The organism is Massilia atriviolacea, assembly GCF_003953935.1.
GTDB lineage: Bacteria > Pseudomonadota > Gammaproteobacteria > Burkholderiales > Burkholderiaceae_D > Telluria_A > Telluria_A atriviolacea.
On the sequence record NZ_RXLQ01000008.1, the window covers coordinates 278982 to 335265 of the forward strand.

Sequence of the window (56284 nt, forward strand, 5' to 3'; positions counted from 1 at the left end):
GCCTTGTCCAGGTCCACCGTGAGGGGGGCGCGGGTGTCGGCCAGGTCGAACTGCAGGGTGCTGGTGCCGTCGAAGCTCTCTTTGCCGGTCAGCGTGAAGTCGAGCGCATAGGCCACGTTGGCGATGCGCTTCGCGCGCGCGGCCGCCTCGGCCTGGGTGAGGGCGTCGGCGCGCACGGGCGCGGGCGCCGGGGCGGCGGCGCAGGCGGCGCCGGCCAGCAGCAGGGCGCCCAGGGCGCTCAGTCGAGAAATAGACAAGGCGGCAATCCAATAAAAGTTTCAAAGACGCAAGAATATCATGGGCGATGCCGGGGCCGGGATGGCGTCTTGAAAAAGCCGGGCACGGCCCAATCTTTTACACAAGTTAATCACACTTTTATGTGGAGCCCGACCATGCGCCAAGACAAAATGACAACCAAACTGCAGGAAGCGCTGTCCGATGCGCAAAGCCTTGCGGTGGGCAATGACAATCAGTATATCGAACCGGTCCACCTGCTATCGGCCCTGTTGAACCAGGACGATGGGGCCGCGCGCTCGCTCTTGCAGCGCGCCGGCGTGAATGTGGGCGGCCTGACCACGGCCCTGCGCAGCTCCCTGGAGCGCCTGCCGAAGGTGTCCGGCAACGGCGGCCAGGTGCAGGCGGGACGCGAGTTCGTCGGCGTGCTCAACCTGGCCGACAAGGAAGCGCAAAAGCGCGGCGACCAGTTCCTGTCCAGCGAGATGGTGCTGCTGGCGCTGACCGAAGACAAGTCCGACGCTGGCGCCCTGGCGCGCGAAAACGGCCTGACCCGCAAAGCGCTGGAAACGGCGATCCAGGCCGTGCGCGGCGGCGAAGGCGTGAAGTCGGCCGACGCCGAAGGCCAGCGCGAGTCGCTTAAAAAATACACGCTCGACCTGACCGAGCGCGCGCGCATGGGCAAGCTCGATCCGGTGATCGGGCGCGACGACGAAATCCGGCGCGCGATCCAGGTGCTGCAGCGGCGCACCAAGAACAATCCTGTGCTGATCGGCGAGCCGGGCGTGGGCAAGACCGCCATCGTCGAAGGGCTGGCGCAGCGCATCGTCAACGGCGAGGTGCCCGATTCGCTCAAGGGCAAGCGCGTGCTCTCGCTCGACATGGCGGCCCTGCTGGCCGGCGCCAAGTTCCGCGGCGAGTTCGAGGAACGCCTGAAGGCCGTGCTGAAGGAGCTGGCGCAGGACGAAGGCCAGACCATCGTCTTCATCGACGAGATGCACACCATGGTCGGCGCCGGCAAGGCGGAAGGGGCCATGGATGCCGGCAATATGCTCAAGCCGGCGCTGGCGCGCGGCGAACTGCATTGCGTCGGCGCGACCACGCTCGACGAATACCGCAAGTACATCGAGAAGGATGCCGCCCTGGAGCGCCGCTTCCAGAAGATCCTGGTGGACGAGCCGACGGTGGAGGCGACGATTGCCATCCTGCGCGGCCTGCAGGACAAGTACGAGCTGCACCACAAGGTGGAAATCACCGACGCCGCCATCATCGCGGCGGCCGAACTGTCGCACCGCTACATCACCGACCGCTTCCTGCCGGACAAGGCGATCGACCTGATCGACGAAGCGGCCTCGAAGATCAAGATCGAGATCGATTCCAAGCCGGAGGTGATGGACAAGCTGCAACGCCGCATCATCCAGCTGAAAATCGAACGCGAAGCGGTCAAGAAGGAGAAGGACGAGGCTTCGCGCAAGCGCCTCGACCTGATCGACGACGAGATCGCGCGCCTGGAGCGCGAGTACAACGACTTCGAAGAGATCCTCAAGTCCGAAAAGGCGACGGTGCAGGGCACTACCCACATCAAGGAAGAAATCGAGCGCGTGCGCTTGCAGATGGAAGAAGCGACCCGCAACAGCAACTGGCAGAAGGTGTCGGAACTCCAGTACGGCAAGCTGCCCGAGCTCGAAGCGCAGCTCAAGCACGCCGAAGCCGATACTGGCAAGGCCGTCGACAACGCCAAGCCGAAACTGCTGCGCACCCAGGTCGGCGCGGAAGAAATCGCCGAAGTGGTGTCGCGCGCCACCGGCATTCCGGTCTCGCGCATGATGCAGGGCGAGCGCGACAAGCTGCTGCACATCGAAGAGAAGCTGCACGAGCGCGTGGTGGGGCAGGACGAGGCGATCGTCGCCGTGGCCGATGCGATCCGGCGTTCGCGCGCGGGCCTGTCGGACCCGAACCGTCCGTACGGCTCCTTCATGTTCCTCGGACCGACGGGCGTGGGCAAGACCGAGTTGTGCAAGGCGCTGGCCGGCTTCCTGTTCGATACCGAGGAATCGATGATCCGCATCGACATGAGCGAATTCATGGAGAAGCATTCGGTGGCCCGCCTGATCGGCGCGCCGCCCGGCTACGTGGGCTATGACGAGGGCGGTTACCTGACCGAGGCGGTGCGGCGCAAGCCGTACAGCGTGATCCTGCTCGACGAAGTCGAAAAGGCGCACAGCGATGTCTTCAACGTGCTGCTGCAGGTGCTCGACGACGGCCGCATGACGGACGGCCAGGGCCGCACGGTGGACTTCAAGAACACGGTGATCGTGATGACCTCGAACCTGGGATCGCAGAAGATCCAGTCGATGGACAGCGACGATCCGGGCGTGGTCAAGCTGGCGGTGATGGCGGAGGTGCGCTCGCACTTCCGGCCGGAGTTCATCAACCGGATCGACGAGATCGTGGTGTTCCATGCGCTCGACGAGAAGAACATCGGCGCCATCGCCAAGATCCAGCTCAAGCAACTCGAGCAGCGCCTGGCGAAGATGGAGATGACGCTCGATATCTCGGACGAAGCCCTGCAGAAGATCGCGGAGGCGGGCTACGACCCGGTGTATGGCGCGCGGCCGCTCAAGCGCGCCATCCAGCAGCAGATCGAAAATCCGCTGTCGAAGCTGATCCTGTCGGGCCGCTTCGGACCCAAGGACACGATTCCGGTGCGGGTCAGGGGCGGCAACCTGAGCTTCGAGCAGGCAGCGGGCGGCGAGTAAGGCCTGGCGCGGGCGGGCGGCTTGCCGGCCCGCGCCGGGGTGCGGCGGGTCAGCGCTTGCGGCGCGCGCCCGCCAGGCCGGCCAGGCCAAGCAGGAACAGTCCGACCGCGCCCGGCTCGGGAACCACGTTCCAGCCGATCACGTCGAAATACTGCTTGTCCAGCGCCGACAGCGTGAGTTTTTCGCCGAAACCGGCGGTCGGGTCGAGCAGGCCGAGGTTCATGTCGTCCTGCCAGTGGCTGGCCTGCTGGCCGTCGCCGTACACCGAACCGGTGGAGAAGGTCGCCAGCGTGGTCTGGCATTTATCGAGCGAGAAGTACTTGGTGCGCGTGTCGGCCGACCAGTCCAGGTCGGCCGCTTTCTTTGCGCTGTGCGATGAGCAGCGATACAGGTCGCCCGGGGCGATGAAGGTAAACTCGGCGTCGGCATAGTCGCCGTCACGGTTGTAGTCGAGGATGTCGACGCCGCTGATGAAGCCGAGCGCGTGGCCGATTTCGTGCGCGGCCACGCCGATGAAGTCGTAGGCCTTGCCGTCGACGCCATTGTCCGGATCGAAGTCCCAGTCGAACAGGCTGCTGAAATTGATTTCGCCGTCGGAGACGTCGTCCTTGGCGTCGGCCAGGCCGACCGCGCGCGCATTGGCGCGGGTCATGAAGATGCTGCTGTTGTTGGCGTCGCAGTTATCGTCCAGGAAGGGCGTGGCGCTGCCGATGCCCGACGGGTTGGTGCCGGTGCCGTTCATGATGACATTCAGGCAGCTGCTGGTCGACAGGTTCGCCACGGCCTGCTTGTCGTTGCCGCTCCAGGCATCCTTGGCAAGCGCATTGCGGTAATCGTCGTAGCTGAACAGTTCGCGGGTCGAGGCGGTCGAACCGAGCACGCCCGGTTCCAGTTCCATGAAGCCGATGTTCAGGTTGACCTGTACATTATCCTGCAACACATTGGTCCAGCGCGCGGCAGCGGCCTGGAAACCGGCCAGCGCCAGCGGGTCCATGCCGGGCGCCGAGGTGAAATTGATGACGAGGGCCTGGGCCGAGCCGGCGTAAGCGCACAGGAGGACCGGCGCGATCTTCAGTAGACGTTTGAGGTTTTTCATTTCCGCTTTTCAAGGTGTCGCTGATTGCTATCAGACTGTGATTATATTTTTAACCATGCTTGGTGCAATATGGCATTGCCCGCATGGCTTACTCTCAAAAGCGTATTTTAAAAGCAAGTTTCGCGCCTGAAACTTAACCCCTTGTTCCTGAACATGAAATTATGGGTGGGGGCGGATTTGACAGTTGCACTGTAAAGATATCCGACATTGCTGGGCAGAAAAAAACCGCCATGCCTGCGCGCTGCAGGGATGGCGGTTATGTTGGAGAGGAAGCGTGCCGTTCAGGCGCGGCCTTCGCGCATGAAGCGCTGGATGTGATCGAGCATCACGGCGTCCGAATACGGTTTGCCGAGCAGGACATCGACACCGGCTTCGGCGGCCTTGACCTGGTAGCTTTCTTCGGCACTGATCATGATCACGGGAATGTGCGCCGTCAGGGGATTCTGGCGCACGTGCCTGGTCAGGTCGAAGCCGTTCATGCCCGGCATTTCGACGTCGGTGATGAGCACGTCGGGCATGCGCTCGGCGATCTGCTTCATCGCGTCGAGGCCGTCTTCGGCCATCGCCACCTGGAACTGGTTGTTGATCAGCAAACGGTTGGTTTTGACCCGCACCACTTTGGAATCGTCGGCGATCATGACCACGGTGTCGGTGGCGACCTTGGGCTGGTGGACCCGCTTGACAGGGGATGCCTCGGCCGGCGGCGCGGCGGGCACGCTCGCGGCAGCGGCAAGGCGTGCGGCTTCTTCCGCTGCGAGACGCTCGGCTTCCGCACGTGCCGCTTGTTCGGCGGCGAGACGCTCGGCTTCCACGCGTGCTGCCTGCTCAGCGGCGACGCGTTCAGCTTCGAGGCGTGCCGCTTGCTCTGCGGCGACGCGCTCGGCTTCGATCCGTGCCGCTTGCTCTGCCGCGACGCGCTCGGCTTCCGCGCGTGCCGCTTGTTCCGCCGCGACGCGTTCGGCTTCGGCGCGTGCCGCTTGTTCGGCAGCAAGGCGCTCGGCTTCCGCGCGTGCCGCTTGTTCCGCCGCGACGCGTTCGGCTTCGGCGCGTGCCGCTTGTTCGGCAGCAAGGCGCTCGGCTTCCGCGCGTGCCGCTTGTTCCGCCGCGACGCGTTCGGCTTCGGCACGGGCAGCCTGTTCCGCCGCAAGGCGCTCGGCCTCGAGGCGGGCGGCTTGTTCGGCTGCTACGCGTTCAGCTTCCTGCTCTGCCTGCAGACGCGCAGCCTCGGCGTCGGCGCGGCGTTGTTCTTCCATGCGCGCCGCTGCTTCGGCAGCGAGGCGCTCGGCTTCGATGCGGGCCGCTTCTTCCGCAGCCAGCCGTTCGGCTTCACGCTGCGCGGCCTCTTCGGCAGCGATGCGCTCGGCCTCGCGCTGGGCCGCTTCGAGGGCGGCGATGCGCTCCGCTTCCACTTGCGCGGCGTGTTCATCGGCAAGGCGCCTGGCTTCCAGTTGTGCCGCCTGCTCGTCGGCAATGCGCTTCGCTTCCAGCTGCGCGGCCTGCTCGTCGGCCTGGCGTTGGGCTTCCAGTTGCGCCGCCTGCTCGTCGGCGATGCGTTTCGCTTCCAGCTGCGCGGCCTGCTCATCGGCCAGGCGGATCGCCTCCAGCTGCGCCGCTTGCTCATCGGCGATGCGCTTCGCTTGCGCCTGGGTCGCCTGTTCAGCGGCCAGCCGCTGCGCTTCCAGCTGCGCCGCCTGCTCGTCGGCGAGGCGTTGCGCTTCCTGCCGGGCAGCCTCTTCGGCGGCCAGGCGTTCCGCTTCCATGCGGGCGATATTGATGGCGGCGATGCGTTCGGCTTCCACGCGAACGGCTGCGTCGAAGGCGGCGCGCGCCGCTTCGGCACGTGCCGCTTCTTCGGCGGCAAGACGTTCTTCTTCGAGGCGCGCCGCTTCCAGGGCGGCCAGGCGTTCCGCTTCCTCGCGTTCGGCTTCGGCTGCCGCCAGTCGCTCGGCTTCCAGGCGCGCCGCTTCCTCGGCGGCGGCCACGCGTTCGGCGTCCAGGCGGGCCGCTTCGCGGATCTCCTCCAGCCGCGCTTCCTCTTCGATGCGGGCTTGTTCCAGTGCCGCCAGGCGGTCGTGCTCGGCTTGCGCGCGCGCTTCGGCGATCAGGCGCGCTTCTTCGACGCGGGCGGCTTCCTCGGCCGCTTCCTTCTCGGCTTGCTGGCGCGCGAAGCTCTTCGCTTGCACGTTCGCATCGACCAGGCTCGGTTCGTCGCGCTGTTGCAGCGCCTTGATTTCGCGTTCGCGCAGCTTGTACATGAGCACGCGATAGCCCACGTAGAGCAACACGATGATCAAAACGCCTATGCCGACATTGGTTTCGTAACTTAAAGTAAACACGCGAACAGCTCTCCGTCATTACCTTATTTCAAGGCAATTGGTTAATAAAAGGCGATCTTGGTCGTAGGCAACAATGATACACCGGCGAGCGCCAGAACACGATGCATGGTTGCGAGCAATTCACGTCTGCTTGTGTTCCGGCAGGAAATGTGGATCGGGTAATGGTATCGCCCCTTGCTACTTTATTGGTATTTTTTCCAGAGCTCAACAGGAAAACGCATATCCCGCCACTATTTTGCCTTATACAAAAAAGCCGGCGCATGCCGGCTTTACCACACCTGTTGTTGCTTACACGCTTGGCGGATCGGTTTCGCGCTCGAATAGGCGGTGCCGCGCGAGCGCCTGTTTGAATTGCGCCAGCGCCAGCGCCACCAGGCCGGGCGCCGTCCTGACGATGCCGGGGTCGTCGCAACCGTCCGGCAGGGTGCTCGGGATGGCGGCGCAGGCCAGCAGGTCGACGCCGTTGCCGATCGCCAGGATCGGCTTGCCGTGGCGATACTGCTCGCGCACGAAGTCGAGCGCGCGCGCATCGCGGGCCAGGGCCATCATGCCGTCATCCCCGCCCGGGGCGACCATCGCGTCGTACACCACCGAGGGCGTGACGTCGAAGGTGGTTTCGACATGCAGCGCATCGCCATCGAGCGAGCCGGCCTGTCCGAGCCGCTGGCCGACCAGGCGCGGCACGGCGCCCGCTTCCAGCAGGGCCGCGTAGACCGCGCGCACGGCCGCGCCATCGGCGCCTTGCGCGACCAGGATCGCGACCTGGCGCGTGCGGATGCCGGTGACGCCGGGGCGGGTGAGCAGCGACAGGGCGGGCGAGGGCGGGTAGCCCGGCAGCGGCAAGCCGCCGGCCAGGGGCAAGGGCGGCGGCACCGCGATGCCCAGGCCGCTGGCGACGGCGTGCGCCAGGCTGGCGTCCACATTCACCAGCCCGGCCACCATGCGCACCCGGATCGCCAGCGTTTCCACGCGCGTGAGCTCGAAGCGGAAGGCGTCGATGATGTGGGCTTTCTCGGGCGCGCTCTGGCTGATCCAGAACAGGCGCGCCTGCGAGTAGTGGTCGGCGAACAAGGCCGGTTTGCCGCGCAGCTTGTTGCCGGCCACGGGCTCGGGCACGCTGACGAAACCGGCGCGCCCGGCCTGGAACGGGCAGCCGCCGGCCAGCGAGTTGGGCTCGTAGTTGACCCGGCCGCGGTTGACCGTTTGCCGGTGAAAGCCGTCGCGCTGGTTGTTGTGGACCTCGGCCAGCGGCGCGTTGATGGGGATTTCGTGGAAGTTGGGGCCGCCCAGGCGCGTGATCTGGGTATCCGGATAGGAATGGTTGCGGCCCTGCAGGACCGGATCGTTGCTGAAGTCGATGCCGGGAACGATGTGCTGGGTGCAAAAGGCCACTTGTTCGGTCTCGGCAAAGAAATTGTCCGGGTTGCGGTTCAGGACCAGCCGGCCGACCGGGAACACCGGGATCATTTCTTCCGGGATCAATTTGGTCGGGTCGAGCACGTCGAAGGGGAAGCTCTCGGCCTGCTCGTCGGTGAATACTTGCAGGCCCAGCTCGTACTCGGGGAAGTTGCCCGCTTCGATGGCTTCCCACAGGTCGCGCCGGTGGAAGTCGGTGTCGAGTCCACGCAGCCTGAACGCTTCGTCCCACACCAGCGAATGGGTGCCTTGCAGCGGCGACCAGTGGAACTTGCACAGGTGCACATCGCCACTGGTGTTGACCAGCTTGAAGGTGTGCACGCCGAAGCCCTGCATCATGCGGTAGCTGCGCGGAATGGCGCGGTCGGACATGATCCACATCAGCATGTGGGTGATTTCGGGGCTGAGCGAGGCGAAATCCCAGAAGCTGTCGTGCGCGCTGGACGCCTGCGGCATGGCGTGGTGCGGTTCGGGCTTGAGCGCGTGGGCGACGTCGGGAAACTTCATCGGGTCCTGGATGAAGAATACCGGGATGTTGTTGCCGACCAGGTCCCAGTTGCCTTCGTCCGTGTAGAACTTGACCGCGAAGCCGCGCACGTCGCGCGCGGTGTCGGGCGAGCCGCGTTCGCCGGTGGCGGTGGAGAAACGCACGAAGACCGGGGTGCGCTTGCCGGCGTAGGCAAACGGCGCGGCGCGCGTCAGCTGGCCCAGGTCCTGGTAGGATTCGAAATAGCCGTGCGCGCCCGAACCGCGCGCATGCACCACCCGCTCGGGGATGCGCTCGTGGTCGAAATGGGTGATCTTTTCGCGCATGACGAAGTCTTCCAGCGCGATCGGTCCGCGCAGGCCGATCTTGAGCGAATCCTGGTTGCTGGACACGGCAGTGCCCTGGTTGGTGCTCAGGCGCTGTTCGGTATCGTCGGCGCGCACCCGGTCGAGCGAACTGTTGAGGGCGTTGCCGCCCAGGCGCGGGATGCCGGCCCCGACCTTGGGCGAGGCGACGTTGTCGGTGCCGGTGCTGGCCGTGGCCAGCGGGGTCGGGGCAGCGTAGGCTTCGCCGGTATGGGGCGTCATTGCCTTGTCGCCGTATTCGAGCGGCTTGGTGGCGTTGAACGGCCGGTCGTCGGCCAGGTCGGCTTCGCCGCCGGCCTTTTCGAGCAGGCGTTCCGCAGCAGGATTGGCGGTGCCCAGGCTGCCGGGCAGGGTCGGATCCGACGGGCCCGCAACGGTGCTGAAGATGGAGCCTGCGCCGTCGGTGGACGGTCCGCTTTGTTTACGTGTGACCATGGATTACCTCTTAGAAAGAGTGGGGCCGGCGCCCCTGGCCTGTCGAGTTTGCATCGCTGCCGCCGCGTGGAATTGATCATGGACAGGCGATGCGGCGCGGGAGATCAGGGCGCCGCCACAGGTGTTACGCTGTCGGCTGGACGAACCGACATGGATATGGTGTATGAGGATGCTTTCCGAAACTTGCCGGGCCTTGCTCGAACGCAGCAAGCGCTTCGGGCCGCTGTACGGCGACCGGCTCGCCAATCACTTGCCGATGACGTTGATCGCGCTCGACCGCATGGGCGCGCCGGCCGGGCACATGGAGCGCGCTTACGAGGCCAATGCCCGCCAATTGCGGCTGCGCGACGGCGATATCGGCCCCGTGACGGACGCGGCCGACTGGCTGGGCAAGGGCCGCAATGCCGGCGGGCTGGAATTATATTTCCGGGCCTGCGCAGGCCGCGACGGGCTCGACGCCGTGTTGCGCGCATGGGTGCCGCGCCTGTTGCCGGGGGTGGCGGCGTCGGCCTTCCATTGCCTGATCCGGCTGGCGTATGCCATCGATGCCGGCGAGCAGGATGAGGCTTGCGCGGCGCTGGCGTACTGGGTCATGGAATACGTGAGCCTGGATTTGCCGGATGACACGGTGAACGAGGCGCCGGCCGCCATTGCGGCACGCCTGGCGCGCGCGGTGGCCGGGCACGCGCCGTGGAGCGGCATCATCATCGACCGCATGCGGCAGGCGGCGGCGCATCCCGGCGTGGCCGGGACCGCGCTCCAGCCGTCTGGCCTCGACTTGCGGCAAGTGGCGCAGTTCGCGCTCGGCGCCTACCATGCGCGCGAAGATTTCACGCTGTTGCACACGGTCACGGCGTGCCACGCGTTCCGTCTGCTGCTGCCGTATGCGGGCCAGCCGCAGCGGGCCCTGCGCTACCTGTGGGAGGCGGTGGTGGTGGCCACGCTGACGGTCGAGGCCAGCGGCGCCGCCAGTCCCGCCGCCGCCGCGCACCTCGACTGGAAGGAGTGCCTCGCCCATGCCGCGCGGGCCACCGATGCGCACGTCGTCAAGCTATGCTGGTCGGCCTACTGCGAAGACCTTGTTGACCGCGATCCGCGCTACCTGGCGATTGCCGCGCGCAAGCTCGCCATGTAATTTGCTGAAAGAACCATGTGAAAGTACACCATTTGCTGTTGCTGGGCGCACTGGCGGGAAGCAGCAGTGCCTGCTTAGCGCACAGCGATACCATCGTTAATTTTTCTCCGGAAGGCATGATGGACGCCATTCCCGACACGTTCCGGCCCGCTCAGCTGAACGTGGCCTTCGCCGCTGCAGGTGAGAAACACCCTGTCGCCAGCGTGACGCTGCGCCTCGGCGAGCACATGACGACGCTGCCGTCCTGCATCGTGGCGCTGCTGCCGTCACGGACGATGGCGCAGGTCAGCGCCAGTGCCTCCTGGTACCATCTGAACGGCGGTACGCTGCCGCCCTACCTCGGCATTCACTTTGCCGCGCCCCGGACAGGCCGTGGGAACAGGCAAGGAACGCATGTCGCCTTCTTGTTCAACTTGCGCACGGCAAAAATAATCAATATCAAAAAGGTGGTCACCGGTCGCGCCGAAGGAACCCAACGTTCCGTCGGCATGGGACTGTTGCAACGATGTTCAGCGCAGGAACTTGACGCGGTGTTTGACCCGATGCACCGAGTCAACGTGCGATGATGTCACCCACCAGGTCGCCTTTGAGCACCAGGGTCGAGCGGCCATCGTCGCCCAGCAGGAACACGCCGCGCCCGTTGGAATACAAAATCCGGCCGGACGGCGTCAGGTCGTAGGAAGCCACATTGCTCGCCAGTACACGCTCGTCGCCGCGGCGGCTGCGCTGCACCAGTTGCCAGCTGGCCGGCACCAGCGAGGGCACGCCGGCCACCATGTTTTCGCTGCGCAGGGCCTTCTCGGCATCGATGCGCTTGCCCTTGAGGATGATCGCCCTGACGTCGGCCTGGGCCGACGGCCCGCCCGCGCCGGTCAGCGGCTTGCGGCTGTACATCATCGAGAAAAAATTCAGGTAGTGGAATACCGCGCGCAGCAGGCGGAAGGGGAATAGCACAGCGTCGAGCAGGAGATTGCCGCTGCTGTATTGCGGCGCTTCGTACGGGCGCCGGATGAACAGCAGGTCGCCATTGGCGCTCACGCGCGGATGCAGGAAGTCGGTGTTGGCGTCGTCGAGCACGGTTTCCAGCTGGCCCGAACGCAGGTCCAGTTTCTGGATGGTGCTGTGGCCGAGCGCCACGACCATGCCCTGCTTGTCGCGCGCCAAGCCGGCCGACTGGTAGACGATGGTGTCATCGTCGCACCAGGCCGGCGCCGAATCGGCCGTGTCGCCGCCGGTCAGTTCGCGCAGCCTGTTGCCGTCCACATCGAGCGTGGCGATGTTGGTGCTGCTGTCGCGCGACGCGGATGTGCAGACCAGCTTGCCGGTCTGGCGGTTCAGGTGCAGGTCGCTCAGGTCGAGGTGCTGGCGGTGCACGATGCGGGTTTCGACGCCGCTTTCCAGGTTGAGCGCGAACAGGCCGCCGATCGTTTCGTCGCGCAGGAAATACAGGATCGATTGCTGCTGGTCGAACTGGGCCGAGGTGTGCCGGATGGCGCTCTCGGCGCCGCCGAACTGCTTCATCTGGCCGTAGGCGGCCACTTCGAAGCTGGTGTTTTTCTTCCACGAATTGCGCTCGTTGCTGCGCGCGAGGCGGTCTTCGGTTTCCTGGATGTAGGGGCTGTGCAACTGGCGCAGCGCGCCGCCGTCGGGCTGGTAGAACAGGTTGCCGTTCGAAATATAAGCCACGCCGATGCCGGCCAGGCTGGCCGAACCGGGGGCGGCGGGCGTCCCGGGCGTGGCGCCGGGCGCGCCTTGCGGCGCGTCGGTCACGCGGTAGAACAGGATGACCAGGCAGACCAGCAGCGCAAAACCGATAAGAAAGACCACCAGGCAACTCCTCAATCAATGGGCGGGACAGGAAAGGGCCTTACTATACTTGCTTCGTGTTGGTGAAAGATACACTATTTGTCACGACGGGCTGTCAGCGTGCTTCCTCTCCGGCAAAAAACGCGGACGGCGAACTGCCGAAGGTCTTCTTGAACATCGCCGAAAACGCCGACTGGCTGGCGTAACCGAGTTCCCCGGCCACCTGCGAGAGCGGCATGCCGCGCGCGATCAGCGGCGCCGCGTGCGCCAGGCGCACTTGCTGGCGCCAGTGGCCGAAGCGCATGCCCAGCTCGCGTTCGAACAGGCGCGTCAGGGTGCGTTCGGAGGCGCCGACCCGGCTCGCCCACTGGCCCAGGGTCAGCTCGCTGGCCGGGTTGTCGATCAGGGCCGCGCACAGGGCCTTGATGCGCTTGTCCTGCGGCAGCGGCACGCGCATCGGCCGCGTGGCCGTGCCGGGCAGTTCGTCGAGGATCAGTTCGGCCAGCAGCGTTTCGCGCGGGCCCGGACCGGTCTGGCCGAGGGCGACGATCAGTTCGCGCAGCAGCGCCGAGACGGCCAGCACCCGGCATTCCTCGCCCTCGAAGGGCGCGCGCGCAGCCAGGATGCCGAGCGGACGCAGGCGCGCGTTTTCCAGCACATGGATCGCATGGACCACCTCCGGGGCGATCCAGATCGCCCGCAGCGGCGGCACGATCCAGCTGGAGCCGGGCGTGGTCACGCGCAGCACCCCGGAGAGGGCGAAGGTGAGCTGGCCCCAGGCATGGCGGTGCGGATCGAGCGACTGGGTCACGTCGAGGTCGCGTGCCAGCGCGCGCACCGGCCGCGCCGGCGTCGGGGCCAGGTCGGGCGGCTGGAAACGGGTATCGGTGAGGATGGTCAGGGACATGGCGCGTTGAAATGGCGGATTTGCGACAAAGTATGGCTTCCTGTCTCAAAACTGTCGATTGCTTTTTGCATACACTGGGGTCTGCCCAACCAAGGATGCTCCATGAACACACCTCCACTGCGCGACGATGCGCGCGTCATCGGCCTCGTGAGCCTGGCGCACGGCGTATCGCACTTCTATCACCTGATCCTGGCGGCCCTGTTCCCCTGGCTGAAACCGGCCTTCGGCCTCTCGTATGCCCAGCTGGGGCTGTTGATGACGGTATTCTTCGTGGTCTCCGGCGTCGGCCAGGCCCTGTCCGGTTTTGTGGTGGACAAGGTGGGCGCGCGCCGCGTGCTGTTCGCCGGTCTGGCGCTGCTGGGCACGGCGGCCCTGGTGCTGGCCGGCGCGCAGAGCTACGGCATGCTTGCGGCCGGATCGATGCTGGCGGGCATGGGCAACGCCGTGTTCCACCCGGCCGACTACACCTTGCTCAACCAGCGCGTGAGCCGCGCGCGCATCGCCCACGCCTTTTCGCTGCACGGCATCAGCGGCAACCTGGGCTGGGCGGCGGCGCCGGCGTTTTTGGCTGGCATCGCCGCGCTGGCCGGCTGGCGCGTGGCGCTGCTGTCGGCCGCCGCCATTCCCTTCGCCACGCTGGCGCTGCTGTTCGCCCAGCGCCGCTACCTGCGCGCCGACCCGGCTCCGGCGCAGGCGGCCGGCGCGGCGCGGGACAGCTCGTTCGCCTTCATGAAGCTGCCGGCAGTATGGATGAGCTTCGGCTTCTTTTTCCTGACCGCCATCGCGCTGGGCGGCATCCAGAGTTTTTCCTCGGCCAGCCTGGTGGCGCTGTACGGCATTTCGCTGGCCTCGGCCACCACCGCCTACACGGCCTACATGCTGGCCTCGGCCGCCGGCATGGTGCTGGGCGGCTTTCTGGCGACCCGCGCCCAGCGCCACGACCGCACCATCGCGCTGTCCTTCGTGTGCGCCGCGCTGATGGCGCTGCTGGTGGGCGCGGCCGTGGTGCCGGGCTGGATGGCGGTGGCGCTGATGGGCGGCATCGGCCTGGCGGCCGGCGTCGCAGGCCCCTCGCGCGACCTGCTGATCCGCGCTGCCGCACCCAAGAACGCGACAGGCCGCGTGTTCGGCATCGTTTATTCCGGCCTCGACAGCGGGCTGGCGCTCGGTCCGCTGTTGTTCGGCGCCATGATGGACGGCGGCCATCCGGCCTGGGTGTTCGGCTGCATCGCCCTGTTCCAGGTGCTGGCGATCGGCACTGCGCTGACCGTGGGCGGCAGCAGCCGCGCGCCTGCGCTCAGGCAAGCCTGAACCGGGCGCGGCCTCAGGTGACCGGGCACAGGCTGGCCACCCCGAGCAGGGCGTAGCGCACCCGGTACGGCCTGAAGCCGAGGATGGTCTTGAAACGCCGCAGCCCCTCGGAGGCGCCGAACCAGGTGTCGTACATGGCGTAGCGCACGGTGCGCTCGGAAATGAGCAGGCTGACGATTTCGACGATCATGAAGTGCATCACGCCATCGTTGTTGCGGTAGCCGAGCAGGCGCGAGAACAGGGCGAAATTGCCGTACATGCCCAGTTCGCAGTAAGCCACCAGCTTGCCGGACCTGTCGAGCACGCCGAAATAGCGGAAGTTGCCCTGGTCGGTGAAATGGGCGACGCGGTCCTGGTAAGCCTCGCCCATGGGCCGGCCCTGGCGCTCGGGCAGGGACTGGTTGATGGCGTGGATGTCGTCGACATAGCGGTTGCGGTCGATGCGGGCGAATTGATAGCCGCGCGCCTGGGCCCGCCGCGCAAAATACCCGCCCCAGTTGCGTTCGCCGATCGATTCGCGGTACTGCGCGCCGGAGGCGAATTGCCCGGTGTCGAGCAGGGCCGCGCCGATGGTCTTGTTGCCGATGATGCGGTAGCGCGGGTGGCGCCGGGTGAAGTTGCGGTAGGTGGCGCCGACCTCGGCCGGCGCCAGCGCCATGTCGAATTGCAGGTGAGCGAGCGGCAGTTTGACGATCGCGGCGGCCGTGTCCCACAGGCGCCGGAGCCGTGACAGCGTGCTGAGCATGCATGTCCCCTTGACGAGAAAGAGGCACCGATTATGGCGCGCCGGCGGCGCCGCGTCAGCCGCTGTCTGCGCCTGGCTTGCGACACATCACGCGCGCCGCGCATGCCGTATTGTCGCGGGAACTTGAACGCCGGCGGCGCTGTCCGGCGCCATGCCGGCAAGGGCGGCATGGGCGCGGCGCCGGCAATGGCTTAGAATCGTTCTCATTTCCCCACTTTGCGAGCGAGCCGACATGACTTTTGCCACCACCGATCTGTGCGACGACCACCCCGACCTGCTGGACGATGGCCGCCTGGCCGTGCTGCCGCCGGTATTCCGGCACTACGGCCAGAACCTGCGTTTTTGCGGCAGCGTGACCACCTTGAAAGTGTTTGAAGACAACGCCCTGGTGCGCGCGACGCTCGAAGCGCCCGGCAACGGCAATGTGCTGGTCATCGACGGCGGCGCCAGCCTGCGCCGGGCGCTGGTCGGCGGCCAGCTCGCCTTGTTGGCGCAAAACAATGGCTGGAGCGGCATCGTGGTCGATGGCTGCGTGCGCGACAGCGACGAGATCGACGCCTGCGCCATCGGCGTGCGGGCCTTGGGCACGCATCCGCAAAAGAGCAGCAAGGCGGGCGCGGGCGAACGGAATGGACGCATCTGCGTCGGCGGGGTGGCGGTGCGGCCGGGCGACTGGTTGTATGCCGATGCCGACGGCATCGTGGTGGCGCAGCAAAAGCTGGTCTGACGGGGGAGGAAGAAGCGCGCTACGGCAAGAACAGCGCTGCGCGCGGCGGCCGCAGCCGCTGCGCGCAGCTGTCGATCAGAACGGCGGCATGTCGAGCGCCTTGGCGACGTCGACCTTGAACTTGGCGGCCTGGTCGTCGTTGGGGATTTCCTTGGCCAGCGCCATGACGACCGCGCGCACATCGGTGGCGCCGTCGAAATGGTCGCTGCAGACGATTTCCGCCATCGGACCCACATACTTGACCAGGCAGCGCTGCAAGGTCGCCTTGATGTCGGCCGTCAGGCCCGGCGTGGCGGCCGGACGCGCGGCGGCGGTCTCCGCGCGCGGGGTGGCGCCGCCCAGCACGCCGGTGCCAGGCAAATCGTCCAGGGTGCCGTCGAGGTAGCCCAGCACGATTTCGGTCGGCCAGTCCAGGCCGTCGGCATTGACGACGCCGGCCTTGTCCAGCGTCAGGCGCGCGTTTTTCATGGTGCGCATGATCGCCAGGCCATCGCGGCCGCGGCGGCCGCGGCACAGGATGAAGACGATCTTGCCGCCTTGCAGGTGGACCTGGGCCATGCGGTTGTCATCGCTGATGACCAGGGCGGTGCCGCTGACGCGCTGTGCGCAAAAGCCGGCGATCTGGTCGACCACGTCGATAAATGGCTGGAATTCCGGTTGTGACATATCAGTAACCTCTCATCGGTATCAAACCTTTTTACGCAGGCGATCCATTGCCAGCTGGATGCTGACGCCGAGACGTTCGATGGCACGGGCCAAGGAGCCGATTTCATCGCCGCGGGCCGTTTGCGGGATGTCCACTTGCAGTTCGCCGTTGCTGAGCTGAACGGCAATCGCGGTCAGTTGGTTAATCGGGCGGGTCAGCGCCTTGCCGAGGAAAATCGCCACGCCGATGACCAGCGCCGCGACGGCGGCGATCAGGAGGCGCGCTTCGTTTTCCATCTTGTGCAGGGTGGCGAAGGCTTCATCGTAGTCCTGTTCGATCAGCACGGTCCAGCCTTGCGGCAGCTTGCGCACGAAACCGATCACCTTGCGTTCTTCCGAGGTGTAGGCCACGGGCGCGTCGGTGATGCCGGCCACTTTCAGCGCCGGATGGGCGGTGAAGTCCTGCAGCGCGGTCTGCACCTTGCCCGGGTCGCCATGGGCGATCACCTTGTTGCTGGCGTCGAGCAGGATCGCGCGGCCGGTCTTGCCGATGCGGATATCGGTGACGATCTTGGAAATATCGCCCAGGTTCATCGACATGGCCAGCACGCCGACCAGGGCCGAGTTGATGTCGCGGATCGGGGTGGCCACGATCAGCGCCGGCTTGCCGGTGGTTTTGCTGATCGCCACCTGGCGGCCGACCGGCTGGCCCTTCATCACGGCCTGGAAGTAGGAACGGTCGCCGTAATTGATCGGGGCCGCGCCGTCGTTACGGGCGGTGTTGGTGCCGTCCGGAGCGATGGTAAACATCAGGAACGACCATTCGTAGGCCTTGCCGGTCGCTTTCAGCAGGGGAACCTGGCGCTCGCCGTTCATCGAGATCATGTCCTCCAGGCGGCTGGCCTGGTTCATGGCGTGCATATTGGTGTCGTCCCAGGCATTGATGCCGCTGGCAACCGTGTTCATGGTCAGCACCAGGCTTTGCGAGACGTTGTCGGTCAGTTCGCGCTGCGCCGCCCGGTCGCTGATCACCCACAGCGTGCACAGGGGGATCAGCGTCACCGCGAGCAAGGTCATGAGGACCTTGTGAAAAATATTGAAACTAAATTTTGAGTTCATGCTGGGCCTTCGTAATAGAGGTCTGCTTGACGTGGCAGATCGGCCAGCGTATCGGACATCAAGGAACCGATTGCTGGGCCGACATTAAAACAAGGTGTCGGACTTTTGTATCTGGCAATCCCGTTCGCTGCTGCGCAAGGGGATCGTTCATTCGGAGGTCACTGTCGGTAGGATGCACTGTCCGTCATGGAGCGCGTCGCCGTTCAGTCATCTCGGGGCGCGATCGTCAGCAGTGATATTGGGTTGCTTGTAAGCACATTATTATACCGGTCTTTACGATCAGCTTGGGTATTGAGGCAATTCTCTGCGTGTTTCAGGAGAATTGCCCCGGTTTGTGTGTTTAGTGCAACGAGGTCACCGCGGATGATCGCTGGCCGTTCAACTCTTCTTGCGCAGGCGATCCATTGCCAGCTTGATACTGATGCCGAGGCGGTCGATGGCGCGGGCCAGGGCGCCGATTTCGTCGCCGCGTTCGGTCTGTTCGATGGTCACCTGCAGTTCGCCGTTACTGAGCTGGCGCGCAATCGCGGTCAGTTCGTTGATCGGACGGGTCAGTGCCTTGCCGAGGAAAATCGCGATCGCGATGACCAGCGCCACGCTGGCCGCGATCAGGATCTGCGCATCTTTTTCCATCTGCTTCATGATGCGGAACGCTTCGTCGTAGTCCTGTTCGACCAGCAGGGTCCAGCCCTGCGGCAGCTTGCGCATGAAGCCGATGACCTTGCGGTCTTCCGCGTTGTACACCACCGGCGCCTTGTCGATGCCGGCTACCTTGAGGGCGGGATAAGCGCTGAAATCCTGCAGCGCGCCGCGCACCTTGGACGTGTCGCCGTGGGCGATGACCTTGTTGCTGGCGTCGAGCAGGATGGCGCGGCCGGTTTCGCCGACGCGGATATCGGTGACGATCTTGGAAATATCGGTCAGGTACATCGACATGGCCAGCACGCCGACCAGGTTGGCGCTGTCATCCTTGATCGGGGTGGCCAGGATCAGCGCGGGCTTGCCGCTGGTCTTGCCGATCACGACCTGGCGGCCGACCGGCGCGCCCTTGATGACTTGCTGGAAGTAGGAGCGGTCGCCGTAGGGGGTCAGGGGACCGCCGTCGTTGCGGCCGACGTTGCTGCCGTCCGGCGCAACCGTAAACATCAGGTACGACCATTCGTAGGCGGTGCCGGTGACGCCCAGGATCGGGTTCTGGCGCTCGGCCTTCATCGACACCATGTCGGGCAGGTAGCCGAGCTGGGTCATGGCGCGCACATTGGTGTTGTCCCAGGCGTTGATGCCGTCGGCCACCGTATCCATGGTCAGCACCAGGGCTTGCGAGACGTTGGCGGTCAACTGGCCTTGCGCTGCCTTGTTACTGACCAGCCACAAGGTAATCAGAGGAATCAGGGTCACCGCCAGCAGGGTGATGAGTACTTTGTGGAAGATGTTTAGATTAAATTTTGAGTTCATGAGTTGCATTCGTAATGTAGGTCTGCTTGACGTGGCAGATCGGCCAGCGTATCGGACATCAAGACACCGATTGCTGGGCCGGCACTAAACACCGTGCCGGACTTTTATCTGGCAACCATCCCGCTCGTCGGCGCAACGGGATTGGGATGAGGAATTGTTGGCTGGAATCGCACAGTCCGCCCTGGACCGCATCGCATCTGCCTGGCGACGTCGGATGCGTCATGCGGCAGTCATTAAGGATTGCCTGAAAGCACATTATCCTACGGCATAGTAGGGGCGAGCGGGGTTTTCGAGCGATTCGCCGCGTTTTTAGTGAGAATTTTGCCCGTGTGTGTCTTCTGTGCAACACGTCCTGCCCGATTTGGGTGAAACAGGGTCCTGGCAGCGCCGCCGGGCTGATTCCCAGCCGCAAAAACGCTGCCGGATTTCATCAGGCGCGGACGGCATTTCACAATGCAAAATGCGGTGCTGCGTCCGCACCTCGGCGCTCTTCCATTTAGAGAAATTTCATTCCGTATCATGGGATTGCGATTTCAAGTCATTGTTTTTAAAGGTGTAAAATTTAGTTATATGTCTTATATAAGAGTGTTGTTGCAGCGCGCAAAACGGTCTATGATTTGTTCAAGGCATTTCATTTCTTAAACGGCTTTTCAATTAGGAGAACACCATGGCAACTCGTGAACAGCAAGTAGCAGAACTGCAAAAAGATTGGGACACCAACCCGCGCTGGAAAGGTGTTGTACGTAACTACACCGCGGCGGACGTGGTGCGCCTGCGCGGCTCGCTGAAGATCGAGCACACGCTGGCCAAGCGCGGCGCGGAAAAATTGTGGGACCTGGTGAACAACGAGCCGTTCGTCAACGCGCTCGGCGCCATGACCGGCAACCAGGCCATGCAGCAGGTCAAGGCCGGCCTGAAAGCCATCTACCTGTCCGGTTGGCAAGTCGCCGGCGACGCCAACGTGGCAGGCGAAATGTATCCCGACCAATCGCTGTACCCGGCCAACTCGGTGCCGCTGGTCGTGCGCCGCATCAACAACACCTTCCAGCGCGCCGACCAGATCCAGTGGTCCGAAGGCAAGGATGACATCGATTACTTCGCCCCGATCGTGGCCGATGCCGAAGCCGGTTTCGGCGGCGTGCTGAACGCCTACGAACTGATGAAGTCGATGATCGACGCGGGCGCGGCCGGCGTGCACTTCGAAGATCAGCTGGCCTCGGTCAAGAAATGCGGCCACATGGGCGGCAAGGTGCTGGTCCCGACCCGCGAAGCCGTCGAAAAGCTGACCGCGGCGCGCCTGGCGGCCGACGTGATGGGCACCTCGACCCTGGTGATCGCCCGTACCGACGCCGAAGCGGCCGACCTGCTGACCTCGGACGTGGATGAGAACGACCGCGAATTCTGCACCGGCGAGCGCACCGTGGAAGGCTTCTACAAGGTCCGTCCGGGCATCGAGCAAGCCATTTCGCGCGCCATCGCCTATGCCCCGTTCGCCGACCTGGTCTGGTGCGAAACCGGCAAGCCGGACCTGGCCTTCGCCAAGCAGTTCGCCGATGCCGTGCACGCCAAGTTCCCGGGCAAGATGCTCGCTTACAACTGCTCGCCCTCGTTCAACTGGAAAAAGAACCTGGACGACGCCACCATCGCCAAGTTCCAGAAAGAACTGGGCGCCATGGGCTACAAGTTCCAGTTCATCACCCTGGCCGGCTTCCACGCCCTGAACTACGGCATGTTCAACCTGGCGCACGGCTATGCGCGGCGCCAGATGTCGGCCTTCGTGGAACTGCAGGAAGCCGAATTCGCCGCCGCCGACAAGGGCTTTACGGCCGTCAAGCACCAGCGCGAAGTCGGTACCGGCTACTTCGACGCCGTTACCCAGACCATCCAGCAAAACCAGAGCTCGACCACCGCGCTGCATGGTTCGACCGAAGATGAGCAATTCTTCGACGAAAAGAAAGTAGCTTAAACGCTATTGAAATGCGGCGCTTCCACAAGGAGCGCCGCCAGCGCGACGGCGAGCGCAAGCCAGGACAAGCGCCGTCGCGCGCCTTACGGTTGGAAACACACAGCGCCTTCCCCCTTGCCCGCAGCGTGCCGACGCTGCGCAGGCAAGGGGGAGGGCGTTGTGCATTTACGCGCTTTTTGCGTCCGAACCGGCTTTATGGAGGATAATGGCGGCTCAGATCCCCCTTTTTTATGGAATTCCCCCTTTATGTTGAGCTACCGCCACGCCTTTCACGCGGGTAATCACGCCGACGTCCTGAAGCATTTCGTGCAGATCCAGCTGCTCGACTACATGAATCAGAAGGACACGGCCTACACCTATATCGACACCCACTCCGGTGCCGGCGTGTATGCGCTCGATGGCGGTTACGCGTCCAAGAACGCCGAGTACGAAACCGGCATCGGCCCGTTGTGGGAACGCAAGGACCTGCCCAAGCCGCTGGCCGAGTACGTCAACCTGGTCAAGGAACTCAATCCGAGCGGCAAGATGCGCTACTACCCGGGGTCGCCGTACTGCGCCGACAAGGTCATGCGCGAACACGACCGCCTGCGCCTGTTCGAACTGCATCCGGCCGACAGCAAGATCCTGGCCGACAATTTCCGCAAGGTCGAGGCGCACGCCGCCGCCCAGGGCGAGCGCCCCAGCGCGCGCGGACGGCGCGTGCTGATCGAGCGCGGCGACGGTTTCCACGCCCTCAAGACCCTGCTGCCGCCGCCCTCGCGCCGCGCGCTGGTGCTGATCGACCCGCCCTACGAAGACAAGCAGGATTACCGCAAGGTGCGCGATGCGCTGGAAGACGCGCTGGTGCGCTTCCCGTCGGGTATCTACGCGATCTGGTATCCGGTGCTGCAGCGCATGGAATCGCGCCAGTTTGCCGACAAGCTCAAGCGCCTGGCGGCCAAGGACTGGCTCAACGTCACCCTGACCATCACCACCCCCGGCCCGGATGGTTTCGGCCTGCACAGCAGCGGCATGTTCATCCTCAATCCGCCGTACACGCTGGAGCCGACCCTGCGCCAGATCATGCCCTACCTGGTGCAAGTGCTGGGCAAGAATGCCGACGCCACCTATGTGCTCGAAAAAGGCACCCAGGTGACCGGCACGGCCAGCGCCCGCACCGGCGCCAACGGCGCCTTGCGCATGCCTGTCGGTAACGCCCGCAAGGCCAGTCCGACTTCCGGCACCGGCAGCCTGCGCCTGCCCGGACAGGCGCCGGCCGGCACCCCCGGCGCGGCGGGCGCTCCGGCACGCGCGCCGGGCGCCAAGCGCTCCAGCATTGCCGCGGCCGCGGCCGGCAAGAGCGCCCGGCCGACCGAAGCGGGCGTCACGCGCAAGAGCGCGCGCCCTGCCCAGGGCGACACGGCGGGCAAGAGTGCCCGGCCGAGCGGTCCTCGCAACAGCGGTCCACGCCGTCCTTCGTAGTATAGTCATCGCAGGGCGCCGTGGTCGGCGCGCCTGTTTTCCGGATTTCCCATGCCTATTGACACCGTGGCCGAGCTGGCGCTGCCGTCCGACGATTTTTTCCTTGCGCGCCAACCGATTCTCGGACGTAACCAGCGCCTGGTCGCCTTCGAACTCCTGTTTCGCAGTGCCCATGGCGGCGACGCGAATGTGACCGATCACGCCGCCGCCACGGCGGCCGTGATTGCGCACGCTTCCCAGCTCGGCATGGCCAAGGTGGTCGGCGAGCGCCTGGCCTTCGTGAATGTCGACGACATCGTGCTGATGAGCGACTTCGTGCGCTTCCTGCCGCACGACAAGGTGATCCTGGAAATCCTGGAAACGGTCGAGGCCACGCCGGCGCTGGTCGCCCGGGTGGCCGAGCTCAAGGGCTTCGGCTTCCGCTTCGCCCTCGACGACGTGGTCGACGAGTCGGACGACGTGCGCAAGCTGGTCGACCTGGTCGACATCATCAAGGTCGACGTGCAGGCGGTGCCCGCTTCGGCCCTGCCCGGGCTGGTGGCGGCCTTCAAGGGGCGCAACAAGAAGCTGCTGGCCGAAAAAGTCGAGACGGTCGGGGAATTCGAGACCTGCATGGCGCTCGGTTTCGAGTATTTCCAGGGTTACTATTTCGCGCGTCCGGCCATCCTCAGCGGCAAGAAGATCGCGCCGTCGGAACTGGTGATCCTGCGCCTGCTGGACCTGATCAATTCCGACGCCGACAACGCCGAGATCGAGCGCGCCGTCAAGCGCGACGCCCTGATCAGCCTGAACCTGCTGCGCCTGGTCAACACCCCGGCGGCGGGCGCGCGCGGGCGCATCGATTCGCTGACCGAGGCCCTGTACGTGCTGGGGCGCCAGCAATTGCAGCGCTGGCTGCAGATTTTGCTGTACGCCAAACCGGGAGCGGCGGTCGAACTCAATTCCCCGCTGCTGCAGATGGCCACCACGCGCGGCAAGCTGATGGAGCTGATGACGCACAAAGTGCGGCCCGAGCGGCGCGTCAGTGCCGAGGCCGGTTTCACGGTGGGCATCATGTCGCTGATGGATGCGCTGTTCTCGATGTCGATGCAGGACGTCCTGGGCACCGTGGTGGTGGCCGACGAAGTGCGCGCCGCCCTGCTCGAACGCGAAGGCGTGCTGGGCGACATGCTCAAGGTGGTCGAGCTGGTCGAAAACCCCCGGCGCGGGACCGAACTGTCCAGGGCGCTCAAGTCGCTCGGCCTGAGCGCGAAAACCATGCGCGAGATCGAGATGGAGGCGTTCGGCTGGGTCAATGAGCTGGTGGCCTGAAGGGCATGCGCCCTGGCATCTGGCGCGGCGCGGCGGCGCGGGAGGCTGGTATTCCGGCTGAAAACAGGATTGTCGGCAGCCGGACTTCGCCAGCTTACGCCAGCAACAGGAACACGGTCGGTTTCTTGTGGAAATCCGGCGCCTTGCCGGCCGCCAGCAGCGATTTCCATTTTCCGCCATTCAAGGTGCGGATCGACTCGCTCGGCAGGCTCAGGTCGGTCGCCACGCAGATCAGGGTGCCCGGCTGGCAGGCGCCGACCAGGGCTTCGAGCATGGCGCCGTTGCGGTAGGGCGTTTCGATCAGCAACTGGGTCTGCTTTTCCGCGCGCGAACGCGCTTCCAGCTCCTTGATGCGCTTGGTGCGCAGGGCGGCGTCGGTCGGCAGGTAGCCATGGAAGGCGAAACTCTGCCCGTTCAAGCCGCTCGCCATCACCGCCAGCAGCAGCGAGGACGGCCCCACCAGCGGCCGCACGGGAATGCCGCGCTCATGCGCCAGGCGCACCAGGTCGGCGCCGGGATCGGCCACCGCCGGCACGCCCGCTTCCGAGATCAGCCCGGCATCGCGCCCGGCCAGCAGCGGTTCCAGCAAACCGGCCAGCGCTTGCGCCGGGGTGTTGACGTTCAGCTCGGCAATCTCGATTTCCTGCAAGGTGCTTGCCAGGGGATGGCGCACGGCGATCAGTTTCAGGAAGCCGCGCGCGGTCTTGGCGTTTTCCGCGACAAAATAGTCGAGGCGCGACGTCAGCGCCTGCACTTGCTCGGGAATGATGTGGGCGAGCGCGTCGCTGGCCGGGTCGGCCGGGCCGAGGGTGTTGGGGATCAGGTATAAAGTGCCGGACATAATGCTCACTGTTGAAAAAAGGTAAAGCCGGCGCGCCGCAGCATGCCCGTCAGGGCGATCAGCGGCAGGCCGGTGAGGGCGGTCGGGTCGGTGCTGTCGATGCGTTCCAGGATGGCGATGCCGAGCGCTTCGTTCTTGGCGCTGCCGGCGCAATCGTAGGGTTGCTCGATCCGCAGGTAGGCGTCCAGTTCGGCATCGGGCAGGTCGCGCACCGTCACGAAGGTCTGCACGTTCTCCACCTGCGCCGTGCCGCCGCGGCCATCCCACAGGCACAGGGCGGTGTGGAACACCACGCGCCGCCCGCGCATCGTCCGCAGCTGGGCCAGGGCGTTCGCGTGGTTGCCGGGCTTGCCGATCTGCAGGCCGTCGAGCGTGGCGACCTGGTCGGAGCCGATCACCACGCTGCCGGGCGCGCGCGCGGCCACCGCTTCGGCCTTGGCGCGCGCCAGGCGCAGCGCGGTCGCTTCGGGCGCTTCGCCGGCCAGCGGGGTTTCATCGATATCGGGCACCAGCACCTCGAAGGGCAGGCGCAGGCGTTCGAGCAATTCGCGCCGGTAAGCGGAGCCCGATGCAAGAATTAGCCGCGCGGCGGCGGAAGTTGGTATCATGTCGTACTTAAGTCCTGTTGGCTGTCCCGGTAAGCGGGCGCAGCGGGATTCATCCGGCGGGCGCGGCGTGGCTGCGCCAGCAACAGTGCGCGGCTCCGTGCCCAAATAATCGCGCTAAGTCTTTGACTCCACAACGAGAAGCCTGTTATTATCGCAGGTTTTCCGGGGAAAATTTCTGCAATGAGTGCTTTTGTCATCGACGCTTTCGAGTTTTGTCGAAGCAACGGCCATCGCGAGGGCGTCACGCCTGTCGCTGAAATGAGCCGGTTGAACAAGGATTGTGCCGACCAGTCGGGCCAGATCGCCTGGGCCATCGATGGATCGACCAGCAAGCAAGGCTATCCGCAAATGACCCTGTCGGTGTCCGGCACGGTGCAGCTGGTATGCCAGCGTTGCCTGGCCCCGTTCGCCTACGACATGGATTCGTCCACCGTGCTGATGCTCGGCAAGGACGACGAGCATGCGGACGAGATCGAAGAAGTCCTGAACGACGAGAGCATCGACGTCATCGTCGGCAGCCGCGAATGCGATATCCGCGACCTGTTCGAAGACGAGGCCTTGCTGGCCCTGCCGCAAGTGCCGAAACACGAGGCCTGCCCGGACAACAAGCTGCTCGACGCGGCCAGGTCCGACAAGCCATCGCCGTTTGCGGGGCTGAAGCATCTCAAGCCGGAATAGCCGTCGAGCCGGGAATGGCTGAAATACAGGGCTGAAATACAGAACAAGTAGCAGTGAAGAACGTGTCAAACGCGTGTTGTAGTCGAGTATGGCATTGGTAGTAAAGGTAGGTCCGTGTTAAACGTGTCGGCAAAGAAGTTTTGCCGCTGGGATACTCGATTCGCATGTATTTGCCGATCGATTGTGTTAGAATTTTAGAACTTATGTATTAGGAGTCATCATGGCTGTTCAGCAAAATAAGAAAACCCCTTCGAAGCGCGGCATGCACCGTTCGCACGACTTCCTGGTCGCGCCACAACTGGGCATCGAGCCAACCACCGGTGAAACGCACCTGCGTCACCACATCAGCCCTAACGGCTTTTACCGTGGTCGCAAGGTTCTCAAAACCAAAAACGACGAGTAATCGACGTTTTAGTTTGAGTAAGATAAAAGCGGTGCAACGACTATTTTGTGCGTCGCACCGCTTTTTCTTTGTCACCGGCTGCAAACCAGCTTTGCACACCGTCATTTCGAATTACGCAGACTCTGCTTGGCGCTCGTCCACATTCAGATCGCATCCTGCCGCCACACGCTGTTGAGTCGCGGTACGAATCCACAAAATGACAATTAAAATTTCCATTGACTGCATGGGCGGCGATCATGGCCCCTCAGTTACTATCCCCGCAGCACTCTCTTTCCTTTCCAGCGAACCTGAAGCAGAACTGATTCTGGTCGGCCTGCAGGACGAGTTGCGCGCTGAACTGAAAAAACACAAGGCCGACAGCCATCCGCGCCTGTCCATCCTGCATGCTTCCGAAGTGGTGACGATGGACGATCCCATCGAAATCGCGCTGCGCCGCAAGAAGGATTCGTCGATGCGCGTGGCGATCGAGCTGGTCAAGGACGGCAAGGCCCAGGCCTGCGTGTCCGCCGGCAATACCGGCGCCCTGATGGCGGTCTCGCGCTATGTGCTCAAGACCATGGCCGGGGTCGACCGTCCCGCCATTTGCTCGATCCTTCCCAACCAGAAAGACGGCCCGACCTATATGCTGGACCTGGGCGCGAACGTCGACTGCGAGCCCCATCACCTGCACCAGTTCGCCATCATGGGCTCGGTGCTGGTCTCGGCCATGGAAGGGATCCAGCGTCCCACCATCGGCCTGCTCAACGTCGGCACCGAGGAAATCAAGGGCAATGAAGTAGTCAAGTCCACCGCCAGGCTGCTGCGCGAAGACCACGAGCGCGGCGCCCTGAATTTCTTCGGCAATGTCGAAGGCAACGATATTTTCAAGGGCACCACCGACATCGTGGTGTGCGACGGTTTCGTCGGCAACGTCACGCTCAAGGCGGCCGAGGGACTGGGCCGCTTCGTCAAGGATGCGCTGACCACCGAGTTCAAGCGGAACCCGCTGACCATGCTCGGCGCCCTGATCGCGCGCGGCGCCCTGAAAAAATTCTCCAACCGCTTCAATCCATCGCGCTACAACGGCGCCAGCCTGCTCGGTTTGCGCGGCCTGGTGTTCAAGAGCCATGGCAGCGCCGATGCGTACTCGTATGAGTGGGCGATCAAAAGGGCGTTCGACGCGGCAAAATACAATGTGCAGGAGCAGCTCTCGGCCATGATTACCGAGCTGATGCCCCGCACGCCTGACCCGGAAGTGCCAGGAATAACCCACTCGTAGGACGGCCAGCATGACCTTGTACAGTAAAATTATCGGCACCGGCAGCTATCTGCCGGCCAAGCGCGTCTCCAACGGCGACCTGACCGAGCAACTGGCGGCCAAGGGCATCGAAACCTCGGACGAGTGGATCGTCTCGCGCAGCGGCATTTCGAACCGCCATTACGCGGCGCCCGACGAGCTGTCCTCCGACCTGGCGGTCGCGGCCGCCAAACAGGCGCTGGACATGGCCGGCAAGCAGGCCGAAGACATCGACCTCGTCATCGTGGCCAGCTCGACGCCCGACTTCCACGGCAGCTTTCCCAGCACCGCCTGCATCGTCCAGCGCAAGCTCGGCATGCATAACAACAGCGCCGCCTTCGATGTGCAGGCCGTCTGCAGCGGCTTCGTGTACGCGGTGTCGGTGGCGGACGCCTTCATCAAGTCGGGCGCGCACAAGAACGTGCTGGTGATCGGCGCCGAAGTGTTTTCGCGCATCCTCGACTTTAACGACCGCACCACCTGCGTGCTGTTCGGCGACGGCGCCGGCGCCATTGTCCTGACCGCCTCGGAAACGCCGGGCATCCTGTCGACCAAGCTGCACGCCGACGGCCGCCATGCGGACATCCTCAGCGTGCCGGGCACCCTGGCCGGCGGCGCCATCGCCGGCAGCGGTTTCCTGTACATGGACGGCCCGGCCGTCTTCAAGCTGGCTGTCACCGTGCTCGAACAGGTGGCCAAGGAAGTGCTGGAGCACGCCGGCATGGCGGCCGACAAGGTCGACTGGCTGGTGCCGCACCAGGCGAATATCCGCATCATGAAAAGCACGGCCAAGAAACTCGGCTTGCCGCTCGAAAAAATGGTGGTCACGGTCGACCAGCATGGCAATACCTCGGCCGCCTCGATCCCGCTGGCGCTCGACATCGCCGTGCGCGACGGCCGCATCAAGGCCGGCGACAACGTCATGATGGAAGGCGTGGGCGGCGGCTTTACCTGGGGCGCCGTGCTGGCGCGCATGTAAGGGCCGCGCCCAGCCTGCCGCTCCCCCACATTTCTTGCCCGCACCAGTCCTTGGTGCGGATGCCGCCATAAAAACAAAACAGGAGGACATCATCCCATGAGTAAATTCGCGTTCGTCTTTCCCGGCCAGGGTTCGCAAGCCATCGGCATGCTGAACGGCTTCGCCGGCAATCCCGTGGTCGAGCAAACCATCGCCGAAGCCAACGCAGCGCTCGGCTTCGACCTCGGCAAGCTGATCGCCGACGGTCCCAAGGAAGAGCTGGACCTGACCACCAACACCCAGCCGATCATGCTGACCGCCTCGGTCGCCGTGTACCGCGCCTGGATCGCGGCCGGCGGCGCCGTGCCGTCGGTGGTGGCCGGCCACAGCGTGGGCGAGTATTCGGCCCTGGTCGCCGCCGGCGTGATCGCCTTCAAGGATGCGGTGCCGCTGGTGCGCTTCCGCGCCCAGGCCATGCAGGAAGCGGTGCCGGTCGGGCAGGGCGGCATGGCCGTGATCCTCGGCCTGGCGGCCGGCGATGTGCGCGCAGTGTGCGCCGAGGCGGCCGCCGCCAGTCCGGGCGAGACGGTCGAGGCCGTCAATTTCAACGAACTGACCCAGATCGTGATCGCCGGCCACAATGGTGCGGTCGAGCGCGCCTGCGAACTGGCCAAGGCCAAGGGCGCCAAGCGCGCCATGAAGCTGGCGGTGTCGGCGCCGTTCCATTCCTCGTTGCTGAAACCGGCGTCGGACCGCCTGCGCGACTACCTGAAGGACGTGCCTTTCGCCGCGCCGCGCATCGACTTGATCAACAACGTCGACGTGACTATCCTGAACGATCCGGACGCGATCAAGGATGCGCTGGTGCGCCAGGCGGCCGGCGCGGTGCGCTGGGTCGAAACCATGCAAAAGATGGCGGCCGACGGCGTCGGCCTGGTGATCGAATCGGCGCCGAGCAAGGTGCTGATCGGCATGGCCAAGCGCATCGATGCGCAACTGGTGGGCGAGGCGCTGGTCGATCAGGCTTCGCTGGAACGCGTATTGAGCAGCCTCAATCAGGCCTGATCCGGTCAAGCGCAGTATCGCGCAACATTCGAACAAAAGGATATCAATGAATCTGGAAAATCAAGTCGCCCTGGTTACGGGCGCATCGCGCGGCATCGGCAAGGCCATCGCACTCGAACTGGCCCGCCAGGGCGCCAAGGTGGTCGGCACCGCCACCAGCGCCGCCGGCGCCGAGGCCATCTCGGCCTACCTGGCCGAGTTCGGCGGCAAGGGCACGGTCCTGAATGTGACCGACGCGGCGGCCTGCGCGGCAGTCATCGACGAGGTGCAGAAGGGTTTCGGCAGCCTGTCGATCCTGGTCAACAATGCCGGCATCACCCAGGACCAACTGGCCATGCGCATGAAGGACGAGGAATGGGACAGCGTCATCGCCACCAACCTGTCGGCCGTGGGGCGCCTGTCGCGCGCGGTCCTGCGCGGGATGATGAAAGCGAAGCATGGGCGTATCATTAATATCACCTCGGTGGTCGGCTCGGCCGGCAACGCGGGACAGATGAATTACGCGGCCGCCAAGGCCGGCGTGGCCGGCATGAGCCGGGCGCTGGCGCGCGAGATCGGCAGCCGCAACATTACGGTGAACTGCATCGCCCCGGGCTTTATCGATACCGATATGACCCGTGCCCTGAACGCCGAGCAGCACGCCGGCTTGCTGACGCAGATTCCGCTGGGGCGCCTGGGCGCGCCGGAAGACATCGCGCACGCGGTCGCCTTCCTGGCGGGGCCGCAGGCGGCGTATATCACGGGCACGACCCTGCACGTGAACGGCGGAATGTATATGAATTGATGTTGAAATCCCTTTGCCCGCTCCCATTTGCGAGCCTGCGCACGGAGAGAATAAAGGGAATTCTCGTCATTTAGCAGTATGATCGGTGGAATTTGCGGCAGACACCGAAATTAGTTTTTCACCGCGCAAACCTGATAAAATGCGCGCACTTTCCGTAACACACACAATGGAGCCATAACATGTCGGATATCGAACAACGCGTTAAAAAAATCGTCGCTGAGCAACTGGGCGTTGCAGAAGTAGACATCAAAATCGAATCCTCGTTCGTTGACGACCTCGGCGCAGATTCCCTCGACACCGTCGAACTGGTGATGGCGCTGGAAGACGAATTCGAAATGGAAATCCCTGACGAACAAGCTGAAAAGATCACCACCGTGAAACAGGCAATCGACTACGCCACGGCGCACGTCAAGGCCTAAGTTTTACAATTTTCTCGGGAGAATCGCTTGAGCCGTTCACGAAATCGTCGTGTCGTCATCACCGGGCTGGGCGCCGTTTCACCAATCGGCAACACGGTTGCCGATACGTGGAACGCCGCACTGGCCGGCAAGTCGGGCATTGCCAACATCACCAGGTTTGATGCGCAGCCTTTTTCGACCCACTTCGCGGGCGAAGTCAAGGGTTTCAATATCGAGGATTACATCTCGGCCAAGGATGCCCGCCACATGGATACGTTTATCCATTACGGCATGGCGGCGGGCATGCAGGCCATGCGCGACAGCGGACTGGTCGTCACCGAAGAGAATGCCGACCGCATCGGCGTGATCGTCGGGTCCGGCATCGGCGGCCTGCCGCTGATCGAAGACACCAAGGAAGATTACAGCAAGCGCGGCCCGCGCCGCATTTCGCCGTTCTTCGTCCCGGCCTCGATCATTAATATGATTTCGGGCAACCTGTCGATCGAATACGGCTTGCGCGGACCGAACCTGGCCATCGTCACGGCCTGCACCACCGGCCTGCACAGCATCGGCGCGGCCGGCCGCCTGATCGAGTACGGCGATGCCGACGTGATGATCGCCGGCGGCGCCGAAGCGACCATTTCGCCGCTGGGCCTGGGCGGTTTCGCCTCGGCACGCGCGCTGTCCTCGCGCAACGACGATCCGGCCACCGCCTCGCGTCCCTGGGACGTCGACCGCGACGGCTTCGTGCTGGGCGAAGGCGCCGGCGTGATGGTGCTGGAAGAATACGAGCACGCCAAGGCGCGCGGCGCCAGAATCTACGCCGAGCTGCTCGGCTTCGGCATGAGCGCCGACGCGTATCACATGACGGCCCCGGTCGAAGACGGCAGCGGCGCCAGCCGCTGCATGAAGTCGGCCCTGGCCAATGCCGGCGTCAACGCCGACCAGGTCAATTATGTGAATGCGCACGGCACCTCGACGCCGCAGGGCGACGTGGCCGAAGTGCAGGGCCTGAAGAAGACCTTCGGCGAGCATGCCGCCAAGCTGGTCGTGAACTCGACCAAGTCGATGACCGGCCACCTGCTGGGCGGCGCCGGCGGGCTGGAAGCGGTGTTTACCGTGCTGGCGATGCATCACCAGATCTCGCCGCCGACGATCAACATCTTCAAGCAGGACCCCGCTTGCGACCTGGACTTCTGCGCCAACACGGCGCGCGAGATGAAGATCGACATCGCGGTGAAGAACTCCTTCGGCTTCGGTGGCACCAACGGCACCCTGGTCTTCGGCAGGGCCTGAGCCCCTGGCGCACCCCTGTCCAGGGGGCAATGACGCGCAGGAAAATATTCGCGTCCTAGTCTGAACTTTCGGCGTCCGCACTTGTCTCAAGTGTGGGCGTCGATGAAACGCCGGCGGCACTCGCCGGGGTCCGATCTGCCCAGTGCACCGTGATGCACTGGCGCCCCGCAGCACCTTTCCTACTGATTATGTCGATTGCGGTTTCCGCCTGCATCAGGCCGTCGCGCTTGTTGCGTCTGGTCCTGCTTGGCTATGCCGCGCTCCATCTGGCTGTGGCCCTTGCGCTCGTCTGGCGCTGGGCCGCGGGCATGGGCGCGGCCGGCGTTTGGACGGCAGTGTCCGCCGGGGCTTGCGCCTTGGCAGCATTGCTTGCATGGAGGGCATCGGCACAGGGGGAAATGCGGCGCAGGATTGATATTTCTGGACTCGGCGAGATTCGCCTGACGGTACAACAGAGCTTGGGCGCAGTACCGGTCCAGGCAGATGTGCTGCAATTGCTTCCCGGATCGACTATGTGGCAACACAGCCTGCTCCTGCTGCTGGGTTCACCCGACAGCAAGCGCATTCTTGTGCAGTGCATCTGGCCGGACAGCATGCCCCGCGCGCAGTTCCGGGCAGTATCGGTGGCGCTCAGGGCCATTGCCGGGCGGGACAAACAATTTGTCGGAAATAACAAAATACTTTGAACTTATTGCAAGCGGCCAACTCTAACGACGTAGGGACGGTTCGCTGCCGCAGCCAAGAGGGCAGGGTCAGTGACGACAGAACGCGAGTGTGATCAACTGCTGGTTGAGCGCGTCCAGGCTGGCGAGAGGCAGGCGTTCGACCTGCTGGTCAGTAAATATCAGCGCAGGCTGATGCGGCTGGTGTCGCGCCTGGTGCATGATCCGGCCGAAGCCGAGGACGTCGTTCAAGAAACATTTATCAAGGCTTATCGTGCCTTGCGGCACTTCAGGGGGGATTCCGCTTTCTATACCTGGCTGTACCGGATCGGAATCAATACGGCGAAGAATTTTCTCGTCACACAGGGCAGGCGTGCCCCGACCTCGACCGAGGCCGATGCCGAGCGCGCCGAAGCGTTTGACGATGCGGAAAGTTTGCGAGACATCAACACTCCGGAATCGGTGTTGGCAAGCAAGCAGATCGCGTATACGGTCAATGCCGCGATGGAAGCGTTGCCGCTGGAATTGCGGACCGCGATTGTCCTGCGCGAAATTGAAGGCTTGAGCTACGAGGAAATATCCGAAGTCATGTCATGTCCGATCGGTACCGTGCGAAGCCGGATTTTCCGGGCCCGCGAAGTGATTGCCGAGAAGTTGAGGCCCTTGCTCGATTACCCGGGTGACACACGACGATAGGTGTAGCAATGCATGCTCTAATCGGTTAACTTTTGGTCACACTCACAGTGATGGAATTATCGATGGACATTCCGAAAACCATCCGGGAAAAGATCTCGGCGTTCAGCGACCACGAACTGTCGCCTTCCACGCTGCCCGACGACGCGCTGCGCTCGGCCGAGGGCGAGCACGCCTGGCATGCCTACCATCGCATCCGCGACGTGATCCGCGAGCAGGGCGCGCCGCACCTGTCGGCCGACTTTGCCGGCAAGCTGGCGGCGCGCCTGGCGGCCGAGCCCTCGCCGGGCCGGCGCCTGGCGCGCGCCCCGGCCGAGGCGCTCGAACGGCGCGCTCCGCCGGTGCCGCCGCCGGCCGTGGCGGTGGCGGCCGGCGCGGCAGGTCCCGTCACCGGCATCGCCGGCGGGCGTGCCGGCGCGATCGGCGAGAGCCCGCTCGACCCCGACGTCCAGGCGCTGACCGAGGCCCCGGACGAGGCGCTCGATGCGCTCGATGCCGGCGCCGCAGCGGCGGCCGAGGCCAGCATCGCGGCGGGGGCCGCGGCGGTGTCGATCGCCGCGGTCCAGGCGGCCGCCACCGGCGCGCTGGACGGCGCGGGCGATGGCGCGACCGGCGCGCCGCCCGATGGGGTACCCGATGGGATGTCCGATGGGATGTCCGATTCACAGGCCGATTCGAAGGCCGATTCGAAGGCCGATTCGAAGGCCGATTCGAAGGCCGATTCGAAGGCCGAGTCGACGCCGCTCGCCAAGGTCAAACCGCCCATCCCCTCGGCCTCCTGAGCCTGCCGAAGCACCGGCGGCGGCGGCGTTTTCCGGCAAAAACGCCGCCCGCCACCCATCACGCGCGGCATGGCGCGACAAGCTTGGCGTTTTGGCTTACCATAACGTCAATCTTTGTTCCGATTCCTCACTCCGATGACCATGACACTTTCCGCTGGCAACAAGCTCCTCTCCGCCCTGTTTATCGCCGGCTCGGCCCTGGCCTTCGTTCCCGCCGCGCACGCCGCCGCGCCGGCCGGTGCGCCGCTGGTCACCGGCTTGCCCGATTTTACCGACCTGATCGACAAGGTCGGGCCGGCGGTGGTGAATATCCGCACCACCGAAAAACTCAAGCAGGGGCAGGGCAGTCCCAGCGAGGAAGAGATGCAGGAATTCCTGCGCCGCTTCTTCGGCGGCGCGGTCCCGCGCGGCCAGGATCCGCGCGGCCGCCGTTCGCCCCAGCAGCCGCAGGAGGAAGAAGTGCAGCGCGGGGTCGGTTCGGGCTTTCTCATTTCCGCCGACGGCTTCGTGCTGACCAACGCCCACGTGGTCGATGGCGCCGACGAAGTGCTGGTCACCCTGACCGACCGCCGCGAATTCAAGGCCAAGGTGCTCGGCACCGACAAGCGCTCCGACGTGGCCGTGCTCAAGCTCGAGGCGCAAAAGCTGCCCAGCCTGACCATCGGCGACTCCGGCAAGATCCGCGTCGGCGAATGGGTGATCGCCATCGGTTCGCCGTTCAACCTCGATAACACCGTTACGGCCGGCATCATTTCGGCCAAGTCGCGCGACACCGGCGAATACCTGCCGCTGATCCAGAGCGACGTGGCGGTCAATCCCGGCAACTCGGGCGGCCCCCTGATCAATATGCGCGGCGAAGTGATCGGCATCAATTCGCAGATCGCCACCTTGTCCGGCGGCTACAACGGGATTTCCTTCGCTGTGCCGATCGACGAGGCGATGCGCGTGGCCGACCAGCTCAAGAAGACCGGCAGGGTCACGCGCGGCCGCCTGGGCGTCGAAATCGGCGAGGTCAGCAAGGAAGTGGCCGAGTCGCTCGGGCTGGGCAAGGCGCGCGGCGTCGAAGTGGCGCGCGTGGAAGCGGGCGGGCCGGCCGACAAGGGCGGCATCAAGGTCGGCGACATCATCCTCAAATTCAACGGCCAGGACATCGAGCGCACCGCCGACCTGCCGCGCCTGGTCGGCTCGACGGCGGTGGGCAGCAAGGCTGTCGTCACCGTGTGGCGCCAGGGCCAGCAGAAAGAGATCGCCGTCAATATCGTCGCCCTCGACGACGACAAGGCCGCGCGCAAGCCCGCCGTCAAGAAGCCGGCCCCCGAGCAGGTCGCCAACGCGGTCGGGCTGCACGTGTCCGACCTGAGCGAGGTACAGCGCAAGGAGCTGGACCTGAGCGGCGGCGTGCTGGTCGACGCCAGCGAAGGGGCGGCGGCGCGCGCCGGCCTGCGGCCGGGCGACCTGATCCTGCAATTGAACAATGTCGAGGTCAAGGACGCCAGGCAGTTCAACGCCATGGTCGCCAAGCTCGATCCCAAGAAAAGCGCCGCCGTGCTGGTGCGGCGCGACGAGACCACCCAGTACGTGGTGATCCGCCCGCGCCAGTAAGCCTTGCAGCAAGCATCGCCGGCGGGCCGCGCGCCCGCCGTTTTTTCCTTTCCACCACGCCGTCCCATGATCCGATTCACCCTGTATTCCCGCGTTTACTGCCACCTGTGCGACGACCTGCTCGCCGCCCTCAACGCCCTGCAAACCGACACCGTCCGCTTCGCCGTGGACGTCATCGACGTCGATGCCGACCCGGCCCTGGTCGCGCGCTTCGACGAACTGGTGCCGATCCTGTTCGGCGACCTGTCCAAACCCGAACTGTGCCACTACTTCCTCGATGAGGCGGCGGTGCGCAGCTACCTTGCCACGTTCGATGTATTGATTTAACAATGTTTACGCGGAATTCGGGATTAAGCCGGCTTTCTACCTTGAAATCCGGTAAAATGCGGGGGTCGGAAATAGCTTCTGTCCTGAGCTTGACAGCTTCTCTTGCTTGATAAGGCGCTCGCCTGGGGATTGCCATGGCCCCCACGGAGCGCTTTTTTCATATGGGGAGCGTCGCCCCATCATGGCAAGCCGGCACAGAAAGAGCGCGCGACCACCCCGAATGTCGTCCTTCCCTACTTGGTTTTGAATTGCATTAATGAACAACATACGTAACTTTTCCATCATCGCCCACATCGATCACGGCAAATCGACCCTGGCCGACCGTATCATCCAGATCTGCGGCGGCCTGTCCGACCGCGACATGGAAGCCCAGGTGCTCGATTCGATGGACCTGGAGCGCGAGCGCGGCATCACCATCAAGGCCCAGACCGCGGCCCTGCATTACAAGGCGCGCGACGGCCAGGTGTACAACCTGAACCTGATCGACACCCCGGGCCACGTCGACTTCAGCTATGAAGTGTCGCGCTCGCTGTCGGCCTGCGAAGGCGCGCTGCTGGTGGTCGACGCTTCCCAGGGCGTGGAAGCGCAAACCGTGGCCAACTGCTACACCGCGCTCGACCTGGGCGTGGAAGTGGTGCCGGTCCTCAACAAGATCGACTTGCCGCACGCCGATCCGGCCAACGCGATCGCCGAGATCGAAGACGTGATCGGGATCGATGCGGCCGACGCCGTCAAGTGCTCGGCCAAGAGCGGCATGGGCGTGGAAGACGTGCTCGAATCGCTGATCGCCAGGGTGCCGCCGCCGAAGGGCGACCCGGACGCGCCGCTGCAGGCGCTGATCGTCGACTCCTGGTTCGATAACTACGTCGGCGTGGTGATGCTGGTGCGCGTGATCAACGGCACCCTGAAACCGAAAGAAAAGATCCTGCTGATGGCCTCCGAATCGGTGCAGCTGGTCGAGAGCGTCGGCGTGTTCAGCCCGAAATCGCAATCCTTGCCGCAGATTTCCGCAGGCCAGGTCGGTTTTGTGATCGCCGGCATCAAGGAACTCAAGGCCGCCAAGGTGGGCGACACCGTCACCCACGCCGCCAAGCCGGCGCCGGCGCCGCTGCCGGGCTTCAAGGAAGTCCAGCCGCAGGTGTTCGCCGGCCTGTTCCCGGTCGAAGCGAACCAGTACGACGCCCTGCGCGACTCGCTCGAAAAGCTCAAGCTCAACGACGCGGCCCTGATGTACGAGCCGGAAGTATCGCAGGCGCTGGGCTTCGGCTTCCGCTGCGGCTTCCTCGGCCTGCTGCACATGGAAATCGTGCAGGAACGCCTGGAACGCGAATTCGACATGGACCTCATCACCACGGCCCCGACCGTGGTGTACGAAGTCATCATGCGCGACGGCTCCCTGATCCGGGTCGACAATCCGTCCAAGATGCCGGACCCGTCCAAGATCGAGGAAGTGCGCGAGCCGATCGTCACGGTCAATCTGTACATGCCGCAGGAATACGTGGGCTCGGTCATCACCCTCTGTATCGGCAAGCGCGGCATCCAGATGGACATGAGCTACCACGGGCGCCAGGTCAAGCTGATCTACGAAATGCCGATGGCCGAAATCGTGCTCGACTTCTTCGACCGCCTCAAGTCGACCTCGCGCGGCTATGCCTCGATGGATTACGAGTTCAAGGAATACCGGGCCTCCGACGTGGTCAAGGTCGACATGCTGATCAACAGCGAAAAAGTCGATGCGCTGGCGATCATCGTGCACCGCGCCAACAGCCAGTTCCGCGGCCGCCAGGTCGCCGCCAAGATGCGCGAACTGATTCCGCGCCAGATGTTCGACGTGGCGATCCAGGCCGCCATCGGCGCCACCGTGATCTCGCGCGAAAACGTCAAGGCCCTGCGCAAGAACGTGCTGGCCAAGTGCTACGGCGGCGATATCAGCCGCAAGAAGAAATTGCTTGAGAAACAAAAAGCCGGTAAAAAACGCATGAAGCAGGTCGGTTCGGTGGAAATTCCACAAGAAGCGTTCCTGGCAATTTTACAAGTGGACGATAAATGAACCTGCAGTTTATCTTAGGGAACTTTGCACTGATCCTGTTCGTGGCGATGGTGCTCACGGGCATTATCTGGTGCCTGGATGTGTTTTACTTCGCGCGCCAGCGGCGTGTCGCGGCCGATGCGGCGCTGGCCGCCTTCGACGCGCGCAACGCCAAGCTGACCGCCGAAGGCATCAAGGTCGACAACACCAGCCGCCAGTCGATCGAGGCGGCCATCCTGCGCCAGCCGACCTGGATCGAATACTCGGGCAGCTTCTTCCCGGTGATCGCGCTGGTGTTCATCCTGCGTTCCTTCCTGTACGAACCGTTCAAGATTCCTTCGGGTTCGATGGTGCCGACCCTGATGATCGGCGACCTGATCCTGGTAAACAAGTTCACCTATGGCATCCGCCTGCCGGTGCTGAACCAGAAGGTGATCGACGTCAACGATCCGCAGCGCGGCGATGTGATGGTGTTCAAATACCCGGAAGACATGTCGCAGGATTACATCAAGCGGGTGGTGGGCGTGCCCGGTGATAAAATCACCTACGCCAACAAGCGCCTGTCGGTGAACGGCAAGGAGCTCGCTTACGCGCCGCTGGACGACTACCTCGACGATGAAAAGCTCGTGTACCATAAGCAATTCACGGAAAACCTGTCCGAGCCGCCGCACCGCATCCTCAACGAGCCCGGCAAGTTGACCTACAACCCGGACCAGGTCAAGAATTTCCCGCAGCACGAAGCATGTACTTACAGTGCCGAGCAGTTTACGTGTGTGGTGCCGCCGGGCAATTACTTTATGATGGGCGATAACCGCGACAACAGCGCCGACAGCCGTTACTGGGGTTTTGTCCCGAACAAGAATATCGTCGGCAAGGCATTTTTCGTCTGGATGAATTTCAGCAGTCTGAAACGCATCGGCAGCATTCACTAACGTTACAGGGAATCGATTATGTACGGACCGAAACCGGCCAATCTGGCAAAACAGCAAGGCGTCTCGCTGGTGGGCTTGATTTTTGTGCTCGGCATTATTCTCGTTGTCGGCATGTTTGCCATGAAAGTGTTCCCGACCATCGTGGAGTACCGCGCCATCAAGGCCGGCATCATGGCGGCCAAGAAGGCCGACGGCTCGGTGCGCGAGATCCAGATGGCGTTCAACAACCATGCCAATATCAACCGCATCGATATCATCAAGGGCACGGATCTGATCATTACCAAGGAGACCGGCGAAACCCAGGTCGCCTTCGCCTACACCGCCACCATTCCGCTGTTTACCAATGTCAGCCTGATGATCGATTATTCGGGCACCACCGATCCGAGCGGAAAAATCCCTGAAAAACTAGTAGAACCCGTCCGTTAAGGCAGTCCAACCAAGAAATCCGACACATGAATCTTCAGTTATTGCAAACGCGCTTAGGGTATACGTTCCAGGATGCTGGCCTGTTGCAGCAAGCCTTGACGCACCGCAGCCACAGCAGTTTGCATAACGAGCGCCTCGAGTTCCTCGGCGATTCGATCCTGAACTGCGTGGTGGCATCGGTCCTGTACGAGCGCTTTGCCGCCATCGACGAGGGCGACCTGTCGCGCCTGCGCGCCAACCTGGTCAAGCAGCAATCGCTCTACGAAATCGCCCAGAAGCTGGAACTGTCGCAGTTCCTGCGCCTGGGCGAGGGCGAGCTCAAGTCCGGCGGTTTCCGCCGTCCCTCGATCCTGGCCGACACCCTCGAAGCGCTGCTGGGCGCGATTTTCCTCGATGCCGGCTTCAATGCCGCGCGCGACGTCATCCGCGCCTTCTACATTCCGATCCTCGACACGGTCGACCCGCGCACCCTGGGCAAGGATGCCAAGACCTTGCTGCAGGAATTCCTGCAAAGCAAAAAAATCTCGCTGCCGACCTACAACGTGGTGGCCACCCATGGCGCCGCGCACAGCCAGGAATTCGAAATCGAATGCCTGGTGCCCAAGCTCGGCATCCAGGTCTACGGCCGTGGCGGCAGCCGCCGCGCCGGCGAACAGGCCGCCGCCAAGCTCGCGCTCGAGGTGGCCGAGCAAGCCCTGCTCAAAACCCCGCCGGCCGGGCGCAAGGCCAAGCCGCGCGCCGCCCAGCTCAAGCTGGCCGGCATCGCCACCATCCAGAGCGATGGCGACGGCGATGACGACAATGGCGTGCCGGCCGACGCCAAACCCGCTAAACACCCGCATCCGGAAACGAAATCAGCATGAACGCCACAAGCACCCCAGAAAACTTCCGTTGTGGCTATATCGCCATCGTCGGCCGCCCGAACGTGGGCAAATCGACCCTGATGAACGTGCTGATCGGCGCCAAGGTCTCGATCACCTCGCGCAAGGCCCAGACCACGCGCCACCGCATCACCGGCATCCAGACCGTGGACGACGCCCAGTTTATCTACGTCGACACGCCCGGCTTCCAGACGCGCCATTCGAACGCGCTCAACAAGACGCTCAACAAGACCGTCACCAACACCCTCATTTCGGCCGACGTGATCCTGTACCTGATCGAGGCGGGCACCTTCGGGCCGGCCGACCAGCAAGTGATCGACCTGCTGCCCAAGGACGTGCCGTGCATCCTGGTCATCAACAAATCGGACCGGGTCAAGGACAAGGCGGCGCTGATGCCCTTCGCCCAGCAGATCGCGGCCAAGCACGATTTTGCGGCCATCGTGCCGGTCTCGGCCAAGCTGAAATTCCAGCTCGACGGCCTGCAAAATGAAATCAAGCGCTTCCTGCCGGAAAACGCGCCGATCTTCGGCCCGGACGACATTACCGACCGCAGCGAAAAATTCCTCGCCTCCGAAATCGTGCGCGAAAAGCTGTTCCGCCTGGTTGGCGACGAACTGCCGTACACCAGCACGGTGCTGATCGAAAAATTCGAGCAGGAAGGCGATCTGCGGCGCGTGTTCGCCGCCATCCTGGTCGAGCGCGACACCCACAAGTCCATGGTCATCGGCAACAAGGGCGCGCGCCTGAAGGAAGTGTCGACCCAGTCGCGGCTGGACATGGAAAAGCTGTTCGGCGGCCCGGTGTACCTGGAAATCTGGGTCAAGGTCAAATCCGGCTGGGCCGACAACGAAGCCGGCCTGCGCGCCTACGGCTACGAGTAAGGCGCAGCCGCGGCCCGCATGCCCACCAACGACGCCGACCTGACCGTCGCCGTACCATCGGGCGCGGCGCCCGCCGCGACCGTCGCAGCGCCGTTGGCGCCCGCCAGGCGGCGCGCGCCCCAGCGCGTGGAGAAGGTCAGCGGCCAGCCGGCCTTCGTGCTGCACAGTTATCCCTACAAAGAAACCAGCCTGATCGTCGACATGTTCACGCGCGACTTCGGCCGCGTGGGCCTGGTCGCCAAGGGCGCCAAGCGGCCGCTGTCGAAACTGCGCGGCGTGCTGCAGACCTTCCAGCCGCTGCAGGCCGCGTGGAGCGGCAAGTCCGAGCTGCGCACCCTGATCGACGCCGACTGGGTGGGCGGCATGCTCCCCCTCGAAAAGACCGCGCTGCTGTGCGGCTTCTACCTCAACGAACTGCTGGTCAAGCTGATCGCGCGCGACGACCCGCATCCGGCCCTGTTCGACCACTACGTCTCGACCCTGAACCAGCTGGCGCACGACGAACCGGCGCCGGTGGTCTTGCGAAAATTCGAACGCGCCTTACTGAAAGAGACAGGCGTGGCCGCCGACCTGAGCCGCTGCACCGCGACCCGCGCCAGGGTCGACGCGGACGGCGACTACGTGGTCGACCCCGAGCGCGGCGCGCGTCCGGCACGCGCCTCCGACAGCTGGCCTGTGGTGAGCGGCAAGACCCTGCTCGACATGGAGCGCGAAGACTACAGCGACCCGGCGACGCAGGCGCAGAGCAAGCTGCTGCTGCGCTTCCTGCTGGCGCACCAGCTGGGCGGCGCGTCCCTGAACACGCGCCAGATCCTGATCGACCTGATGCAGTTATAGCTTCATCACGCAACCTGAAACCTACGCAACCGAGCAACCATCATGAGCTTCCTCCAACCGAATGGCCCGGTCATCGACCTGGGCGTGAACATCGACCACGTGGCGACCCTGCGCAATGCGCGCGGCACCGTCTATCCTGACCCGCTGCGCGCAGCCATGCTGGCCGAACAGGCCGGCGCCGACGTGATCACCCTGCACCTGCGCGAAGACCGGCGCCACATCAAGGATGCCGACGTGGTCGCCCTGCGTCCGCAACTGATGACGCGCATGAACCTGGAAGCGGCCGTCACGCGCGAGATGATCGATTTCGCCTGCGCCGTGCGTCCGCAGGACGTGTGCCTGGTGCCCGAGCGGCGCGAGGAAGTGACCACCGAAGGCGGCCTGGATGTGATCCGCTACTACAAGGAAGTCGACGCGGCCGTCAGGCAGCTGCAGGGCGAGGGTATTCGCGTCAGCCTGTTCATCGACGCCGACGAAGCGCAGATCGGCGCCGCCGCCGACCTCGGCGTGCCGGTGATCGAGCTGCATACGGGCCGCTACGCCGAAGCGGGGCAGGATGAACTGGCGCATGAACTGGAGCGCATCCGCGCAGGCGCGCGTTTCGGCGCCGCGCGCGGCCTGAAGGTCAACGCCGGCCACGGCCTGCATTACCAGAACGTGCAGGCGATTGCCGCCATCGCCGATATCGGCGAACTCAATATCGGCCACGCGATCGTCGCGCACGCGCTGTTTGCCGGCTTCGAGAACGCGGTGCGCGAGATGAAGGCGATCATGGTCGCGGCGCGCCTGGCCGCGTACGCCCGGACGTGACCCGGCCGGCGCGATGATCTACGGGATCGGCACCGACATCGTGCAGGTCTCGCGCATCGACGCGGCGCTGGCGCGCAGCGAGCGTTTCGCCGCCAGGATCCTGGGCGAAGACGAACTGGCGGTGTTCCGCCAGCGCCGCGAACAGAACCCGGTGCGCGGGGTGCGCTACCTGGCCACGCGCTTCGCGGCCAAGGAAGCGTTTTCCAAGGCGCTCGGCCTGGGCCTGCGCGAGCCGATGGCCTGGCGCCGCGCCCAGATGCTCAACACCCCCGCCGGCCAGCCCGTGATGGTGTGCAGTGGCGCGCTGGCCGACTTTATGCGGCAAAATGGGCTCACTGCCCAGGTGACGGTGAGCGATGAAGCCGAATACGGCGTCGCCTTCGTGATCGTCACCCGGCAAGCCTGATTGACCTGAACCGGATTGATTCTGCAATGACCGATGTGACTCCCGAACTTCCAGACGCCGCGGCGCCCGTCGCCGACCCCGGCGCGGCGGCCGCGGCCGCGCGCGAACAGGTGCTGGCCACCGTCGCCAAACTCCCCGGCCTGCCGGGCGTGTACCGCTATTTCGACGCCAACGATGCGGTCCTGTACGTGGGCAAGGCACGCGACCTGAAAAAACGCGTGTCGAGCTACTTCCAGAAGAATCTGTCCAGCCCGCGCATCGCCATGATGGTCGAGCGCATCGCGCGCCTGGAGACCACCGTCACGCACAGCGAGGCCGAAGCGCTGATCCTCGAAAATAACCTGATCAAGACGCTCAAGCCGCGTTTTAACATCCTGTTCCGCGACGATAAGTCCTATCCCTACCTGAAGATCACCGGCCAGGACGTGCCGCGCATGGCTTACTACCGTGGCGCGGTCGACAAGAAGAACCAGTATTTCGGGCCGTTCCCGAGCGCCTGGGCGGTCAAGGAATCGATGCAGATCCTGCAGAAGGTGTTCATGCTGCGCACCTGCGAGGACAGCGTGTATGCGAACCGCACGCGCCCCTGCCTGCTGCACCAGATCGGCCGCTGCAGCGCCCCCTGCGTGGACCTGGTCACGCGCGAGCAGTACAAGATCGATGTCGACAACGCCGCCAAATTCCTGCGCGGGCGCCAGGGCGAAGTGATGGCCGACCTGGAAGCGAAGATGCACGCGTTTGCGGGCGAACTCAAATTCGAGCAGGCCGCCGCCGTGCGCAACCAGATCCAGTCGCTGGCGCGCGTGCTGCACCAGCAAAGCATGGAGACCGGCGGCGACGCCGATGTCGACATCATCGCCGTGGTGGTGCAGGGCGGGCGCGCCTGCGTCAACCTGGCCATGGTGCGCGGCGGGCGCCACCTGGGCGACCGCGCCTATTTCCCGACCCAGGTCAGCGACGCCGCCGCGATTGCGGAAGGCTCGATCGAGGTCGAAGTGCTGGCCGCCTTCCTGGCGCAGCACTACAGCGAAAAGTTCATTCCCGGGGTGCTGATCCTGAATATCGAATTCGACCAGCCGGCCCTGATGCTGGCGCTGACCGAACAATGCGGGCACCGCATCAACCTGATCTTCCAGCCGCAGGGACAGCGCCGCCAGTGGCTGGAGATGGCGCAGAAGGGCGCCGACATTTCGCTGGCGCGCCTGCTGTCGGAGCAGGGCTCGCAGCAGTCGCGCACGCGCGCCCTGGCCGAAGCGCTGGCGCTCGACGCCACCGACCTCGATGCCCTGCGCATCGAGTGCTTCGACATCAGCCACACGCAGGGCGAGGCGACCCAGGCCTCGTGCGTGGTATTCCATCACCACGCCATGCAGAACGGCGAGTACCGGCGCTACAACATCAACGGCATCACGCCGGGCGACGATTACGCGGCCATGCGCCAGGTCCTGATGCGGCGCTACGAAAAGGTCGCCAACGGCGACGGCGTCATGCCCGACGTGGTGCTGATCGACGGCGGCAAGGGCCAGATCGAAATGGCGCGCCAGGTGTTCGCCGAACTGGGCCTGGACATCTCGCTGATCGTCGGCGTGGCCAAGGGAGAAGGGCGGCGGGTCGGCCTGGAGACCTTGATGTTCGTCGACGGGCGCGCCTCGCAGGAACTGGGCAAGGAATCGGCGGCGCTGATGCTGGTCGCCTTGATCCGCGACGAGGCGCACCGCTTTGCCATCACCGGCATGCGCGCCAAGCGCGCCAAGACGCGCCAGACCTCGCGCCTGGAAGAGATCGAGGGCATCGGCGCCAAGCGCCGCCAGAAGCTGCTGGCGCGCTTCGGCGGCCTGCGCGGCGTGGTCGATGCGAGCGTCGAAGACCTGATGTCGGTGGAAGGCATTTCGACCCAGCTGGCCGAAGAGATCTACAAGCAGCTGCACTGACGGTATTGACGCGGGCCGTGCGCATGGGGCGGCGCGCACGGTCCAAACTGGTTAAAACACCGTGGGCAAGGTAGACTAGCGGCGCAAGCATCTATCAACGCTTAACCAGTGCGCCCCCCTCTATGCCCTTTAATATCCCGATTCTCCTGACCTGGTTACGTGTAGCCCTGATTCCGCTCGTGGTCGGCGTGTACTACCTGCCGATCCACTGGCTGCCGCGCTCCGACCAGGACATGGCGGCCACGCTGGTCTTCGTCATCGCCGCCGTCACCGACTGGTTCGACGGCTTCCTGGCGCGCCGCTGGAACCAGACCTCGGCCTTCGGCGCCTTCCTCGACCCGGTGGCCGACAAACTGATGGTGGCCGGCGCGCTGCTGGTGCTGGTGCACCTGGACCGGGTCGACCACTTCATCGCCTTCATCATCATCGGGCGCGAGATCGCCATTTCGGCGCTGCGCGAATGGATGGCGCAGATCGGCGCCTCGCGTTCGGTGGCGGTCAGCTCGATCGGCAAGATCAAGACCGCCGCCCAGATGACCGCCATCCCGCTGCTGCTGTGGCACGACATGCTGTTCCGCTTCATCGACACCCAGCAGCTGGGCGAATACCTGATGATCCTGGCCGCCGTGCTGACCGTCTGGTCGATGTTTTACTACATGCGCCTGGCCTGGCCGCTGATCAAGGAAAAGGGCGGCATGATGGATTGATCGTCGAAATCGGCTATCGATCCTTGACAGGCAGTTCAGATCCTCTATAATGCCGCCCTGTTGTGACGATGTTGTAACAAAGCGGGAGTAGCTCAGTTGGTAGAGCGCAACCTTGCCAAGGTTGAGGTCGAGAGTTCGAGACTCTTCTCCCGCTCCAGATACTTGGAGAAAACATCGTAGCTTATCCTTGAAATATTGCTTAGTTTCTGCGATAATCATGGTCTTGAAAAATGCGGGAGTAGCTCAGTTGGTAGAGCGCAACCTTGCCAAGGTTGAGGTCGAGAGTTCGAGACTCTTCTCCCGCTCCAGTTTTCAGGCGCTGGCTTTCAGTGGCAGTAAGTAGTAAAATGCAGGACTCCAATGCGGGAGTAGCTCAGTTGGTAGAGCGCAACCTTGCCAAGGTTGAGGTCGAGAGTTCGAGACTCTTCTCCCGCTCCAGTTTTCAGGCGCTGGCTTTCAGTGGCAGTAAGTAGTAAAATGCAGGACTCCAATGCGGGAGTAGCTCAGTTGGTAGAGCGCAACCTTGCCAAGGTTGAGGTCGAGAGTTCGAGACTCTTCTCCCGCTCCAGTTTTCAGGCGCTGGCTTTCAGTGGCAGTAAGTAGTAAAATGCAGGACTCCAATGCGGGAGTAGCTCAGTTGGTAGAGCGCAACCTTGCCAAGGTTGAGGTCGAGAGTTCGAGACTCTTCTCCCGCTCCAGTTTTCAGGCGCTGGCTTTCAGTGGCAGTAAGTAGTAAAATGCAGGACTCCAATGCGGGAGTAGCTCAGTTGGTAGAGCGCAACCTTGCCAAGGTTGAGGTCGAGAGTTCGAGACTCTTCTCCCGCTCCAGTTTTCGGGATTGGCCGTAATTAGTAAATGCAAGACTCCAATGCGGGAGTAGCTCAGTTGGTAGAGCGCAACCTTGCCAAGGTTGAGGTCGAGAGTTCGAGACTCTTCTCCCGCTCCAGAATTCGAAAGGGAAGCATCGCTTCCTTTTTTTGTCACCCCACCGAGGGTGGCGCAGCAAGTCTCTGGCGAGGTAGCAAAGAGGTTATGCAGCGGCCTGCAAAGCCGTTTAGACGGGTTCGATTCCCGTCCTCGCCTCCAGAAAATCAAGGACTTAGCTCACTATGAGCTGGTTCGAACAAGGGTTGCACCTCCCGGCACGGGAGGTGCGCCTCCATCAAAACGGCCTACTGGCCGTTTGACTTTTCAGCGTTTGAATCCTATGTTGGATTCATGGCCTCGATAAAAACCACTCCCTCAGGTACCTTCCAGCTTAGCGTGAAGAACAAACTGTTGCCCAAAACATTCTGGGCCACGTTTGACACTTTCGAAGAGGCAAAGCGTTATGGGCAGCAGCTTGATGGCTTGCTGGCGCAAGGCATTGTGCCAGCAAGTCTGCTAGAGCCGCGCAAGGGCCCGTCGACGTCCTGGTCGCTGAAGCGATGCATAGCTGAGTATGTCCGTGCCAATACGTTACCGGTATCGGAAACCAAGCTCCTCGGCACCATCGAAAATCAGATGTTGGGCGTGACCAGTGCCAACATGAATTTTGAGTGGGCCGAGAGCTGGATTCGTACCATGAAACGGCAGCTCAACCTGGCTCCGTCCACGATCCGGCATCGCCATGGCGCGTTGGCGCGCTGTCTTGACTGGATCCTTCGAACGCGCCCGGAAATCCTTGCACAGAATCCTCTGCGTTTGCTTAAACGCGGCTTCGCTGCCTATTCCGTGGACGATGAACGGCATGTCCTGGCGAACGGCGGTACTGTGAAAGTGGATACGGAGCGTGATCGACGTCTCGATCCTGAGGAAGAGGAGCGTGTGCTTGCAGTTCTTGCGGATGCGTCTCCCGAACGGACTTTCTTCATTCTTGCGCTGGAAACGGCGATGCGTATGCGCGAGTGCTATACGCTGCTTGTCGGCCAGGTGAGCACCAAGAAGCGGACAATTCATCTTGAGCGGACGAAGAATGGGGACGACCGCCAAGTTCCGCTTTCCACGCCCGCGCTGGCGCTACTCGCCGAGTACATGTCGGCGAATGCGGACCATATCGCGAAGCGTGAGGGCCGGCTGTTTCCGTTCTGGAGCGGGGATGCGTCTGTCTACGTACTTGACGCGACCACCGCGGATTTGTCGGCCAAGTTTAAAGCGCACTTTACTGCAGCAAAAGTGGAGGACTTCGGCTTTCACGACCTTCGGCATGAAGCGACATGCCGACTGTACGAGAAGACCACGCTGTCGGATGTATTGATCGCTAAAATCACTGGCCACCGTGATCTGCGAATGCTGAAACGCTATGCCAGCTTGCGAGGGAGCGACCTGGCAGCGCGATTGTGGTAGCTCACTTGGTGGTGTCGCGCGGTAGTGGCAAGCAGGAGAGAGCGGGTAGAGCAGGCGGTGCGCTACGCTTCGGCTTAGTCATTAGCACTGCGGCCGGGGCGGTGTTCTGAGCATTGACTCGCCGTGCTGCAGTATCTTCATCTATTTTGGCGCGGAGAAAAGTTAGGACGTCCGCGCGCAGGAAAATCCAGGCCTTTCCAACCCTGGTGCCAGGCAGCAGGCCGGCGCGGGCTAACTGCATGATCGTCTCAGCATCTGCGTGCAGGAAGCAGGCGACGTCAGCAACAAGCATTGTTTCCTCATTGCCGCCTGTACCTACAGTTTTATTGGATGCATTAGGCATGTCATAAGCCAATGAGTTTTGTATAAATATTATAATACAAAATCCATTAATGTCGGGTCTGGTCTCACGATAGCCGTCTGGGCATGATCTACCTCATACGGCGGTCACGGGCTGGCATCGGTACCGTGTCACATAAAAACATCTTTTCGTTCTCCGTGAAGACCAGCCGCTCCAGCATTTCCGCTGTGTTAGGCAGTAACGCCCCCGCGAGACACTTCCGTACACAGTCACTGAAGTGCTCACCCACGTTTAGTATCCGTTCGCGAACGGGGGGACGGGCTTTGAAAAGCGCGTAAATTTGGTTTTTGCTGGCGGTTTCCCCTCCGACTCCCTCCGATCAGCCCGCCATCAGCGGCGATCACTGGCACTGGCGTGCGCCATCCCCTTCCTGTAGACGCCTTTACTGAGCATGACCTGCGCAGACGTGCTTCGCGCCATGCCGTCGCTTGCCCCGGCGCAGTCGGGGTCCGGCCGCCGTCCTGCCGGACGACATGGCGCGCCACTGGCGTCAGCTTCTCGATGGGCCACTGATGTGTTGCGTTTGCGCCAAGAATAGTTGCGGGGATGATATGGACTGCGGGGAGGGGTAAAACGGTATTGCCGCACAGAGGCGGGCGCGACATCCAAAACCGGCAAGTTTAACCGTGTCGCGCCCTGCATTCCAGAGCAAGGGATGCCCTTGAAGTATCTCCCTGGAAGACCCTGTTGTTCATCTTTGTCCGGCTTGACGGAGCAAGCCGATGGAGACTGTGGCCCGCCTCTTCCTGTGCGCCAGATGCCGCAAGCAGGTGTGCATATGCAGTGCCTGTGATCGCGGCCAGCAGTATTGCGGCGAGGACTGCGCTCTTACAGCCAGACGCCTATCGCTGAAGCCGCCGGCCGGCGCTACCAAAGCACCCGCCGGGGCCGTGCCAGGCATGCCGAACGGATGCGCCGCTATCGCGCCAAAAAGCAAATAGTGACGCATAACAGTCCCCCCGCACCGGCTCCGGATGCTTTACTGCTGTTGTGCTTGGGCGTGATCGTAGCTGCCGCAATTGCGGTGCCCGCTGTGCCGGCGGGGCGGACACGGTGCTGTCATCTTTACGGACGGCCGTGCTCGGTGTTCATGCGATTGAATTTCTTGTGCGGTCGCGTTGCTTAAGCGCCGTAAGCGGGCAGCCGGCCGCCGCCAAGGAGGCAACAGTGGCCATTCACCTTGAAACAACGGTGCAGATACTACGCCTTTACCATGCCGAGAAATGGCGTTGCGGCACCATCGTGTGCCATCTCGGCGTGCATTACAGCACTGTCGAACGGGTGCTGGCGCAAGCGGGCCTGCCGCGCATTGCTTCGCAGCGGGCGGCGTTGATCGACGACTACCCGCCGCTCATCCTGCAGACGCTGGAGAAATATCCGCAGCTCACGGCAAGCCGTCTGTACGGCATGGTGCGCGAACGCGGCTATGTGGGCGGGCTCGACTATTTCCGGCGTCAGGTCGCGCGCCACCGTCCTCGCAACGCGGTCGAAGCGTACCTGCGTCTGCGCACACTGCCGGGCGAGCAGTGCCAGTGCGACTGGGCTTCGTTCTCTCACCTGATGGTAGGACGCGCGCGGCGGCCCTTGATGGCCTTCGTGATGGTGCTGTCATGGGTAAGCGGGAGATTTACCCCACCTTGACTGTTTCAAACCGTCGGACCAGCAGGCCCGCAGCTTAGTTTTTCTTGAAATTAAACGGCAGCAGATCGGTGACGTCAGCGCCGGCTTGCCTGCATGGCAGCTCGGTCAGAATATGGCGCAGGTAGGCATACGGCTCGATACCACAGGCCCACATGTAGGACTGACTTTGCGCGCTGCGCCCGTCTTCCTTGAGTACCTGCACCCTGGTTTCGTCGCCATGGATTACCGGGCACTGGCGCAGCACCTGGCGCATTGCTTCATACAGCGGTGTCGCCATCACCCCGGCCTTGATCGCCCATTGCGACAGCGTGGTGCGTGCCACCTCCACTTCGCCGCGCAGCAGGGCTGCGTGCATCCGATACATGGGAGTGCCATCGACGTACTTGGCAGTGAGCACCGTCGCCAGCGTCGAGGCACTGGCGATACTGCCCGGCATCGGCTGAGCCGGCATTGGGCTGGTGATGATCGTGCTCGCTTCAGCGTGGCGGTCGCAGTGGCGGCAGCCGTATTTGAAGCGCACGTGCTGCAGCACCTGGACCGTGGCTGGAATGATGTCGAGCTGTTCGCTGATTTCCTCGCCATGCGGTGCAGGCCGCCATGGCAGCAAGCGCATACCTTTTCTGCCTCGGGCAGTTCATGTTTGTCGCGCTTGCACGGCGCTCGCCTGCATTTCGAGCGCCGCCGCATGCGCCGCCAGCGCAGATGCTTGCTGTTCCAGCGCCGACGTGTGCTCCTGCAGCGCCGACGTGTGCGCCTTTAGCCCGCGAACATAGTCGCGAAGCTCGGGCGGCAGGGTGGCAAGGAGGTCGGGGTGGTGCATCCAGTTACCTTACCAAAACGGTTTGCGTTCATTGCAGAGCCCACCATCCCGTTCACGAACAACATCGCTGAGCCGGCGTTGCGTATGTCCGAGGTCAGACAGAAAATATCGGGATGCTTCCGCACCATCGCCGGCGCCGACAACTTCTGCAGCATTCGCTCCTGCCTCGACACTCTACGGAAACAGGGGCACAGCATGCTGGAAGTGCTGCGCCGCGCATTTGCTGGCGATCCGATCAGGCCAACTGCGTAGCGGCTGAATAGTTACAAAATATCAATAATTGGAGCTAATCATGCTATGATGACATTGTTGTGCTACTCAGGTTGTGTGCCCAAGAAGTAATCGCTATCGCACGACCTTCCTCTTGCTTTTACATTCTCACCATCAAGTTTACCGTTAAATGTTGAGTTCGTTGGACGATAGGTCAGCGACCTTTTTCAGGCCAGACCTTGCCGATGCCGCAGCCCGAAGAAATAGCTGCCACCGATAACGACCACCCATCATGGATAGGAAATCAGGCATGAGCGAAGCTTCGTTGACATTACAAAATCTCGCTAATCGCCGTCAACATAACCGTTTGCTCCGGCTTTCGTTCCCCAACAGCGATGGGCCTTCAAGCTTGCTCGTGGTTAATGCACTGGAGGCGTACGAATGCATCTCCAGACCATTCGAATTTACCGTCGAGTTACTTGCTGATGATCCAAACATTCCGCTCAAGGCGTTGCAGGGCAAGATGATGTGCGTGCAAATGGTCCGCAAAGACGGCACCATGCGTTACTTTACTGGCAGGGTCTTTAGCTTCGGGCTGAAAACCGTCGATGGCGGAGTGTCCTACTACGAGGCGAAACTGGGCCCATGGTATAAATACCTCACCCTGCGCAAAGATAACTACCTGTTCCATTCCACCACAATGTACCAGCAGACGGCCAGCATTTTCGCCGACTATGGCGGGCTCGCCGAATGGGACTGGCGCGTACAGGGCGCGACCGATGTGCTGACCGATTGCTGCCAGTTTGACGAGAGCGACCGCAATTTTCTGGAACGTCGCTGGGTTGCCAATGGCATCATCTATTGGTTCGAGCATACGGCATCCGGACACAGCCTGATTCTGTCGGACGACTCGACCGGCGCTTTCCCGATCGACGGTGGGCCGGTCGTCCCTTTCCAACGCCACGGCGGATCGGTGGAAGAGGATGGCATCGGCGAGTGGTCGCCCGGACGGTCGCTTGTCGTCGGCAGCGTCGCGCTCGCCGCTTACGATTTCAAGTCGCCAAGTCCAGTCTTGTCGTCATTGCCAAGCCTTAATCAGCAGGGCGATGTGCTCAACATCGAATCCTACGAATATACCGGGGCGCTGGGGTTCAAGGGCGGCGCGGGCGGACGAACGCTGGCCCAGCTGCGCGTGGAGGAAGTGGAAGCGTCGGGCAAACAATTCGATGGAGCGGGCAACTGCCGGTACGCGATGCCGGGACGGTGGTTCCGCCTCACAGGGCACTTCGACTGCGGCGATGGACCGGCGGATGCACAGGCAAACGAATTTCTGATCACCGAGGTGTGTCACAGAGCATCGAACAATTATCACGTTAGAACGACTGCGGAGTCCCACTACCAGAATCGGCTGACGTGCATCCGGAAAATCATTCCTTATCGCGCAAGCCGCGATCACAACAGTGTCGAAACCAAGATCCATGGCGTGCAAACGGCCACGGTGGTTGGCCCTGAGGGCGAGGAAATTCACACGGACGAATATGGCCGGGTCCGGGTGCAGTTTCATTGGGATCGCGTCGGCACGAACGACGAAAAGAGCTCCGCCTGGATTCGCGTGGCGACCCCGTGGGCTGGTTCGAATTTCGGCATGACCTCGATACCGCGCATCGGCACCGAGGTCATCATTCAATTCCTCGACGGTAATCCGACACGGCCCATCATCACCGGCATGGTGCCCAACGCGAACAACATGCCTCCTTGGCCGCTGCCAGCCAACAAAACGCAGAGCGGCATCCTGTCGCGCTCAACTCCGGGCGGCGCTTACGACAACGCCAACGCCTTGCGATTCGAAGACATGAAAGGCAAGGAGCAGCTCTGGCTGCACGCCGAAAAGGACCAACTGACCGAAGTCGAGCACGACGAGGACAAATGGGTGGGCAACGACCGCCGCAAAACGATCGATCGTGACGAAACCACCCTCGTCAAGCGGGACCGCACCGAAACGGTGAACCGTGACGAGACTATCACCGTGCACCATGACCGCACTGAAACCGTCGACAACAACGAAACGATCACGATCCACAACAACCGCAGCGAGCGGGTGGACCACGATGAGAAGATCAGCATCGGCGACAACCGCAGCGAGGACGTGGGCAAGAACGAGACCATCGACATCGGCGGCAACCGGACCAAGTCGGTTGTGAAGAACGAGAAGGATACGATCGGCAAGAACTGGTCGATCAAGGTTACCAAGATGAAGACCGAAACCATAGGCATGGCCTACATGCAGAACGTCGGCATGGGCCGGATGGAAAACGTTGGTCTTGGTTACAACCTGAATGTAGGCATGATCATGGCAACCGTGGTCGGTGGCAATCAGACGACCTCGGTCGGCAAATCCATCTCCATTGGCGCCGGCACCGAGATCGCGGTCACTGCTGGCGACGCGTTGTCCATCACGGTGGGCAAGGCCAGTCTGATGATGAAGGCCGATGGCAGCATCGCCATCAACGGCACCGAGATCAATATCAGCGCCTCGGGCACGGTAGCGATTAAGGGCAAAGACATTCAGAATAACTAAGGGGAACCGACTTGCGATCCGACTCTCCCGGCTCACCTTCCTCTACGGGGATCGCCGTCGTCGTCCGACGCCATATTGAAGAAGCAGCGACCCGCTGGTGGCGTCGCGACTCGGCCTATGTCGACAATCCACGCACGCGTTTTCAGGTCTTGGTCGGATACGACGAAACGATCGATGCGCATCTGGATGGCATGCAGGTGGCAGGCCAGTTTGGAATGGACCTGATCGACCGGGCGCTTGCCGTCCAGGCGCCCGACCTCTCCGCCGATATCTTCGCCGCGCTCGCGCTCGCGTATCTGAGCGATGACGACGTCATTGTCGCGAGGATGTTTGCCAAGGTGGAGCATCTCCCCGGCGCCGCCTGGTCGCTCGAAGGCGTCTTTGCCTGGCTCGATACCCGCCGTGTCAGCGCGGCGGTGGAGGCACAACTGGCCGCTAGCGATTCACGCTATCGCGATGCGGCGCTCGCCCAATGTCACACGCACCGGCTGTCCGGCGGAGTACATCTGGCCAAAATTCTGGACGGAAGCTCGCTGGACCTGGTCGCGAGGGCCTTGCGCACCGCAGGTGAATGCGGACGGGTCGATTTGCTTCCCTCAGTACTCGACTGGCTCGAACCCGGCCGGGAGTCGAGTTCCGCGATCCGGTTCTGGGCCGCGTGGGCGGCGACCTTGCTGGGAGGGTTCAACGATGCGGTGGCCGGCGAGTTGCAGACGATCGTGGAACAGGGTGGCAGCAATCAACGGGCCGCGCTGCGACAGCTTTGCCTGTCGCTGCCGCGTCCGCAATTGCTGGCGTATCTACAAAAGCTGTCGCCATCGGCGATGAGTCCGAATTTGCTGATCGAGGCAATTGGCTGGAGTGGCGATGCGAGCTTTGCGCCCTGGCTGCTGGAGCAGATGCGCATCCCGCCGCGCGCCGCCATGGCTGCGGAGGCATTTCGCCTGATAACCGGTTTCGATTGCGATCAGGATCAAGGCGATGCCAGCCTAGCGCCGCCGGACGACATCCCGGTTCCCAGGGCCGGAGAGGCCGAGTATCCCTATCCAGATATCGCGAAAGTCTCGGCATGGTGGCATACCTATGCGGCGCACTTCAGCGGTCATTCTCGTCTGTTCTTGGGCATGCCACTCGGTGTCGACCTGCTTACCAAGGTTTTCAGGCGGGGCGAGCAGGCACACCGTGAACTTGCGGCCTTCCATTGGGTCCTGCTGCGTCCTGGCAGCACGCTGCTGCCAAGCCGTGCACATAGCGCCATTCAGTGGCGGCGCTTGCTTCAACTTAAGGAGAGTTCTTCATGATCGTGACAAATATGCCCGACCTTGGTACGGCGGCAACGGCTTGTGCGCAAGAGAATGACCATATCGCGGCAGCGACATCGCCCGTCACCGGTCTGGTGATCGGCACCCTGGCTGGCTGGAGCAACGATGGTTTGCCACTGGTCAACTTCGATGGAAATCCGGCCCAAGGTCCGGCACCCGCGCGCGCGTTTGCGGCGCTGACGTCAGCGGATATCGGAAAAATGGTAGCGCTGCAATTCGAACGGGGCGATCTCGGCCAGGTTGCCGTGATGGGCGTTCTGCATCGCTCCGCGCGGCAGAACGAGCCCGCTTCCCCGCTGCTGCTACCGCCGTCGGCGCTGCAAGTGATCGAGAACGGGGACGAGCTCAGGCTCGTCGCAAATCGAAAGCTGACCTTGCAATGTGGGCGCGCCAGCATCACGCTCGATGTGGACGGCAGCGTCGAGATCCGAGGGCAGGATTTGCTCTCCCGCGCAGCCGGTCAGAACCGGATCAAGGGCAGCTCGGTTTCGCTTAACTGAAGACTTGTCTATGAAAATCATTAACCACACCGGGGCCGCGGCCGGCTACATGGCTGCGGCGGACAAGAGCGGGCGCCAGCATCTGCTGGTCGTCGTCAAGGCGACGTACCGTTTGCCGTTGGGCGGAGAAGCGGCGCAACTGCTGGACGCCCAGATCGCACCCACGCAGGCCGATACCGCCACCGGTGAGCCTGGCATGTCGGCGCCGGAGTACGAATGCGATTATGTGCTGACCAAGCCGCGCTGCGAGGTGCTGCTGCTCGGCAGCGCTTATGCGCCGCAGGGCAAGGCCGCGCAACGGGTCGGTGTAGGTATTCGGGTCGGCGAGGTCAGCAAAGCCTTTCATGTGTACGGCAAGCGTGCTTGGCGTGCCAGCCTGCTTGGCGTCTCGGTGGGACCGGCGCAGCCGTTCACGCGCCAGCCGATCAGCTATGACATCGCCTTCGGCGGTATCGAGAACAATCCTGGCAAGGGCGACAAGCGGGCAGTGTATCCGGCCAATCCGATCGGACGTGGCTTTCAAAAGAAGATGCAGCGCTCCCTTGTCGACGGCGCGCCCATGGCGCAGACCGAGGCTGTGGGCGTGCCGGTCAAGCAT

The 56284-nt window shown here is 63.3% G+C and carries 53 protein-coding genes and 8 tRNA genes (2 of these 61 only partly in view); 46 read left to right on the forward strand and 15 right to left on the reverse strand.

Annotation, left to right across the window (positions count from 1 at the left end; translation table 11 throughout):
- Positions 1 to 257, reverse strand: partial view of an aminopeptidase N gene (gene pepN / locus EJB06_RS17085; protein ID WP_229427132.1) — the 5' end (the start) only. The gene continues 2380 nt to the left of window position 1, outside the view; the window shows 257 of its 2637 coding nt (coding positions 1-257); the start codon lies at positions 255 to 257; its stop codon lies off the left edge, out of view.
- 135 nt (positions 258 to 392) lie between these two features.
- On the opposite strand from pepN, the gene clpB reads away from it, so the two are divergent.
- Positions 393 to 2993 carry an ATP-dependent chaperone ClpB gene (clpB, locus tag EJB06_RS17090; protein WP_126075224.1) on the forward strand — a complete coding sequence of 867 codons (2601 nt, stop codon included), beginning with the start codon at positions 393 to 395 and terminating at the stop codon, positions 2991 to 2993.
- Positions 2994 to 3042: 49 nt separating this feature from the next.
- Here clpB and EJB06_RS17095 read toward each other — a convergent pair whose 3' ends face one another.
- The 3 genes from EJB06_RS17095 to EJB06_RS17105 form a co-directional block, all read right to left on the reverse strand.
- Entirely contained in the window at positions 3043 to 4089 is a 1047-nt protein-coding gene (locus EJB06_RS17095; RefSeq protein WP_126075225.1) for an NF038122 family metalloprotease, read from the reverse strand.
- Positions 4090 to 4370: 281 nt separating this feature from the next.
- Positions 4371 to 6425, reverse strand: coding sequence for a response regulator (locus EJB06_RS17100; protein ID WP_126075226.1), 2055 nt, complete (start codon positions 6423 to 6425; stop codon positions 4371 to 4373).
- Positions 6426 to 6713: 288 nt separating this feature from the next.
- A complete protein-coding gene (locus EJB06_RS17105; protein WP_126075227.1) occupies positions 6714 to 9128 on the reverse strand; it encodes a catalase in 2415 nt (804 codons plus the stop codon).
- Positions 9129 to 9291: 163 nt separating this feature from the next.
- Here EJB06_RS17105 and EJB06_RS17110 point away from each other — a divergent pair, with 163 nt between their 5' ends.
- Positions 9292 to 10263, forward strand: coding sequence for a questin oxidase family protein (locus tag EJB06_RS17110; RefSeq protein ID WP_126075228.1), 972 nt, complete (start codon positions 9292 to 9294; stop codon positions 10261 to 10263).
- A 17-nt stretch (positions 10264 to 10280) separates the two neighbouring features.
- Positions 10281 to 10829, forward strand: coding sequence for a hypothetical protein (locus tag EJB06_RS17115; RefSeq protein WP_126075229.1), 549 nt, complete (start codon positions 10281 to 10283; stop codon positions 10827 to 10829).
- Here the strand turns inward: EJB06_RS17115 and EJB06_RS17120 are convergent.
- Positions 10816 to 12090 carry a TolB family protein gene (locus EJB06_RS17120; RefSeq protein WP_126075230.1) on the reverse strand — a complete coding sequence of 425 codons (1275 nt, stop codon included), beginning with the start codon at positions 12088 to 12090 and terminating at the stop codon, positions 10816 to 10818. The two genes, EJB06_RS17115 and EJB06_RS17120, sit on opposite strands and share 14 nt — an antisense overlap.
- Before the next feature lie 94 nt (positions 12091 to 12184).
- Positions 12185 to 12976 (reverse strand): AraC family transcriptional regulator, encoded by a 792-nt coding sequence (locus tag EJB06_RS17125; protein ID WP_126075231.1) that lies wholly within the window; start codon positions 12974 to 12976, stop codon positions 12185 to 12187.
- 102 nt (positions 12977 to 13078) lie between these two features.
- Here EJB06_RS17125 and EJB06_RS17130 point away from each other — a divergent pair, with 102 nt between their 5' ends.
- Entirely contained in the window at positions 13079 to 14287 is a 1209-nt protein-coding gene (locus EJB06_RS17130) for an MFS transporter (protein WP_126075232.1), read from the forward strand.
- 13 nt (positions 14288 to 14300) lie between these two features.
- Here the strand turns inward: EJB06_RS17130 and EJB06_RS17135 are convergent, their stop codons facing one another.
- Complete coding sequence (locus tag EJB06_RS17135) at positions 14301 to 15032, reverse strand: hypothetical protein (RefSeq protein WP_126075233.1); 732 nt, start codon at positions 15030 to 15032, stop codon at positions 14301 to 14303.
- 232 nt (positions 15033 to 15264) lie between these two features.
- Here EJB06_RS17135 and rraA point away from each other — a divergent pair, with 232 nt between their 5' ends.
- Positions 15265 to 15759: a ribonuclease E activity regulator RraA gene (gene rraA / locus EJB06_RS17140; protein ID WP_126075234.1), complete on the forward strand. Its 495-nt coding sequence runs from the start codon at positions 15265 to 15267 to the stop codon at positions 15757 to 15759.
- A 75-nt stretch (positions 15760 to 15834) separates the two neighbouring features.
- Here rraA and EJB06_RS17145 read toward each other — a convergent pair whose 3' ends face one another.
- From EJB06_RS17145 to EJB06_RS17155, 3 genes are all read right to left on the reverse strand, one after another.
- Entirely contained in the window at positions 15835 to 16425 is a 591-nt protein-coding gene (locus EJB06_RS17145; protein ID WP_126075235.1) for a DUF8082 domain-containing protein, read from the reverse strand.
- Positions 16426 to 16446: 21 nt separating this feature from the next.
- Positions 16447 to 17523 (reverse strand): cache domain-containing protein, encoded by a 1077-nt coding sequence (locus tag EJB06_RS17150; RefSeq protein WP_126075236.1) that lies wholly within the window; start codon positions 17521 to 17523, stop codon positions 16447 to 16449.
- A gap of 378 nt (positions 17524 to 17901) precedes the next feature.
- Positions 17902 to 18978 carry a cache domain-containing protein gene (locus EJB06_RS17155; protein ID WP_164557947.1) on the reverse strand — a complete coding sequence of 359 codons (1077 nt, stop codon included), beginning with the start codon at positions 18976 to 18978 and terminating at the stop codon, positions 17902 to 17904.
- A gap of 667 nt (positions 18979 to 19645) precedes the next feature.
- Between EJB06_RS17155 and aceA the strand changes: the two genes are divergently transcribed.
- From aceA to EJB06_RS17170, 3 genes are all read left to right on the forward strand, one after another.
- Positions 19646 to 20944, forward strand: coding sequence for an isocitrate lyase (gene aceA, locus EJB06_RS17160; RefSeq protein ID WP_126075238.1), 1299 nt, complete (start codon positions 19646 to 19648; stop codon positions 20942 to 20944).
- A 246-nt stretch (positions 20945 to 21190) separates the two neighbouring features.
- Positions 21191 to 22405, forward strand: a complete 1215-nt coding sequence (locus tag EJB06_RS17165; protein WP_126075239.1) for a 23S rRNA (adenine(2030)-N(6))-methyltransferase RlmJ — start codon at positions 21191 to 21193, stop codon at positions 22403 to 22405.
- A 51-nt stretch (positions 22406 to 22456) separates the two neighbouring features.
- A complete protein-coding gene (locus EJB06_RS17170) occupies positions 22457 to 23716 on the forward strand; it encodes an EAL and HDOD domain-containing protein (RefSeq protein WP_126075240.1) in 1260 nt (419 codons plus the stop codon).
- A 94-nt stretch (positions 23717 to 23810) separates the two neighbouring features.
- Here EJB06_RS17170 and EJB06_RS17175 read toward each other — a convergent pair whose 3' ends face one another.
- Both EJB06_RS17175 and EJB06_RS17180 read right to left on the reverse strand, forming a co-directional pair.
- Complete coding sequence (locus EJB06_RS17175) at positions 23811 to 24557, reverse strand: SAM-dependent methyltransferase (protein ID WP_126075241.1); 747 nt, start codon at positions 24555 to 24557, stop codon at positions 23811 to 23813.
- Positions 24558 to 24562: 5 nt separating this feature from the next.
- Positions 24563 to 25165 (reverse strand): Maf family nucleotide pyrophosphatase, encoded by a 603-nt coding sequence (locus tag EJB06_RS17180; RefSeq protein WP_126075242.1) that lies wholly within the window; start codon positions 25163 to 25165, stop codon positions 24563 to 24565.
- A 180-nt stretch (positions 25166 to 25345) separates the two neighbouring features.
- On the opposite strand from EJB06_RS17180, the gene EJB06_RS17185 reads away from it, so the two are divergent.
- The 32 genes from EJB06_RS17185 (at position 25346) to EJB06_RS17340 (ending at position 48254) form a co-directional block, all read left to right on the forward strand.
- Positions 25346 to 25843 (forward strand): YceD family protein, encoded by a 498-nt coding sequence (locus tag EJB06_RS17185; protein ID WP_126075243.1) that lies wholly within the window; start codon positions 25346 to 25348, stop codon positions 25841 to 25843.
- A 220-nt stretch (positions 25844 to 26063) separates the two neighbouring features.
- A complete protein-coding gene (gene rpmF, locus EJB06_RS17190; protein WP_126075244.1) occupies positions 26064 to 26246 on the forward strand; it encodes a 50S ribosomal protein L32 in 183 nt (60 codons plus the stop codon).
- A gap of 196 nt (positions 26247 to 26442) precedes the next feature.
- Complete coding sequence (gene plsX / locus EJB06_RS17195; protein WP_126075245.1) at positions 26443 to 27504, forward strand: phosphate acyltransferase PlsX; 1062 nt, start codon at positions 26443 to 26445, stop codon at positions 27502 to 27504.
- Positions 27505 to 27514: 10 nt separating this feature from the next.
- Positions 27515 to 28501 carry a beta-ketoacyl-ACP synthase III gene (locus EJB06_RS17200; protein WP_126075246.1) on the forward strand — a complete coding sequence of 329 codons (987 nt, stop codon included), beginning with the start codon at positions 27515 to 27517 and terminating at the stop codon, positions 28499 to 28501.
- A gap of 96 nt (positions 28502 to 28597) precedes the next feature.
- On the forward strand, positions 28598 to 29545 hold the full coding sequence (fabD, locus tag EJB06_RS17205) for an ACP S-malonyltransferase (RefSeq protein WP_126075247.1): 948 nt from the start codon (positions 28598 to 28600) through the stop codon (positions 29543 to 29545).
- 46 nt (positions 29546 to 29591) lie between these two features.
- A complete protein-coding gene (gene fabG / locus EJB06_RS17210) occupies positions 29592 to 30329 on the forward strand; it encodes a 3-oxoacyl-ACP reductase FabG (protein WP_126075248.1) in 738 nt (245 codons plus the stop codon).
- A 179-nt stretch (positions 30330 to 30508) separates the two neighbouring features.
- Positions 30509 to 30748, forward strand: coding sequence for an acyl carrier protein (gene acpP, locus EJB06_RS17215; protein WP_018059410.1), 240 nt, complete (start codon positions 30509 to 30511; stop codon positions 30746 to 30748).
- A 27-nt stretch (positions 30749 to 30775) separates the two neighbouring features.
- The gene (fabF, locus tag EJB06_RS17220) at positions 30776 to 32023 is read left to right on the forward strand and encodes a beta-ketoacyl-ACP synthase II (protein WP_126075249.1); all 1248 of its coding nucleotides are present in this window, start codon (positions 30776 to 30778) and stop codon (positions 32021 to 32023) included.
- Between the two features lie 188 nt (positions 32024 to 32211).
- Positions 32212 to 32709: a protein YgfX gene (locus EJB06_RS17225; RefSeq protein ID WP_307720453.1), complete on the forward strand. Its 498-nt coding sequence runs from the start codon at positions 32212 to 32214 to the stop codon at positions 32707 to 32709.
- A gap of 69 nt (positions 32710 to 32778) precedes the next feature.
- Positions 32779 to 33381, forward strand: a complete 603-nt coding sequence (gene rpoE / locus EJB06_RS17230) for an RNA polymerase sigma factor RpoE (protein WP_126075251.1) — start codon at positions 32779 to 32781, stop codon at positions 33379 to 33381.
- A gap of 62 nt (positions 33382 to 33443) precedes the next feature.
- Positions 33444 to 34160: a sigma-E factor negative regulatory protein gene (locus tag EJB06_RS17235; protein WP_164557948.1), complete on the forward strand. Its 717-nt coding sequence runs from the start codon at positions 33444 to 33446 to the stop codon at positions 34158 to 34160.
- Positions 34161 to 34301: 141 nt separating this feature from the next.
- Complete coding sequence (locus EJB06_RS17240) at positions 34302 to 35762, forward strand: DegQ family serine endoprotease (RefSeq protein ID WP_126075253.1); 1461 nt, start codon at positions 34302 to 34304, stop codon at positions 35760 to 35762.
- A gap of 66 nt (positions 35763 to 35828) precedes the next feature.
- Complete coding sequence (locus EJB06_RS17245; RefSeq protein ID WP_126075254.1) at positions 35829 to 36089, forward strand: glutaredoxin family protein; 261 nt, start codon at positions 35829 to 35831, stop codon at positions 36087 to 36089.
- Positions 36090 to 36345: 256 nt separating this feature from the next.
- Positions 36346 to 38139, forward strand: coding sequence for a translation elongation factor 4 (gene lepA, locus EJB06_RS17250; RefSeq protein WP_126075255.1), 1794 nt, complete (start codon positions 36346 to 36348; stop codon positions 38137 to 38139).
- Positions 38136 to 39050 (forward strand): signal peptidase I, encoded by a 915-nt coding sequence (gene lepB / locus EJB06_RS17255; protein ID WP_126075256.1) that lies wholly within the window; start codon positions 38136 to 38138, stop codon positions 39048 to 39050. Before lepA ends, lepB begins: the two co-directional genes overlap by 4 nt.
- Before the next feature lie 18 nt (positions 39051 to 39068).
- On the forward strand, positions 39069 to 39476 hold the full coding sequence (locus EJB06_RS17260; protein ID WP_126075257.1) for a DUF4845 domain-containing protein: 408 nt from the start codon (positions 39069 to 39071) through the stop codon (positions 39474 to 39476).
- Positions 39477 to 39502: 26 nt separating this feature from the next.
- Positions 39503 to 40339, forward strand: a complete 837-nt coding sequence (gene rnc / locus EJB06_RS17265) for a ribonuclease III (RefSeq protein WP_229427133.1) — start codon at positions 39503 to 39505, stop codon at positions 40337 to 40339.
- On the forward strand, positions 40336 to 41238 hold the full coding sequence (era, locus tag EJB06_RS17270; RefSeq protein WP_126075258.1) for a GTPase Era: 903 nt from the start codon (positions 40336 to 40338) through the stop codon (positions 41236 to 41238). Before rnc ends, era begins: the two co-directional genes overlap by 4 nt.
- A gap of 18 nt (positions 41239 to 41256) precedes the next feature.
- Positions 41257 to 42075: a DNA repair protein RecO gene (recO, locus tag EJB06_RS17275; protein WP_126075259.1), complete on the forward strand. Its 819-nt coding sequence runs from the start codon at positions 41257 to 41259 to the stop codon at positions 42073 to 42075.
- A gap of 42 nt (positions 42076 to 42117) precedes the next feature.
- Positions 42118 to 42885, forward strand: a complete 768-nt coding sequence (pdxJ, locus tag EJB06_RS17280) for a pyridoxine 5'-phosphate synthase (protein ID WP_126075260.1) — start codon at positions 42118 to 42120, stop codon at positions 42883 to 42885.
- Between the two features lie 13 nt (positions 42886 to 42898).
- Positions 42899 to 43291, forward strand: a complete 393-nt coding sequence (gene acpS, locus EJB06_RS17285) for a holo-ACP synthase (protein WP_126075261.1) — start codon at positions 42899 to 42901, stop codon at positions 43289 to 43291.
- Between the two features lie 26 nt (positions 43292 to 43317).
- Positions 43318 to 45222 carry an excinuclease ABC subunit UvrC gene (uvrC, locus tag EJB06_RS17290; protein WP_126075262.1) on the forward strand — a complete coding sequence of 635 codons (1905 nt, stop codon included), beginning with the start codon at positions 43318 to 43320 and terminating at the stop codon, positions 45220 to 45222.
- Between the two features lie 122 nt (positions 45223 to 45344).
- Positions 45345 to 45929, forward strand: coding sequence for a CDP-diacylglycerol--glycerol-3-phosphate 3-phosphatidyltransferase (gene pgsA, locus EJB06_RS17295; protein WP_126075263.1), 585 nt, complete (start codon positions 45345 to 45347; stop codon positions 45927 to 45929).
- Positions 45930 to 46010: 81 nt separating this feature from the next.
- Positions 46011 to 46086, forward strand: a tRNA-Gly gene (locus tag EJB06_RS17300).
- A 75-nt stretch (positions 46087 to 46161) separates the two neighbouring features.
- A tRNA-Gly gene (locus EJB06_RS17305) sits at positions 46162 to 46237 on the forward strand.
- Positions 46238 to 46291: 54 nt separating this feature from the next.
- Positions 46292 to 46367, forward strand: a tRNA-Gly gene (locus EJB06_RS17310).
- Between the two features lie 54 nt (positions 46368 to 46421).
- Positions 46422 to 46497: transfer RNA gene (locus EJB06_RS17315), tRNA-Gly, on the forward strand.
- Between the two features lie 54 nt (positions 46498 to 46551).
- A tRNA-Gly gene (locus EJB06_RS17320) sits at positions 46552 to 46627 on the forward strand.
- A gap of 54 nt (positions 46628 to 46681) precedes the next feature.
- Positions 46682 to 46757: transfer RNA gene (locus EJB06_RS17325), tRNA-Gly, on the forward strand.
- A gap of 42 nt (positions 46758 to 46799) precedes the next feature.
- Positions 46800 to 46875, forward strand: a tRNA-Gly gene (locus EJB06_RS17330).
- 66 nt (positions 46876 to 46941) lie between these two features.
- Positions 46942 to 47015, forward strand: a tRNA-Cys gene (locus tag EJB06_RS17335).
- A gap of 177 nt (positions 47016 to 47192) precedes the next feature.
- Complete coding sequence (locus tag EJB06_RS17340; protein ID WP_164557949.1) at positions 47193 to 48254, forward strand: site-specific integrase; 1062 nt, start codon at positions 47193 to 47195, stop codon at positions 48252 to 48254.
- A gap of 1 nt (position 48255) precedes the next feature.
- Here the strand turns inward: EJB06_RS17340 and EJB06_RS33095 are convergent, their stop codons facing one another.
- Positions 48256 to 48597 (reverse strand): helix-turn-helix domain-containing protein, encoded by a 342-nt coding sequence (locus tag EJB06_RS33095; protein WP_126075265.1) that lies wholly within the window; start codon positions 48595 to 48597, stop codon positions 48256 to 48258.
- Between the two features lie 1185 nt (positions 48598 to 49782).
- Here EJB06_RS33095 and EJB06_RS17350 point away from each other — a divergent pair.
- Complete coding sequence (locus EJB06_RS17350) at positions 49783 to 50256, forward strand: hypothetical protein (RefSeq protein ID WP_126075266.1); 474 nt, start codon at positions 49783 to 49785, stop codon at positions 50254 to 50256.
- Between the two features lie 34 nt (positions 50257 to 50290).
- Here EJB06_RS17350 and EJB06_RS17355 read toward each other — a convergent pair whose 3' ends face one another.
- A complete protein-coding gene (locus EJB06_RS17355; protein WP_126075267.1) occupies positions 50291 to 50869 on the reverse strand; it encodes an IS66 family transposase in 579 nt (192 codons plus the stop codon).
- A 21-nt stretch (positions 50870 to 50890) separates the two neighbouring features.
- The gene (locus EJB06_RS17360; RefSeq protein WP_126075268.1) at positions 50891 to 51076 is read right to left on the reverse strand and encodes a hypothetical protein; all 186 of its coding nucleotides are present in this window, start codon (positions 51074 to 51076) and stop codon (positions 50891 to 50893) included.
- Here EJB06_RS17360 and EJB06_RS17365 point away from each other — a divergent pair.
- The 5 genes from EJB06_RS17365 to EJB06_RS17385 all read left to right on the forward strand — a co-directional run.
- Positions 51071 to 51328 (forward strand): IS66 family transposase, encoded by a 258-nt coding sequence (locus tag EJB06_RS17365; RefSeq protein ID WP_370660135.1) that lies wholly within the window; start codon positions 51071 to 51073, stop codon positions 51326 to 51328. The genes EJB06_RS17360 and EJB06_RS17365 overlap by 6 nt on opposite strands.
- A gap of 268 nt (positions 51329 to 51596) precedes the next feature.
- A complete protein-coding gene (locus EJB06_RS17370) occupies positions 51597 to 53864 on the forward strand; it encodes a type VI secretion system Vgr family protein (RefSeq protein WP_229427134.1) in 2268 nt (755 codons plus the stop codon).
- An 11-nt stretch (positions 53865 to 53875) separates the two neighbouring features.
- On the forward strand, positions 53876 to 55165 hold the full coding sequence (locus tag EJB06_RS17375) for a hypothetical protein (protein WP_126075270.1): 1290 nt from the start codon (positions 53876 to 53878) through the stop codon (positions 55163 to 55165).
- Complete coding sequence (locus EJB06_RS17380) at positions 55162 to 55686, forward strand: DUF6484 domain-containing protein (RefSeq protein ID WP_126075271.1); 525 nt, start codon at positions 55162 to 55164, stop codon at positions 55684 to 55686. The genes EJB06_RS17375 and EJB06_RS17380 overlap by 4 nt, the downstream gene beginning before the upstream one ends.
- 10 nt (positions 55687 to 55696) lie before the next feature.
- Positions 55697 to 56284: the 5' portion of a DUF2169 family type VI secretion system accessory protein gene (locus EJB06_RS17385; protein ID WP_164557950.1), read on the forward strand. 507 nt of this gene lie beyond the right edge of the window; 588 of the gene's 1095 nt are visible here — the first part of the coding sequence; its start codon is at positions 55697 to 55699; its stop codon lies off the right edge, out of view.

What these genes read in the sequence shown, in the direction of transcription:
- clpB (WP_126075224.1), top strand. Translation starts at nt 393, where the DNA reads ATGCGCCAAGACAAAATGACAACCAAACTGCAGGAAGCGCTGTCCGAT.
- EJB06_RS17095 (WP_126075225.1), bottom strand. Translation starts at nt 4,089, where the DNA reads ATGAAAAACCTCAAACGTCTACTGAAGATCGCGCCGGTCCTCCTGTGC.
- EJB06_RS17105 (WP_126075227.1), bottom strand. Translation starts at nt 9,128, where the DNA reads ATGGTCACACGTAAACAAAGCGGACCGTCCACCGACGGCGCAGGCTCC.
- EJB06_RS17110 (WP_126075228.1), top strand. Translation starts at nt 9,292, where the DNA reads ATGAGGATGCTTTCCGAAACTTGCCGGGCCTTGCTCGAACGCAGCAAG.
- EJB06_RS17125 (WP_126075231.1), bottom strand. Translation starts at nt 12,976, where the DNA reads ATGTCCCTGACCATCCTCACCGATACCCGTTTCCAGCCGCCCGACCTG.
- EJB06_RS17130 (WP_126075232.1), top strand. Translation starts at nt 13,079, where the DNA reads ATGAACACACCTCCACTGCGCGACGATGCGCGCGTCATCGGCCTCGTG.
- EJB06_RS17135 (WP_126075233.1), bottom strand. Translation starts at nt 15,032, where the DNA reads ATGCTCAGCACGCTGTCACGGCTCCGGCGCCTGTGGGACACGGCCGCC.
- rraA (WP_126075234.1), top strand. Translation starts at nt 15,265, where the DNA reads ATGACTTTTGCCACCACCGATCTGTGCGACGACCACCCCGACCTGCTG.
- EJB06_RS17145 (WP_126075235.1), bottom strand. Translation starts at nt 16,425, where the DNA reads ATGTCACAACCGGAATTCCAGCCATTTATCGACGTGGTCGACCAGATC.
- EJB06_RS17150 (WP_126075236.1), bottom strand. Translation starts at nt 17,523, where the DNA reads ATGAACTCAAAATTTAGTTTCAATATTTTTCACAAGGTCCTCATGACC.
- EJB06_RS17155 (WP_164557947.1), bottom strand. Translation starts at nt 18,978, where the DNA reads ATGAACTCAAAATTTAATCTAAACATCTTCCACAAAGTACTCATCACC.
- aceA (WP_126075238.1), top strand. Translation starts at nt 19,646, where the DNA reads ATGGCAACTCGTGAACAGCAAGTAGCAGAACTGCAAAAAGATTGGGAC.
- EJB06_RS17165 (WP_126075239.1), top strand. Translation starts at nt 21,191, where the DNA reads ATGTTGAGCTACCGCCACGCCTTTCACGCGGGTAATCACGCCGACGTC.
- EJB06_RS17170 (WP_126075240.1), top strand. Translation starts at nt 22,457, where the DNA reads ATGCCTATTGACACCGTGGCCGAGCTGGCGCTGCCGTCCGACGATTTT.
- EJB06_RS17175 (WP_126075241.1), bottom strand. Translation starts at nt 24,557, where the DNA reads ATGTCCGGCACTTTATACCTGATCCCCAACACCCTCGGCCCGGCCGAC.
- EJB06_RS17180 (WP_126075242.1), bottom strand. Translation starts at nt 25,165, where the DNA reads ATGATACCAACTTCCGCCGCCGCGCGGCTAATTCTTGCATCGGGCTCC.
- EJB06_RS17185 (WP_126075243.1), top strand. Translation starts at nt 25,346, where the DNA reads ATGAGTGCTTTTGTCATCGACGCTTTCGAGTTTTGTCGAAGCAACGGC.
- rpmF (WP_126075244.1), top strand. Translation starts at nt 26,064, where the DNA reads ATGGCTGTTCAGCAAAATAAGAAAACCCCTTCGAAGCGCGGCATGCAC.
- plsX (WP_126075245.1), top strand. Translation starts at nt 26,443, where the DNA reads ATGACAATTAAAATTTCCATTGACTGCATGGGCGGCGATCATGGCCCC.
- EJB06_RS17200 (WP_126075246.1), top strand. Translation starts at nt 27,515, where the DNA reads ATGACCTTGTACAGTAAAATTATCGGCACCGGCAGCTATCTGCCGGCC.
- fabD (WP_126075247.1), top strand. Translation starts at nt 28,598, where the DNA reads ATGAGTAAATTCGCGTTCGTCTTTCCCGGCCAGGGTTCGCAAGCCATC.
- fabG (WP_126075248.1), top strand. Translation starts at nt 29,592, where the DNA reads ATGAATCTGGAAAATCAAGTCGCCCTGGTTACGGGCGCATCGCGCGGC.
- acpP (WP_018059410.1), top strand. Translation starts at nt 30,509, where the DNA reads ATGTCGGATATCGAACAACGCGTTAAAAAAATCGTCGCTGAGCAACTG.
- EJB06_RS17225 (WP_307720453.1), top strand. Translation starts at nt 32,212, where the DNA reads ATGTCGATTGCGGTTTCCGCCTGCATCAGGCCGTCGCGCTTGTTGCGT.
- EJB06_RS17235 (WP_164557948.1), top strand. Translation starts at nt 33,444, where the DNA reads ATGGACATTCCGAAAACCATCCGGGAAAAGATCTCGGCGTTCAGCGAC.
- EJB06_RS17240 (WP_126075253.1), top strand. Translation starts at nt 34,302, where the DNA reads ATGACACTTTCCGCTGGCAACAAGCTCCTCTCCGCCCTGTTTATCGCC.
- EJB06_RS17245 (WP_126075254.1), top strand. Translation starts at nt 35,829, where the DNA reads ATGATCCGATTCACCCTGTATTCCCGCGTTTACTGCCACCTGTGCGAC.
- lepA (WP_126075255.1), top strand. Translation starts at nt 36,346, where the DNA reads ATGAACAACATACGTAACTTTTCCATCATCGCCCACATCGATCACGGC.
- lepB (WP_126075256.1), top strand. Translation starts at nt 38,136, where the DNA reads ATGAACCTGCAGTTTATCTTAGGGAACTTTGCACTGATCCTGTTCGTG.
- EJB06_RS17260 (WP_126075257.1), top strand. Translation starts at nt 39,069, where the DNA reads ATGTACGGACCGAAACCGGCCAATCTGGCAAAACAGCAAGGCGTCTCG.
- rnc (WP_229427133.1), top strand. Translation starts at nt 39,503, where the DNA reads ATGAATCTTCAGTTATTGCAAACGCGCTTAGGGTATACGTTCCAGGAT.
- era (WP_126075258.1), top strand. Translation starts at nt 40,336, where the DNA reads ATGAACGCCACAAGCACCCCAGAAAACTTCCGTTGTGGCTATATCGCC.
- recO (WP_126075259.1), top strand. Translation starts at nt 41,257, where the DNA reads ATGCCCACCAACGACGCCGACCTGACCGTCGCCGTACCATCGGGCGCG.
- pdxJ (WP_126075260.1), top strand. Translation starts at nt 42,118, where the DNA reads ATGAGCTTCCTCCAACCGAATGGCCCGGTCATCGACCTGGGCGTGAAC.
- acpS (WP_126075261.1), top strand. Translation starts at nt 42,899, where the DNA reads ATGATCTACGGGATCGGCACCGACATCGTGCAGGTCTCGCGCATCGAC.
- uvrC (WP_126075262.1), top strand. Translation starts at nt 43,318, where the DNA reads ATGACCGATGTGACTCCCGAACTTCCAGACGCCGCGGCGCCCGTCGCC.
- pgsA (WP_126075263.1), top strand. Translation starts at nt 45,345, where the DNA reads ATGCCCTTTAATATCCCGATTCTCCTGACCTGGTTACGTGTAGCCCTG.
- EJB06_RS33095 (WP_126075265.1), bottom strand. Translation starts at nt 48,597, where the DNA reads ATGCCTAATGCATCCAATAAAACTGTAGGTACAGGCGGCAATGAGGAA.
- EJB06_RS17355 (WP_126075267.1), bottom strand. Translation starts at nt 50,869, where the DNA reads ATGCGCTTGCTGCCATGGCGGCCTGCACCGCATGGCGAGGAAATCAGC.
- EJB06_RS17360 (WP_126075268.1), bottom strand. Translation starts at nt 51,076, where the DNA reads ATGCACCACCCCGACCTCCTTGCCACCCTGCCGCCCGAGCTTCGCGAC.
- EJB06_RS17370 (WP_229427134.1), top strand. Translation starts at nt 51,597, where the DNA reads ATGAGCGAAGCTTCGTTGACATTACAAAATCTCGCTAATCGCCGTCAA.
- EJB06_RS17380 (WP_126075271.1), top strand. Translation starts at nt 55,162, where the DNA reads ATGATCGTGACAAATATGCCCGACCTTGGTACGGCGGCAACGGCTTGT.